Source organism: Maribacter arcticus, assembly GCF_900167935.1.
GTDB lineage: Bacteria > Bacteroidota > Bacteroidia > Flavobacteriales > Flavobacteriaceae > Maribacter > Maribacter arcticus.
This window is the reverse complement of sequence record NZ_FUYL01000002.1, coordinates 115,343-173,013: the sequence shown is the minus strand read 5'-3', so window position 1 is coordinate 173,013 and position 57,671 is coordinate 115,343. Positions and strand designations below refer to the sequence as shown.

Sequence of the window (57,671 nt, the reverse complement as noted above, 5' to 3'; positions counted from 1 at the left end):
TTTGATAGGTGGTTGGAGGGAGCTGCGTTTGCAGCTCCTTTTTTTAATTTAAAAGTTCTTTAAAATAATAGTTGTTTACTATGTGATAAATATACAGTAGCGCACAAAAGACACATAATCACCCATTGATGAAAATTTGTTTAAATAATTGGTTAGATATGTAATTATAAAAATGCTTATTTGTTCAAGTTGGTTTGGTCAGAAAAGGGTAGCTATATGCTACCTTTTTCTATTTTCATTAAAAATATAATAAGAGGCGATCACACCTAAAATAACCGTAAGCAAATAACAGATAGTAATCTTAAAAGTGAATTTATTCTTTTTCGAATTCATAAAGTGATTATCTGAACGTAGCATAACTCAGATAATAAGTTCTTAAATGATCTTAATTAAGCAAGTTGTTATTTTTATGAAATTCTTTATGTGAGATGAAATTACTGCATTACATTTGCAGCATCTCAAAGGGGTGCCGAATTCTGAATATTCATTTAGAACAAAGCTGAGATTATACCCAAAGAACCTGGGCGGGTAATGCTGCCAAGGGACAATTCAAAATTTAGTTTATAAATTTTGGAGTAAGATGGCATATGAACGATTTGTTTGTATTAAGTCTTTTGGAAACCGAGCTTAGATGCTCAAAAATCAATTCTAACTTAGAATAATAGCCCCTTTTATTCGTAATAATTTTACGAATGAAACTATCTATTTTCGCAATTACAGCGTGCTTTACGCTGAGTATGGGGCTACAGGCCCAAGAACAGGAAGCTGACTCTTTAGAGGGTCAAAAAGTAGTGCTAGACGAGGTTTTCGTTTCGGCCATTAGGGTGACCAAAGAATCACCAGTAACATTTTCCAATCTTACAAAAGAGGATATTAAGCCCAGAAACTTGGGGCAAGATATTCCTGTTTTAATGAATTTTTTACCATCCGTAGTAACTACAACAGATGCAGGTGCCGGTGTAGGGTATACTGGTATTAGAGTTAGGGGTAGCGATGCTACGCGTGTCAATGTTACTATAAATGGTATACCTTATAATGACGCTGAGTCTCAAGGTACATTTTGGGTTAATATGCCAGATTTTGCCTCTTCTACAGAAAGTTTGCAACTACAGCGAGGTGTGGGTACTTCTACCAATGGCGCAGGTGCTTTTGGGGCTAGCTTAAATGTATTGACAGATGGTTTTTCTGAAAATGCCTATGGTCAAATAAGTACCTCTATTGGTAGTTTCAAAACGTTGAGAAATAATTTAAAATTCAGTACTGGACTTTTAAATAATCAAGTAGAAATTTCCGGCAGATTATCAAAAATTAATTCAGACGGGTACATTGACCGGGCCGAGTCAGATTTAGATTCTTATTTTTTACAAGGAGCTTTTAGAGATGATAACACACTAATTAAAGGACTGCTATTTGGCGGTCATGAGATTACTTATCAAGCTTGGAATGGGATTGATGCTCAAACTTTACAGGATGATAGAACATTTAATCCTTCAGGAATTTATACTGATTTAGATGGTAATACCCAGTTTTATGACAACGAGGTAGATAATTATAAGCAGGATCATGCCCAGTTATTATGGAATGAAAAGATTTCAAATTTCTGGAGTACCAATATTGCTTTGCACTATACTAGAGGTAGGGGTTTCTTTGAACAATATAAAGAAGCAGATGATTTTTCTACCTATGGTTTTGAGCCCATAACTTTTGAGGGGGAAGTAGTGAATACTACAGATGTAATAAGAAGGCGTTGGTTAGATAATAACTTTTATGGTACAGTGTTCTCTGCAACCTATAAAAAGAAGAGTCTTAATCTAATTATGGGCGGTGGTTTCAATAAGTATGAAGGTGACCATTTTGGCGAAGTAATTTGGGCAAGGTATGCAAGTAATAGTAGTTATAAAGACCGTTATTATGATGATAGTTCGTCTAAGACTGATTTCAATTTGTATACCAAAGTAAATTATCAATTAACCGACCAATGGTCATTATATGGTGATTTACAATATAGAACTGTAGGTTACAAAGCGAATGGTGGCGATACAGGAATTGTAGATGATACCTTCAATTTTTTCAATCCAAAAGCTGGGATTACTTTTGACTTGAATGCGAATAACAATTTTTATTTGTCATACGCAGTAGCGAACAGAGAGCCAAATAGAAATGATTACGAAAGCGGAAATCCGAAACCAGAAAAGTTGAACGATTTTGAATTAGGATGGCGGTATGTATCGACCGATGTACAGCTTAATACGAATGTGTACTATATGAGCTATAAGGATCAGTTGGTTCTTACTGGAGAACTGAATGATGTTGGGGCACCATTAAGGGAAAATATAGGTGATAGTTATAGATTAGGACTTGAAATAGATGCAAACATTCGAATTAATGATAAGTTTAGTATTCGACCGAACGTTGCTTTAAGCACCAATAAAAATGTTGACTTTTTTATTGATAGAGATGATGTGTTGCAAGATTTGGGGAATACAAACATTGCATTTTCACCATCTTTAGTTGCAGCTAATATCCTTAGCTATACACCAAGTGAAGCAATGAATTTATCACTTTTCTCAAAATATGTAGGTGAGCAATATCTTAGTAATACAGATACCGAAGCATCAAAATTAGATTCTTATTTTACTACAGATTTCAATATTACTTATGAAATTAAAATGAACAGAATTTTAAAGTCCATCGTAATTTCTGGGTTGGTGAATAATATTTTAAACGAGAAATATGTTTCTAACGGATATACGTATTTAGATTCTTGGTCAACACCTGGAAATACTTTTGAAGTGCAAGGGTTTTATCCACAAGCCGGTACAAATTTTTTAATAGGAGCGACACTTAGTTTTTAAAATATAAAGCCAACTTAAAGCATAGTTATTTTATCTTAAATATTTGTTTATTACGTATGAAGTAAGGAAGAAAATTCTAATTTTAGTTAATTAAATTCTAGGGTAATGGATCGTAATATTCCTGTATTTGGTAGCAGATTGAGAAATAATATTGTTACTGTTCCAGAGGTAATTTCGCAATGTTCTGGAATACGGGTTTTTGGGCAATCTATAAAATCGTTCTTATTTAGTACCGATGTTGCTATAATTAGAAATACAAATGCCAATGCTATTATTGCAGTTTACCCTTTTACGCCTCAGCCAGTTATTTCAAATGCATTGATTTTAGCTGCCGATAAACCTATTTTCTGCGGTGTAGGAGGTGGAATAACAACAGGGGTAAGGTCTTTAGAGTTGGCTATTCATGCAGAATTTCAAGGAGCTTTGGGGGTGGTTTTAAACAAGCCCACCCCAAATAGCCTTATTAGTCTGTTAAAAGAGAAAATTGATATTCCTGTCACCATTACGGTGGTATCTGAAAAAGAAGATATTAAAGGAAGGCTGCAAGCCGGAGTTGATATTTTTAATGTTTCTGGAGCAGGAAAAACTTCAGATATTATAAAGAAAATAAGAGATTTAAATGCAGATGTAGCTATTATTGCTACAGGCGGTAAAACCGATGAAACTATAATGATGGCCATAGAGGCTGGTGCCAATGCAATTTCTTATACGCCACCGAGTACAGGTGAGCTTTTTAAAGAAATAATGGATAGGTATCGATTAGAAGAATAAGTTTAATTCGATATAACAACAATGTTTCCGCTAGAACTTGTTCGGTAATTTAACATATCATAATAACGTTTACCATCATCCGGGCGGTTTAGTAGTTGCCCAGTAATAAGACTATATTCATAATCTTCACAAGAACAAGTAGCTACCTGTCCATTTAAGGTCATGGTAGAACATTCATTGGGAGCGTGATTAGGGCAACTTGCCTCCCATGCCATATATTTAGTGCTACCGGTAAAACCTGTGTTAATTATAAAGATACCTCTAGTGCCGACACCATCACTTTTAACAAAAACGGCACTGCCTATATTGGTAAGAGGGCTATATAAAGGTAAATTTAAATTGGCGTCAAACCGAAAATTCACCTCTAATAAATAGGGATTTCTGTTAGTGCCATCATTGCTGCAAGCAGTGATTATCAGTAAGATTAGGATGCTTATATAACGGGTCATGCTATAATTTTGTTTTGAGAAACTTGGACAAATGTGCGTAAAAATTATGTATATTTGTGTTAAATCCTCTCTTAAAAAGCCAGACTAAAAGGCAATTGCAGAGGATTTGTTTATTTATTAAACGAGGATGTTATGAGTAACGTATCATACTATACTGTAGAAGGTTTAAAGAAACTTAAAGCAGAACTAAATCACTTTAGAGATGTTGAGCGGCCAAAGGCGTCTCAGGCAATTGCAGAAGCGAGAGATAAAGGTGATCTTTCAGAAAATGCTGAATATGACGCTGCGAAAGAAGCACAAGGTCTTCTTGAAATGAAGATTGCTAAATTAGAGAATACTGTAGCGAATGCACGATTAATTGATGAATCGCAATTAGATACTTCAAAAGTATTGGTGCTTTCTAGCGTGAAGTTAAAAAATCAAAATAACGGCATGGAAATGACCTATAAATTGGTCGCGGAAAGCGAAGCCGATTTAAAATCGGGTAAAATTTCGGTTAATTCGCCAATAGGCAAAGGTTTACTAGGTAAAAAAGTAGGAGACACTGCAGAAATCACTGTGCCTAATGGAGCATTGAAATTTGAAATTCTTGAAATTTCAAGAGGTTAGATTTTTAAAATAACTATATTTAATCCTATCCTTATTAAAAGGGTAGGATTTTTTATATCCACTAAATTTAAACTATGCCGACTATTTTTACCAAAATTATTAATGGAGAAATACCTTGTTATAAGGTTGCCGAAGATGAAAATTATTTGGCTTTTTTAGATATTAATCCGAATGCAAAAGGTCATACACTTTGTATTCCAAAAAAGGAAGTGAACAAGATATTAGACCTTGATGAAGATGCTTATTTAGGATTAATGTCATTTTCAAGAAAAGTTGGTAAAGCTTTAGAAAAAACGGTCGATTGCAAGCGCATTGGTATGAGTGTTATTGGGTTAGAAGTACCTCATGTACATGTTCATTTAATACCTTTAAATGAAATGAAAGATGCTACTTTTCAACATAAGGTGAAATTAACTGACCAAGAGTTAACTAAACTAGCAAAAGCAATAAGTGCTAAAATTGAATAGCCCCAGAAATAAATAAATAAACAGCACCTGCAACTAGCGCAATTAAAGTTAATAACAAAGCGTAGAAAAGTAGGGTTGGTTTAGAAGATTTTTTTTCTGGTATGGCTGTCTTTTTATAATAATTGAACATGCGTTCAATATCTTCGGTCCAGCTTACAGGGTAGATTGTTGAATGACAAGTGTTACATACCAGTTTGTTACTTAGTTCAGCAGTGGTTTTGTGAAAAAAACTACCGTAAGTATGTTTTTGATAAAAAGTTAGCTTCAAATCTTGGTTAAAACACTCAGGACAGTTGTTGTTCAATCCGGTTTCTTTGATAACTACTAGTTTTTCCTTAGCCATAATCAGTGGTACACTTTTAGAGAAATTTGCATAATAGTACCTTCTTTGCCAGATGATAGCACTTTAATTTTGCCATCATGATATTCTTCAACAATACGCTTAACCAAAGAAAGCCCTAGGCCCCAGCCTCTTTTTTTAGAAGTGAAACCAGGTGTAAAGATACTATTATAGTTGCTCTTAGGAATACCATGTCCCGTATCTGCAATTAAGATATTCACATATTTGCCATCGGGTACAATTTCTATCGCGATACTTCCTTTGCCTCGCATAGCATCAATACCATTTTTAACCAAATTTTCAATGGTCCAGTTATACAAAGAGCTATTTAGTAAAACAGGTAGTTGATTTACTTTTGACCTAAATGAAAAATGAATTAGTTTAGAACTTCTTCTTTTTAAATAGTCAAATGCGTCTTGCGTTTCTTTAACAATATCACTCTCTACAAGTTTAGGCAATGAGCCAATTTTCGAAAATCGTTCGGTAATTGTTTGTAGCCTGTCAATGTCTTTTTCAATCTCTTTAGTGATACTGGGGTTTATTGATTCGGTTTTCAATAATTCGTTCCATCCTAAAAGCGATGATAACGGAGTTCCGATTTGATGAGCCGTTTCCTTGGCCATACCTGCCCATAATTTATTTTGTTCGGCGGCCTTGTTCGTTTTGAACAGAAAGTAAATAACTGCGGCGAAAAGAAAAATAATAAGTAATAATGCAATAGGATAAAACTTTAATTTATTCAGCACTTCTGAGTTACCGTAGTATAGCGTTGCCAAATGTTCCCCTTGTTGATCTATGGAAATAGGAATATTTTCGTTTTTAAATTTATTTAGCTGATTTTGTATGTAAATGGAATCTTTGGCTTTGTTCGGTGGAAAATTATTGACCCTTATGGTTTTATCCTTATTAATAAGAATCATTGGGGTAGAAGTGTTGTTTTGAAAAACCTTTAAATGAAGGCTTCCTAAGTCTACGGTTTCAGAAGATTGTAAAAATTCTGATTGTGCGGTTGCCCAAATCTCCATTTTTAACCGTTCCTCCTCTTTAAACTGTTTAAAAAAACTATTAGTGTTCCATAAGATAAGGCTCACAACAATAAAGGAGCCTATCAATAGAAAAATGTTGGAAATCTTGTTTTTAGGAATAAAGTTCATCCAATAGTTGTCTCACACTAAAGATAACCTAAAATGTAAATAATTGTTGTGTTGTTATCTGCACAGGTTGTTTTATTCCCGCTTCATTTTACCTATTTTTGAACTTTATTGTAAAAAGAGTTCAAGATGGAAATAGAAGGTAAAGTAAAATTGATCGGAGAAACCCAAACCTTTGGTTCTAATGGGTTTAGAAAAAGAGAATTGGTAGTGACTACAGACGAACAATATCCACAACATATTATGGTTGAGTTTGTTCAAGATAAGTGCGATTTGTTGAATTCTTATAAGGTTGGGCAAGATGTGAAAGTCAGTATTAATCTAAGAGGTCGTGAATGGACGAATCCTCAAGGAGAAGTTAAATACTTTAACTCTATTCAAGGATGGCGTATAGAAGGTTCATCTCAAGCACAGCCAGCAGGTATGCCACCGGTACCACCTATGGAAGCATTTGAGCCAGCAGATGATTTAAACGAAGAAGACCATGATGATTTGCCATTTTAATTGGTTAGAGAATCATAGATAAACGTATTGTTTTTAAAATTTTAAAACTTGTTTAACTTTTATGGTTAAACAAGTTTTTTGTTTTATGACCTTTTAATTAATTTGGAAACTAAAAGTGGAAAAGCCGCAACACAGATTGTTTTTTTTAACCGAAGCCTTAGTATTTCCACCAGTGGATACTGCAAATTCAGATGGGCTTTTGGCGGTTGGTGGTGATCTTTCTTCTGAGCGCTTATTGTTGGCATATCAGCAGGGTATTTTTCCTTGGTTCGATAAAGATTCTATTATATTATGGTGGAGTCCTGATCCAAGAATGGTTTTATATCCAAAGCAGATTAAAATATCTAAAAGCATGAGAAAAGTGCTTCGAGATAATCAATTCAGGTTAACGAAAAATACGTGTTTTAAAGATGTATTAGAATATTGTTCTTCAGTAGATAGACCAGGTCAAGATGGTACCTGGATTACGGAACAAATGAAAATGGCATATTTGAAATTGCATGAAAAAGGAATTGCCAAATCATATGAGGTATGGGAAGGCGATAAGTTGGTAGGAGGGCTCTACGGAATAGATTTAGGGTATGTGTTTTGTGGGGAAAGTATGTTTAGTTTAACATCGAACGCTTCTAAATTCGCCTTCATAAAACTGGCACAAGAATTACAAGAAAAGGAATATAAATTTATCGATTGCCAATTACACACAGATCATTTAGAGAGTTTGGGAGCACAAGAAATATCTCGAATAGAGTTTTTGAAACTCTTAAAGTGAATTAGCTAAACTTTTTCTGTTAATAAAGAATATGGTCATAATTTGACGGAAGCACTTTTCTCTTTTTTTTGAAATTACCATCTGCATCAAATTGAATTTCATAGTCTAAATATCCTTTTTCTTTTTTCCCGGCAATAACAATTTCATACATGTTAGAGGATAAAATTAGATTTTGAAAAGCATTTTTAAATGTTTCTTCTAAAGTGTCACTATTTAAATAATATTGCTGTTGAAGCTTATTGATTCGATATTTATAGAAATTATTGTTCAAATACTTTTCAATATTTGAATAAGTATCGTTTGGGATATCTGTAGTATTAATCAATATTTCTATTTTTTCTAAAGCGCCTTCCTTGTCGAATTCTATACTGTACCAAAGCTTATCTTTCTTAAGTTTAGCTTTAAAACTTACTTTGTTACTATCGGTTTCTTGATAAAACTTTAAGCGTTTAGCACCTTCAACGTAGTCATCAATAACAGCATGAGCAGCTGAAGGAAATTGAGATTTTCTAATGCGAAATTCTCGTTCATAAGTATATTGTGCAAAGCTCAATTGACAGCATGCAAAAACTGAAACTAAAAAAAGATAAACATATATTTTTTTCAACTGTAGTAGGTTTAAATTGATAATTACACTTCGTGGTATCTAAAGCATTCAATCTCATGGTCATTAACCATGCCAGTGGCTTGCATAAACGCATATATTATAGTGCTGCCAACAAATTTAAAACCACGCTTTTTCAGGTCTTTGCTTATTGCATTAGAAGTTGTTGTATTTGCAGGAGCTTCTTTATAGTTGAGAACTTTGTTTTTTACAGATACACCTTCAACAAATTGCCATATATAATTGCTAAATGTGCCAAATTCTATTTGAATGGCCATAAAAGCGTGAGCATTACTAACAGTTGCACGAACTTTTAATTTATTGCGAATAATGCCTTCATCTTGTAATAAATCTAGAATCTTAGCTTCCGGGTATTTTGAAATTTTCTTATAATCAAAATTATCAAATGCTGTTCTAAAATTTTCACGCCTGCGTAGAATTGTAATCCAACTTAATCCTGCTTGAAATGTTTCTAAAACTAAAAATTCAAATAATAAATCATCATTTTTAACGGGAACTCCCCATTCTTCGTCATGATATGCTTCGTAAAGCGAATCACCTTTGCACCAACCACAGCGATGTTTTCCCATGATTTAAAAGTACTATATATTGCTGTGCGGTCAAATTAAAATAAATTAACAATATATAAATATAAGGGCATACCTATGGTAATATTAAAGGGAAAAGTGATTGCGAGAGCCATTGGTAAATATAAGCTAGGATTCGCTTTGGGGGCGGCCAATCTCATGGCAGCCGGCACCGCTATATAAGATGCACTAGCGGCTAGTATAGCAAACAAAAATCGATTACCAATACTTTCGGTAAATACAGAGCTTATTACAGCTACTACGCAACCGTTTATTAAAGGGATAATTATTGCGAATAAGAATGCAAACCAGCCTTTTTTAAGGAAATCAGCCAATTTTTTGCCACTTGTAATTCCCATGTCCAATAAAAAAACAGCTAAGAATCCTTTAAAAATATCTGTAGTAAATGGCTCAATTCCTCTTGCGTGTTGATCGCTTGCCAAGAACCCAATAACTAAGCTTCCTATGATTAATAGTACACTACCGTTAGTGAGTGAATGTTTAAATACACTTGGTAATGAAATTTTGTATTCCTTATTTTTTTGAAAATATGACATGAGTAATACACCCACTATTATTGAGGGAGCTTCCATTAGCGCCATAACTGCAACCATATGCCCGCCAAATTCTATTTGCTCCAATTCTAAGAATGAAACGGCAGTTACAAAGGTTACTGCGCTAACAGAGCCGTATGAAGCCGCTATTGCGCCAGAATTGGCAACGCTAAATTTTGTTCTTAGTGCAAAATAAGTATAGATGGGTACAAAAAGTGCTAGAAAGACCCCGAATAATAGAGACCATAATATTTCTATATCCAAATTGCTGTGAGAAAGTTCTAATCCACCTTTAAACCCTATGGAGAACATTAAATACAGAGAAATGAATTTTGATGAATTTGGGGGTATTTCTAAGTCGCTCTTTAATTGAACTGCTATCACACCTAGAAAGAAAAAGAGCAGAGCGGGGTTGGTCAGGTTATCTAACAATAAGTTTAAATCCATAAAATTATATTGAAAAAGAAAGGTGAAAGGGAGTTTGGAATAATGTTCATGAAATGAAAACTCCCTTGTAATTAAAATATAGAGGAGTTGAATTAATCAAGGTTTATTGGTCGTTTCCTCTTGTTTTAATAAAGAGAATTAAGGAAATAATGCCACAAGAAAATAATATATGGTTTAAAAAGAGTCCGTTATTTTTATATGAGGCAAGGATTAATATGCTCATCATTAAAAATGTTGCTATTCTAGAGAGGTTTGCCTTTTTATGCATATAGTATTGTTAGTAATAATATAATTGAGAGTCTCGTTTTATTCGTTGATTGAAATTTCTAAAACACCATTTATTTTAATAGTAGCCCCTTTAGACTACGCTTGTTTAAAAAACTGTTTTGCTGCCAATTTATCATTCTCTAATTCTGTAATTCTACTATCAGGAAATTTGGTGTTGGCTCCAGAAAAACCTTCGCACATAGTTAAGCGTTGTAGTTTGTGAAAATTTATTTTTTCATTGATTAATGATTGAATAACATCATTGGCTTCTGAGACGGTAAATTGTCCATCAATAAGTTGAATTTTTTGTTTTGTTCTAATTGTTTGAACAGGATTTTTTACTGCTGATTTCATAAAATGTTTTTTATTATTTAAATGCTGACGCAAATCTTACATTTTTAATTCATAAATTATTATTTATATCTATTATGTTAGGCATAAAAATAATTTATGAATTATACCTTGCATTAGTTAAAAATATTTGAAAACCAAAGTATTACGAAAGCTTATGAGGAGCTGCATTTAACTTAGTTAGCAGTATCGATACAGTTAAAAAACTTTCAAGACCAATTTTCCATTCCACTTACCGAGGTTGTTGGTAGAAAGCTTTATGTAACAGATTTCGGAAAAGAAATTGCGTTAGATGCGGAAAAAATATTAAATGAGGTAGATGCGATAAACTATAAGACGCTCGCTTACAAAGGTGAGTTGGTTGGTAAATTAAAATTCTCAATAGTATCTACCGGTAAATATGTATTGCCTTATATGTTATCTAATTTTATGAGTAATAATAAAGGTGTCGACTTAATGATAGCCGTTACAAATAAGGCTCAGGTAATTGAAAGTTTAGAGTTGAACAAGGTTGATTTCGGAATGGTCTCTATGTTGCCTAAAAAATTAAATATTGAACGTGTAGAGTTGATGCAGAATAAACTTTATTTAATTGCAGGTAAACGTGGCTTGAATAAAGCCCGACTTACCAAAAAGAATATTGTTGAACAGTCGCCTTTAATTTATAGGGAAATGGGATCTGCAACAAGAGTTGCCATGGAGCAATTTATAATTAAGAATAAGTTTGACGTTCGAAAAAAAATAGAGCTTACTTCAAATGAAGCGGTAAAGCAGGCGGTTATTGCTGGTTTAGGTTTTTCAATATTGCCTATTATTGGGTTAAAAAATGAACTCATGAACAAAAGTGCTCAAATTATCCCGGTCAAAGCACTGCCAATTATTACTATACTTTGGCTGTTTGATCACGTAAAGTTTGGGTCTGTTCTGCATCCATATAAACAATTGGTACGGCATAAAGCATAGGCATATTTTCTGGATAAGTGATTCTAAGAATTTGATTAATAGCACTAAATAATAAAGCCTTCGTCTTCCCTTCTATGATTGTTTGTTTTTCATAGCTTATTTCACCCGCATCTAAATTTTTACTAAATACTTTTTTAGTTGAAATACTTGCGCTATAAATTAAATCTTGTGCTAAAAGTAATTTTGCTATCTCTTTAGCTTGCTTTTTATTTTTCACCGCAATGTACCCTAATATCATATCTTAAATATTTTGACGACATTTTACTTGTATCGGTTAATGTTATTTTAGTGTGCATTAATTAGCAAAAAAAATCCTAAATGGTCTGTAATAAAAAGTGCCGTTTAGGATTTTCATCAATTTCTATTGATTTATTAAATCAAGATTTTTGACTAGAGTTTAATTGCTTTAGCTCCTTATTGTTCAACGCGCTTTTTAGGTCAGCATTCACGTATGAAAATATATTAAAGAATTTTTTACCATTTAAAGGGATGAGTCTAGCAATAGATTCGTCTGTTATGGCTTCAATTTGTACATGCATTCCATTTAAGCCTTTGTAATTGGCAATGGAACCGCGTTTAATTATAAAATTGGGCTTTGGAAAATAGAGATGTTTAAATGGAGTGTTTGAATCTTTACTTATAAATAATATATCACCAGGTTTCATATCTCTGACTTCGTTTTGGCTAAAACTGCTATATGAGAACATTAAAAATGTAAGCAGTACAATTGTATACTTCATATTACTTCATTTAAGGGTTAAACGTTGATTTCATCATTTGAAACATCTATTTAATTAATGTTTTTTTCATCAAACACAGAAATATTAGCATCAAATATTTTTCTATTTTATCTAAAATAGTAAAAATCTCAAAAAAGGCAGCAATACTTTCGTTAATAAATGTTAAACTATTATAATATAATAGTAATACTATTATATTTGCAACTGATTTAAATATTGCGTTTTTATGGATAGGTTATTGCAAGGAGTGCAAATTAGAATTAACAACAAGTTGTTTCTTAAAGATCCTGAATCCTCAGAGCTAGGTAAAAAAATCATTGAGTTAAGTATTCAAATGATTAATGAGATAGGGTCTGAGAGTTTCACCTTTAAAAAGTTGGGTCAGAACATTGGTTCGAACGAAAGTTCTATTTACCGGTATTTCGAAAATAAACACAAACTTTTATTGTATTTAACCTCGTGGTATTGGAGCTGGTTAGAGTATCAGCTGGTTTTCGCTACCAATAGTATAAAAAATCCAAAGGAAAAATTATTAAAATCGATACTTATAATTACAAGAGAAATTAAAGAGGATTCCGCATTTTCTCATATTAATGAGGTGTTGTTGAATAAGATTGTAGTCAATGAATATTCAAAATCATATTTGACCAAAGAGGTCGATGAAGAAAATAAGGAAGGATATTTTGTTGTTTATAAGAGGCTCGTAAGTAGGCTTCGTGATATGATTAAAGAGGTTAACCCTGGGTATGTATACCCATCTAGTTTGGCTAGCACCATCTTAGAAAGTGGTTTGCATCAACATTTTTTAAAAGACCATTTTTCATCACTTACCGATTGTAATGATAATGTAACACCTACCCAATACTTGACTCACCTTGTTTTTAATACGCTAAATCAAAATTTAAATGAGTAAAAATATATTAACGTCATGGCAACGTTTCATTGGGTTGCTCAAGCTTGATAAAAGAGACGTTTTTCAAGTTTTTTATTACGCCATTTTTGCGGGTGTTGTCAACTTATCTCTTCCATTAGGTATACAAGCAATTATAAATTTAATGCAAGGAGCTCAAATTAGCACTTCGTGGATTGTTCTTGTAGTTTTGGTAACGTTAGGGGTGGCTTTTGTAGGGATACTTCAGTTGATGCAGATTAGGATTATCGAAAATGTTCAACAAAAAATATTTACTAGGTCTTCATTTGAATTTGCGTACAGATTTCCTAAAATTAAGATGAGTGAACTTCATAACTATTATCCACCTGAATTGGCAAATAGGTTTTTTGATACGTTGACTATACAAAAATCATTATCAAAGGTATTGATAGATTTTCCTGCCGCTTTATTGCAAATTGTATTCGGGTTATTATTATTGTCATTTTATCATCCATTTTTCATCGTATATGGTATTCTTCTCCTCCTATTGATATATGTGGTATTTAAGTTTACTGCACAAAGAGGTTTAGATACGAGCTTAGATGAATCTAAAAGTAAATACAAGGTAGCGCATTGGATACAAGAGGTTGCACGTTCAATAGTTAGTTTCAAACTTTCGGGAAAAACTTCTCACGCATTAGACAAAAACGATACACTGGTGGTAGGGTATTTGAACGCAAGGGAAAGTCATTTTAGGGTATTGGTACTTCAATTTATTCAAATGATTGGCTTTAAGGTTCTAGTTACTGGCGGACTTTTGCTGATAGGTGGATTGTTGGTTTTAAATCAAGAAATGAATATTGGGCAGTTTGTAGCGGCAGAAATCATCATCTTATTAGTGATAAATTCGGTTGAAAAACTAATTCTCGGCTTAGAGACTTTTTATGATTTATTGACGTCATTAGAGAAAATGGGTCAAGTGGTCGATAAGGAATTAGAGCCACAAGAAGGAGAAAAACCATTCATGGAAAACCAATCTTTTACAATTGAGCTTAGTGATATTTCTTACAGTGTTCCAGAGCCGAAAAGAGAAATCATTGTAAATCTTGATTTGACAATTACACCAAATTGCACCATTTTATTAAGAGGGAAAAGTGGTTCTGGAAAAAATACATTGTTAAGAATTATAGCGGGAATATTGGAGCCAGATAGTGGTGGTGTTTATGTGAATGGAGTTTCTTTAAAAGGAATGAACTTAAACTATTATCGGTCTCATTTGGGTCAGTCATTGCCCGAAGAATCACCTTTTGAGGGTACAATTTTGAATAATATAACTTTTGGGGATAAGGAAACCACAAATGAGCAAGTGTATTGGGCTTTAGATAAAGTAGGACTTACCGAGTTTGTTAAAAAACAACCCGAAGGATTGAATACAGTGCTTTATCCTGAGGGGAAACAAATACCTCATACCATTTCTAAGAAAATTGTACTAGCGAGAAGTATTGTAAGAAAGCCTAAGCTACTTATTTTAAAGGATCCATTAGATCAATTTAATAGTGAAGAAGCCGACAGAATTTTAAGTTTTTTAAGCGATTCATCTAATGGGTGGGCGCTTTTGGTTGTAAGCGAAAATGATAAATGGATTAAGAAGTGTTCACGAATCATTACGATGGATAAAGGAAGAATTATAAACGAAATAGAGGGAAAGGATGCTTAATATATCGCACAAAAAACTAAATGAAAAGGTTTCTATTGAGCGTTTTAAATCCGTTCAAAAAGTAAACCACCAAAGGCATTATAAGCACTTTAATCGCTTTTTGTTCGCTTTCGCAGTAGTAGGTGTTATTGTTCTGTTTCTACCATGGACACAAACTATCAATTCTAAAGGGTTCTTGACAACTTTAACTCCAGGGCAAAGACCACAAACGATTCAATCTCAAATACCAGGTAGAATAGAGCAATGGTTTGTTAGAGAAGGCGATTATGTTGAAAAGGGTGATACTATTCTGTTTATATCAGAAATTAAGTCAGAGTATTTCGATCCTAATTTAGTGGAGCGTACAGGAGAACAACTGAAATCAAAAAGTTCATCAGTAGTGTCTTATGGTGAAAAGGTAAAGTCATTAGACAACCAGGTAGCAGCACTTTTCATTGAAAAAAGGTTAAAACTTGAGCAGGCCAAAAACAAATTATTACAATCAAAGTTGAAAGCACAAAGTGATAGCATTGACTTTGAAGCGGCAAAAACGAACATTAAAATTGCTGAGCGCCAATATGAGCGAACGGCACAATTAGAAAGCGAAGGGCTTAAAGCGGTTACCGATGTAGAAGAGAAAAGGTTAAAGCTACAAGAAACACAAGCAAAATTACTTTCGCAGGAAAATAAATTACTAGCGGCCAAAAATGAGATTATCAATGCTGAGGTAGAAATTAATAGTGTTCAAGCCTCATACACCGATAAAATTTCAAAAGCCCAAAGTGATAAGTTTACGGCAATGTCAAATCAATATGACTCAGAAGCGCAAGTAAGTAAATTAGAGAACGACTACACCAATTACCAAATGCGTAATGAGCTTCACTATATAAAAGCCCCACAAAATGGGTATATCAATACCGTAATAACTGCAGGTATAGGTGAAACTTTTAAAGAAGGTACACCATTAGTGGGTATTATGCCAGCAGATTATGATATGGCAGTAGAGACTTTTGTGAGTCCGATTGATTTACCGCTAATTCATTTAGGTGAGAAAGTTAGAATTCAGTTCGATGGTTGGCCTGCGATAATATTTAGCGGTTGGCCAAATGTTTCTTATGGTACCTATGCAGGTGAGGTTGTTGCGATTGAAACGTTTATAAATTCGAATGGTAAGTATAGGGTATTATTATCGCCAGAAGAAGGAGACCAGCCTTGGCCGAGTGCTTTGCGTGTAGGTTCTGGTGCTAGTACCATTGCGTTATTGGAAGATGTGCCCATTTGGTACGAATTATGGAGGCAGTTAAATGGCTTTCCGCCCAATTATTACCAACCAGAAGGCGCTCAAGGTAAACCTATAAAGAAATAGAGATGAGAAAAATTATTTTTCTGTTTTATTTTTTTGTTGGCTTACTAGCCAATGCTCAAAACACAGATTCTATTCAATTGAATTTTAGGGAATATTTGGGGTATGTGAAAAAGTACCACCCTATAGCTAAACAAGCTGAGATGGTTTTGAGCGTGGGTCAAGCGAATCTTATGAAAGCAAGAGGGGGTTTTGACCCAAAAGTGGCAGTCGATTATTCCACCAAAGAATTCAAGGGAACAGAATATTACGATTTACTCAATACAACTTTTAAAATACCAACATGGTATGGTATTGAGTTTAAAGGAAACTTTGAGCAATACTCGGGTGAATATGTCAATGCCGAGCGCAATGTGCCTGTTGACGGGCTGTATAGTGCTGGTGTTTCACTTTCATTAGGCCGTGGTTCTTGGATGAATGATAGAATGGCCACCGTTAAAAAGGCTAAATTCTTTAGAGAACAATCTAATGCCGATAGGGATCTATTAATAAATCAAATATTGTTCGATGCTTCTTTAGCATATTTTAATTGGTTGCAAGCATATCGCAATAGTCAGGTTTTTAATGATTTTTTGAAAAATGCGAAAGTAAGGCTTAAGGGTGTTGGTCGCAGTGCTGCGGCAGGTGAAGTTGCGGCAATTGACACGGTAGAAGCGAAGATAGCGGTACAGAATAGAGCATTAGAAATGGAACAGGCTAAAGTGTCTTTGCAAAATGCTCGGTTAGAACTTTCTAACTATCTATGGATGGGTGACAATATTCCTATGGAATTACAACCTCAAGTAATACCAGATTTGTCATTAGATACTGAGATTGACCAATCATTAGAGATATTAGGCAAACCGTTAGATAGTTTTTCTCTCGAAAACCATCCTAAGTTAAAATCATTAGGATATAAAATAGATGGCTTGGTTGTAGACAAACGTCTAAAGACCAATAAGTTATTGCCTAGAATAGATGTAGAGTATAATTTCATTAGTGATTCTCCAGATAGTTTTGATTCTTTTGAAACACAGAACTATAAAGGCGGATTGAATTTTGAATTACCACTTTTTTTACGAAAAGAACGAGGAGATTTGAAATTGGCGAAATTGAAATTGAGAGATGCAGAATTTGAATTAGATAATGCAGAGGTTCAGATTCAGAATAAAATAGTAGCCATTTATAATGAATTGGATTCTTTCGAAAATCAGAATGTATTGATTGATGAAATTGTGTCTGGATATGCTGCTTTATTAGCTGCTGAGGAGAGAAAATTTAGCTTCGGAGAAAGTTCTCTTTTCTTAATTAATTCCAGGGAAAGTAAATTGATAGATGCTGTTTTAAAGCAAAATCAAGTAGAGAACAAATATTTTACCGCTAAGGCGAAGCTGTTCAATAGTTTGGCTGTCAATCCGCAGAATTTGTAAATAATCAAAGAAAATAATTTATGCCACCAAATAAGGTAATTGAGCAAGTAGACTATAGGTTACTCGCTAAGGATACTTTTTTTATTGTAACAGGTATTTTTGCTGCTGCTTTTGGTTTAGAAAGTTTTTTATTTCCTAATAGCTTTATTGATGGTGGTGCTACTGGTATTTCTCTGTTGATTGCCGAAACTGCAGATATACCTTTGTACATATTAATAATCTTAGTGAATATTCCTTTTGTGTTTTTAGGATATAAGGTGATAGGAAAAATATTTGCTTTGAAAACTGGTTTGGCGATTTTAGGTCTCGCCTTGGTTCTGGCATTTGTGAATTTTCCTGAGGTAACCCAAGACAAACTTTTAGTATCTGTATTTGGTGGTTTCTTTCTTGGTGCAGGAATAGGATTGTCGGTTAGAGGAGGTAGTGTGCTTGATGGAACTGAAGTTTTGGCAATTTATCTAAGTCGTAAATTGGGTACTACCATTGGCGATATCATAATATTAGTGAATATTTTAGTTTTTTCAGCAGCGGCATATATGTTGTCTTTAGAAACAGCTTTGTATTCTATGCTGACTTATTTATCTGCATCCAAAACATTAGATTTTGTTATTGAAGGTATTGAAGAATATACAGGGGTAACCATAATATCAGACTCTAGCGAAGAAATAAGGCGTATGATTGTCGACAAACTAGGTCGTGGATTAACCATATATCAGGCTAAAGGCGGGTATGGTAAACAGGGTTCACATAGAGAATATGATGTGATATATACAGTGATAACTCGTCTAGAAATTCGTCGTCTTAATATTGAAATTAATAAAATAGACTCAAAAGCTTTTGTGGTAATGGGTAAAATTAATGATACCCGTGGTGGTATGATAAAGAAGTGATCTTTGTAAGTATTTTTATATTTATACTACTAATGGGTTCGTTTAGTATAAATAACCAGAAGTAGTAAGATTAATGGATAAAGTGATTGAGCAAAGTTTAGAGAATAGTTATACTTATCTTGAATATAAAAAATTAGTCTCTAATTTGTCAGAAAAGGGAGAATCAACAGGCCCTGTGCAATCAGAAGAGTTGGCTCAGTATACCCATTTAAACAATAGTCGCATGCGAAGGTGGGACAAAACCTTAAAATTTAGCGACGAGGCTGTTGCGAAAATAAAATCTATAAAACAAAAAATTAAATGGGTAGTGCTAACTGAAAGTTGGTGTGGTGATGCTGCTCCGGCAATACCTGTTATGTATAAAATAACAGAATTAAACCCCAATATCTCATTATCTCTCATTCTTAGAGATGAGAATTTGGACGTTATGAATCAGTTTCTCACGAATGGTTCTATGTCTATCCCAAAACTAATTTCAATTGGCGAAGAAGATGTTGTTTTAGCAACGTGGGGTCCGAGATCAGTTGATGCCACTCAATTAGTTGAGGCTTATAAAAAAGAGCACGGTAAACTTAGTCCAGAATTTAAGCAAGACCTACAGATGTTTTATAATAAAGATAAAGGGCAAAGTGTGTTAGAAGATTTACTACGTTTACTTCCCTTGAAATAAGTACGTAATAGTACCTTTTTGAGACTCCTTTTCAGAAGAATTAAATCTTGCTTTAAGAGCATAGGCAATGGCATTCTCAACAAGACACCCATTAGAAGTACCAGAACTTTTTTCATTGAAATCGGCTTCTGTCACATAGCCTAAAGCATTCACTTCAATATTGATAACGACCTTGCCACCTTCAATGCATGTGTAGATTGGTGGTGGTAATTTGTAGTTATTTCTGTCTACCAAAGAATAGGATACAGACGTTCTTCTAGCCGCAAGATTATTAGTAAACTCTTTCTTTTGAGCTTCTTTTTCTCCTAAAAGTTGTTTTTTTTCTTCTCTCTTTTTTGCCAAGGCTTTCACTCTTTCAGCATACCCTGTGTCAGAAATCTCATTTTCTGAAGGATCACCATCGCTCATTTCACTACGTTCCTCCATCAATTCCTCTAAGGTTTGTAACGGCTCAGGATTACCATAACTGGGTTTGGCAGTTTCGTTGAATGCTAAATGACTTTTAATAGGGTCGGCTTTAGCCTGGTCTTCTTTGGCTTTTTCTTCCTCTAAAATTTCTTCCAAAATTTCAGTATCCATTACCATCTCAACCACATAATCATCTTCGGTCACTTCTTCACCACCCAAATGAATACTATACATTACCAACACCACAATAGACATGCTAAAGAAGGTGATGAGTAATGATAATTGTTGTCGATTCAGATTCATGGTTATATAACCTTAATAATACTAAAATATTTTAGGGGATCGATATAACGTAAACTTTTGTTTCCCTATTCGTTTACTTGAGGCCCTAGTAAAGTATCTGCAAAGACCAAAGGGTCTTCAGCTATATCTACGTTAAAATCACCTATTTTGGTTCTTCTTAGCGATGTTAAATGTGCTCCAGAATTAAGGGCTTCTCCAAAATCATTGGCAATAGAACGTATATAAGTGCCCTTGCTGCAAGCAATTCTAAAGTGAATATTTAGATTGTCGACTTTAGTGATTTCAAAAGCACTTACTGAAACTTTTCTTTTCGGAATATCTACGGCTTTACCTTCACGTGCGAATTCATATAATCGCTTTCCATCTTTTTTTAAAGCAGAAAAAACTGGTGGCACTTGTTCTATTTCACCAATAAATTGAGCGGTAGTTTTCTGAATTAAATTTGGAGTGATATGATCCGTTGAAAATGTTTCGTTAATTTCTGTTTCTAGGTCATATGAGGGCGTAGTAGCGCCTAAAGTAAATACGCCTGTGTATTCTTTTTCTTGACCTTGATACTCTGTAATTTTCTTAGTGAATTTACCTGTGCAAATCACTAACAACCCAGTAGCCAATGGGTCTAGAGTTCCTGCATGGCCAATTTTAAATTTCTTTAAGCTGAACTTCTTTCTAATCGCCCATTTTAATTTATTCACTGCTTGAAAAGATGACCAACCCAAGGGCTTGTCAATTAATAGTACCTGGCCGTTAAGGAAATCATCTTCGGTCACTTAAATAACGGTTAAGGGTTGTATGAAAAAGTGTATTGCAAGAATAATAAAACCAATAATGATCCTGTAATAACCGAACATCTTAAAACCATGTTTGCTTAGGTAGCCAATAAAGGTCTTTATGGCCAATAGTGCTACTAAAAAACCAACAACATTACCAATGATAAGTAAGTTTACTTGGTCATTGGTTAAAGTGAAACCAGCTTTATAGTAATCGTAGCTCTTTTTTAAAGTTGCACCTAACATAGTAGGTACCGCTAAGAAAAACGAAAATTCAGCTGCTGTTGTTCTAGAAAGCTTTTGTGACATACCGCCAACAATACTTGCACCACTTCTAGAAACGCCTGGTATCATCGCTAAACATTGAAAAAAACCAATTTTTAATGCTGTACTGTAAGAAATTATTTTTACCTCATCTTCTTCACCATAGGTAAACCAGTCGTCAACTTTTAGAAGAATAAAACCGCCAATTACGAGAGACACCGCTACGGTAATAGGATTTTCAAGTAAGGAGTCAATAAAATCACTTAACAATAATCCCAAAATTACTGCAGGAATAAAAGCTACCAATAATTTTAAATAAAAATCGATGCTTTGAAAAAAGCGTTTGAAATAAAGTACTACTACAGATAAAATAGTACCCAATTGAATCACTATTGTGAAAAGTTTGGTAAAATCTTCCTGTGCAATACCGAAAAACGAGGAAGTTATAATCATGTGACCAGTTGACGATACCGGTAAATATTCAGTAATGCCCTCAATGATGGCAAGCACTATTGCTTCAAGTATATTCAATTATGCTTTCTTTTTGTGTGGGTTTAATAAAATGGCATAGATTTCAATTCCTAGCCCAATTAGTACCAATGTAGGAGCTAATCGAATTCTTCTAAAGTTGTAAATTTCTGGGTTAAAAACATTAGGGTCGTCACTACCGCCACCGCTCATTAATATGAAACCTAAGGCGATAAAGGCAAGACCTACGAACATGAAAGTATAATTCTTCTTCTGAAAAATAAACTCTTGCTTGGTTTGCTGTTCTACTTTATTGTTTTTACTCATGGCGCAAATTTAATAATATAATTCGTCGGTTCTAAGATTTAGAAAACGTTGGGTCGCAAAATAGGTGCTTATGAACGAAATAAGTATGCCTAAAAGAAAAACACTAACAAATAAGATTACAAGAATATAAGGCTCATCAAACAACCCTAAATCTTGAAAATTAGTGTTTACGTAATAAACCACGCCGCCAATAGCTAATAGTGCTATTGCTGCGCCAATCATTCCCAATTTAATGTTCTGCCATATAAATGGTCTTCTAATAAAGGTTTTGGTAGCTCCTACCATTTGCATGGTTTTAATAATAAATCGTTTGGAGTATATTGAAAGTCGAATAGAGCTGTTAATCAGTAAAACGGCAATAAAAGTAAATATGGCACTTGCAACTAAAATCCAAAAACCAATGGTTTCTACACTTTTAGCAACCATGCTAACTAATACCTTGTCGTAACTTACTTCGTCAACAAAGCCTTTTTCTGAGAGTGTGGAGGCGATTTCTTCAACCTTTTCTGCAGTAACAAAATCTGCATTCAATTTTACGTCAATGGAGTTTTTAAGCGGATTATATCCTAAATAATCTACGAAATCTTCCCCTATTTCCTCGCTATGTTGCTTGGCTGCCTCTTCTTTAGAAACATAGGTAGATGACTTGGTATATTCAGACATCGCTAGTGTCTTTTGTAACTGTTCTATTTCTATTTCTTTGGTGTTTTCCTTTAAAAAGACTGAAATCGTAATTTGTTCTTTAGACCGGTCGGCCATTTTTTTGGTATTCAACACCAATAATCCTAAAATTCCTAATAGAAATAAGACCAATGCAATACTTAGCACCACAGAAAAATAGGAGGAGATGAGTTTGCGTCTTTGATAATTTTCGAAAGAGTTCGCCATATAGCACTTAAAAGTGCAGTAAAAATAGCAAAGTAAAGTTAAATGGGGCTTAAAATTTTATCCCGTTATCTTTTAAGGCTAAAGTGCCCTTTAAATTGTGTGGTGTCTGCCTTAATTACAAACCAATAATCATCTTCTGGCATTTGGTTTCCTTGAAAAGAACCATCCCATGAAGAAGAATTTGAGTTTCCGAATTTGAGTAGCTTTCCGTATCGGTTAAAAATGGAAAACTCTACATTGTTGAAGACCTCTAATCCTTCAGGTTCATAAACGTCGTTTACACTATCGCCATTCGGAGTAAAAAACTTGGGTATTACCAGATGAAAAAAAGATTGAGTAACAACGCCACAATCAGATGTATCTTGAACATAAATGGTGTAAAGTCCGCCTTCTACTGCTTCAAAGATTGAACTGGTTTGAAAATTAAACCCATCCAAAGAAAACTCAAAATCTCCATCATTGCTTGTTGAAACGATTATAGATGGCCCGTCGGATATAATAGTGTCGATACGAGGTATATCTATTTGTTCCAATTCTATTGTTTTTGTAGCAGAGCAACCATTTACATCAGTTAAAAGTACAGTATATGTGCCTGGTTCGCCAACGGTAATTTCTTTTGTCGTTGCACCCGTACTCCATTCATAAGAGACATTGTTTAAATCTGCATTAAGAATCATGGTAGTGTCTTCGCAAAATTCAAGTGACTCATCTTCCACAGAAGGCGGCAGGTTTACAGTCAATGTAATAGCTGTTCTTGAAAGCGAAGCACATTCTATTTCTGGTGAATTCGCTGCTGCATAGTAGGTGCCTGCAATGGAAGTTTCAAAATTGTTGTTTGCTTCTAAAAGTAAATTGCCATCTGTTGGGGCATCAAACCAGTTTACGGTATATGAGCTTTCTGTTGAAGCTGATAGTATACCGACTTCACCTTCGCAAATAGTAATATCTCCACTACTTAAAGGCGTATTCGGGATGGGTAAAACAATGATGTCAAAAACATCGGAAACTACGTTGCATAAATCTTTGTTTACATTAATTGGGTCTTCGGCTATTTTGACTCTGAAATATGAGGTGGTAGTTATTGCAGGTGTAGAAAGTGTGCTAGTGGTTTCATTGGCTATATCGGTCCAAACTTGTTGGTCGGTACTTTGTTGCCATTGATATGCGTGGGTACTGAAAATAGAAAAATCTGGCGTTGCGGTTAAGGTTCTAGAAACGCTGCCTTGATTGTCACAAACGACTAAGCTTGTTTCATTGGTATTGGTTGAAACGGTGACATTGTCACCGCATGATTTAAAAACAATATCATCAATGGCCAGGTCATTTCCACACCCGCCATTACTATTGTTTCTCATCTTGAGAATTACAGACGTTTGGCCAGGTTCGGTCTTGAAAACCAATGCATATTGTTCCCATTCGGCACCTGAGCTCGCGAAAATACTATTCGTGTCTCCTTGAGCAAGTAGAATGGTGTCAGTTTCGTCCCAGATTTGAAAACGTACATTAACGGGAATACTATTGCCTTCACAACCACCTGCATCTTGTAGGTTAATGAGCCATGATGAAAATTCATAAGAGGTATTTTCGCATAAATCTTCAACTTGTCTTTGGTAAAACTCACCTGCGGTAAAACTTGCATTTACAATAAAAGATTTGCCATTGGTATCACCAGGGGTGTGATCTTGAATATTTTTCCAACCGAAGTAGTTAGTGGTACTTGAAATAGTGTAAGAGCCGTCATTTGGTGTTCCGGTAGTGAATGTGTATGTAGTTGTACCTGCTGGTAAAGCAGGTCCGTCTGTGTTTCCTGAGCCAAAATCTTCAGTAAAAATTGGGTCACCAGAGTTACCTCCACAAAAACCTAGTTGCGCAGACAGTTCTGTAGAACCAATACAAAGTAGGAGTAGGTAAAAGTAGAATGATTTGGGATGCATAATTTTCACGATCCTAAGATACCAATTTTAGATAAGAGGCTTATCATTTTGGGGTTATCGAAACCAAAACCCGTTAATCATCAATATTTTTTTAACTCTCAACGATTCAACCTATTTTTGCTCCTTATCGCAAAGAAGCAACTATCATGCAATACAATTTCAACGAAATTGAGGCCAAATGGCAAAAGTACTGGGCAGAAAACCAAACGTTCAAAGCAGAAAATAACTCTGATAAAGAGAAATTCTATGTGTTGGATATGTTCCCTTACCCTTCAGGAGCAGGGCTGCATGTTGGGCACCCATTGGGTTATATTGCTAGTGATATTTACGCGCGGTATAAAAGGCACAAAGGGTTTAATGTGCTGCATCCGCAAGGGTATGATTCTTTCGGGCTCCCAGCAGAGCAATACGCGATACAAACAGGTCAGCATCCTGCGGTAACTACGGCATCGAATATTAAGACCTATAGAAGGCAATTAGACCAATTAGGTTTTTCGTTCGATTGGAGCAGAGAAGTGCGTACTTCTAGTCCTGAATATTACAAATGGACACAGTGGATTTTTATCCAAATCTTTAATTCGTGGTATAATAAAGATGTTGATAAGGCGGAAGATATAGCGTCGCTTATTTGTATTTTTAATACAGATGGAAATACTACCGTAAATGCAGTTTGTGATGATGCTATTGAAGCTTTTTCAGCCGATGAGTGGAAGGTTTTTTCAGCGGTTAAAAAACAAGAGATTTTATTACAATATAGACTGACATATTTGGCGGATACTGAAGTAAACTGGTGTCCGGCATTGGGTACGGTGTTGGCAAATGACGAAATAGGCAACGGCGTTTCAGAACGTGGCGGTCACCCGGTTATTCGTAAAAAGATGACCCAGTGGAGCATGCGAATTTCTGCTTATGCACAACGTTTGTTAGATGGGTTAGCTAAAATTGATTGGCCACAACCTTTAAAAGATTCACAGACTAATTGGATTGGTAGAAGCGAAGGAGCGTCTGCTGTATTCAAAGTAAATGGACATGATGCCGTTGTTGATGTATTCACAACCAGGCCTGATACTATTTTCGGAGTTTCGTTTATGACCTTGGCGCCAGAGCACGAATTGGTATCTAAAATAACAACTGCCGAACAAAAAGAAGCTGTAGAGAATTATATTCAAGCCACTGCAAAACGCTCTGAGCGTGACCGTATGGCCGATGTAAAAACTATTACAGGTGCTTTTACTGGTGCTTATGCAGAACATCCGTTTACAAAAGAACCAGTTCCCATTTGGATTGGTGATTATGTATTGGCAGGCTATGGTACAGGAGCTGTGATGTCCGTACCATGTGGGGATCAGCGTGACTATGATTTTGCAAAACACTTTAATATTCCGATTCCGAATATTTTTGAAGGCATTGATATTTCTGAAGAAGCCTATGCTGATAAAGACAAAACGGTGATTGCGAATTCAGATTTTCTAAATGGCTTGCCGTACAAGAAAGCGGTGAAACGTGCCATTTTCGAATTGGAAAAATTAGGGCAAGGTGAAGGGAAGATTAACTACCGATTACGTGATGCTGTTTTTAGTAGACAACGGTATTGGGGAGAACCTTTCCCGGTGTATTATATAGATGGAATGCCGCAAATGATAGAAGCTGAGCATTTACCTATTAAGCTTCCTGAAGTTGAAAAATATTTACCGACCGAAACCGGTGAGCCACCATTAGGGAATGCTGAAGTATGGGCATGGGATATTTTAACTAATAAAGTAGTGCACAACAGCGAGATAAATAATAGCACGGTATTCCCATTAGAGTTGAATACAATGCCAGGTTGGGCAGGGAGTTCGCAGTATTTTAATAGATACATGGACCCTGAGAATAGCGAAGAAATATTTTCACAGAAAGCCATCAATTATTGGCAAGATGTAGATTTATATATTGGCGGTAGTGAGCATGCTACGGGCCATTTATTGTATTCTCGTTTCTGGCAAAAATTCATGTTTGATAAAGGCTTGGTGCCTAAAGATGAATTTGCTAAGAAGCTTATTAATCAGGGGATGATTACGGGGACTAGTGCTTTTGTTTGTCGATGGGATTATGTTGTTAATGGTGATGCTGAGATTTTAAGATTTCCAGTATTTGTTTCCTCAAATCTTGCTCAAAGGATGGAAAAGGAATCTTTATTCCTTGAGGATTTAATAAAGAATTATGATGTAATTCGTGCTAGAATAATGGATAAGCATGAAGGTAATCGGGATGAAAAAGGAATCATTAAAATTACTGATTCCCCAAAATCTATTACGAAAATACATTCGGATGTGTCACTTGTTAATTCTTCGGATGAATTAGATATAGAAGGTTTCAAAAAATGGAGGTCAGAATATGCTGATGCAATATTCATCACAGAAGATGATCGTACTTTTAAAGTCAGTCGCGAAGTTGAAAAAATGTCCAAATCTAAATACAACGTTGTTAATCCTGATGCTATTTGTGAGGAGTACGGTGCAGATAGTTTGCGGTTGTATGAGATGTTCTTAGGTCCGTTAGAGCAATCTAAACCTTGGAATACGGCTGGTATTACGGGTACACATTCTTTCTTGAAGAAATTATGGAGACAATTTCATACAGCTGAAAATGCTTCCTTTATGGTAAGTGAAGAAGAGCCTTCAAAAGAATCTTGGAAAACATTACATAAGACCATCAAGAAAGTTGAGGAAGATATTGAAAACTTCAGTTTCAATACATCGGTATCTACATTTATGATTTGTGTAAATGAGCTTTCTGCGCAGAAATGCGTTAGCAGACAAATTTTAGAACCCTTGGCTATTTTAGTTTCACCGTATGCACCACACATTGCTGAAGAACTTTGGCATAAATTAGGTCATACGGAATCTATCGCTACGGCACCTTTTCCAAAATTTGAAGGCAAGTATTTAGTAGAGAGCAGTAAAGAGTATCCTATTTCTTTTAATGGGAAAATGAAATTCACCATGGAGCTTTCTTTAGAGTTGTCGAAAGATGAAATTGAAGCAGCGGTAATGGCCAATGAAAAAACACAACAACAATTACAAGGGCGCGAACCTAAAAAGGTGATTGTGGTTCCTGGCAAAATTGTAAATATCGTAGGTTAAACATCTTTTTAGTTACGCTATCACTAGCGAAGCGAGTTGGTCTGAGGGTTTGGTTTACGAATGAAACAGATTGCTTCGCTCGCGTGAAATGACGTTTTTATTATTGTCGTCTTCGCGAGAAGGCACGACAAAGTAATCTGCAGCTTTGGAACACTTGATTAACGGATGACTTAGCTAAACTCGCAAGGAAATAATAAAAGATACTCGATGGAAAACATAGAAATATTAGGATTGGTTGCCGCTACTTTAACTACAGTGGCATTTGTTCCTCAGGTATATAAAACATGGAAAAACAAATCAGTTAAAGATATTTCTTTATCAATGTATACAGTACTCTTAATGGGGCTTTTACTTTGGATTGTTTATGGTTTTTATATTAATAGTCTACCTATAATTGCGGCTAATATTATTACAGCTACCCTATCAGTTTTGATTGTAATTACGAAAATAGAATACAAATAATACTATATACCCCATAAAAAATAGGGGGTTGTGTTTTGATAAACAATATTTTCGACCATCAACCCCTACTTTTTATCGATTTTAAGTTTGATATCTGCATAATTAGCTTCAATTTTGCAGTGAAACATAAAATGATACATCATGATTGTTGGTATTCCAAAAGAAATTAAGAACAATGAAAGTAGGGTAGGTATGACACCAGCCGGAGTTTTCGAAATGGTAAAGAACAACCACAAAGTATATGTTCAGTCTGAAGCAGGTGAAGGCAGTGGTTTTTTTAATCAAGATTACCAACAAGCAGGAGCTATTATATTAGATACAATTGGCCAGGTTTATGCCATGAGCGAAATGATTGTAAAAGTTAAGGAGCCTATCGCCGAAGAATATGATTTAATTCAAGAGGGGCAAATACTGTTTACATATTTCCATTTTGCGTCAAGTGAAGTATTGACTAAAGCGATGATTAAACAAAAAGCAGTTTGTATAGCGTATGAAACGGTAGAAGATGAAGAGGGTACATTGCCGCTTTTAACCCCTATGTCTGAAGTTGCAGGTAGAATGGCCATACAGCAAGGGGCAAAATACTTGGAAAAGCCGGCTAAGGGTCGTGGAGTACTTTTAGGTGGTGTACCCGGTGTAGCGCCAGGTAAAGTTTTAGTGTTGGGTGCTGGTGTTGTTGGTGTACAAGCTGCGAAAATGGCAGCAGGTTTAGGTGCTCACGTTACCATTATGGATATTAATATGAAACGTTTACGCTATGTAAATGATGTAATGCCTCCACATGTTGTTACCGAATTCTCTAACGAGTTTAATATTAGAAGGCTTATTAAAACACATGATTTAATTATCGGTGGTGTATTGTTAAAAGGAGCCAAGGCACCAAATTTAATAACCAGAGATATGTTAAAAGAAATGCGCCCTGGTACGGTGATAGTCGATGTTGCCGTAGATCAAGGTGGTTGTGTAGAAACTACTAGACCAACAACTCATGAAGATCCAATTTATATAATTGATGATGTAGTGCATTACTCTGTAGCTAATATGCCCGGTGCTGTACCTTATACATCAACTATGGCATTGACAAATGTAACCTTGTCTTACGCCCTAAAATTAGCGAACCTAGGTTGGGAAGCGGCTTGTGAGAAAGACGCGTCATTAAAGAAAGGATTGAATATCGTAAAGGGAGAGGTCTTCTATCAAGAGATAATCGAAGCTTTCGGTTGGGAAGAAGTGATTGCATAAACGTACATTTTGTCAGTATAAAATACCCCGAAAAGTCTGAAAGGATTTTGGCGGGGTTTTTGCTTTAATGAAAATAGATTTTCTTGAGAAAGCAAATCTTTAAGTATATTTAGTTGATTTAAAAATTGATACGTTATGATGGGATATTATATATTAATCGGAGCCATTGCTTTGGTGAGCTGGTTAGTAAGCAGGAAATTAAAAAGTAAGTTTAAGTTTTATTCCAAGGTGCATCTGAAAAACGGAATGAGCGGTGCTGAAATTGCGGAAAAAATGTTATCGGATCACGGTATACGTGATGTAAAAGTTGTTTCTACACCTGGGATGCTTACGGATCACTACAATCCGAAGAATAAAACAGTAAACTTAAGTGAAGGTGTATATAATCAAAGAAACGCATCGGCCGCTGCAGTAGCAGCACACGAATGTGGTCACGCGGTACAACATGCACAGGCCTATGAGTGGTTGGGTATGCGTTCGAAATTGGTTCCTATCGTGAGTGTAACTTCTAGTATGTCTATGTGGGTAGTTTTCGGTGGTTTGGTCCTAGGTGGAGCAGCTGGTATAGGTTTAGGATATTGGGTTGCTGTTGCAGGTCTGGTGATGATGGGCTTAGCCACCTTATTTAGTTTTGTAACCTTACCAGTAGAGTATGATGCAAGTAACCGTGCTCTGGCATGGTTGAAGAATAAAAACGTTGTAACACCAGAAGAATACAAAGGTTCTGAAGATGCATTGAAATGGGCTGCAAGAACTTATTTGGTTGCGGCTATTGGTTCTTTGGCAACATTGGTATATTGGGGGCTACAAGTATTTGGTGGAAGAGACTAACCTAATGATAGATTAGAAATGTATATATTAAAAACCTGTCTTTCTTGAGACGGGTTTTTTTATTCCTAATCAAAAGTGTATGAAGAAAATTGAAACTGAAAGACTGTATTTAAAGCGGGCGAAATTGGAAGATTCCGATTTTATTTTTGAATTGTTGAATAGTATCAGTTGGATAAAATATATTGGGGATAAGAAAATTACCACTGTGAATAAGGCAAAAGATTATATTCAAGAAACATTAATTAATAGTTATGATAAAAACGGTTTTGGACTTTTAATAATTAAATTAAAAGATGAGACCTCCATTGGGCTTTGTGGTTTTTTAAAAAGGGAATATTTAAAACATGCAGACCTAGGTTTCGCATTATTACAAGCCTATGAGGGTAATGGTTATGCTTTTGAAGCAACATATGCTATTATGGAATATGGAGAATCTGAATTAGACTTAAAAAAGGTAATGGCTATTTGTATGGAAACAAATCAAAAATCACTTCAGCTTTTAAGTAAATTGGGTTTTAAGAAAATAGATACAATAAAGCCAAGCGAAACATCGGAAGAACTGCTATTACTTTCTACTTAAATAGTAATTTGCCTATCGATTTGTTGTGCAAGTGATATGAAAGTTTCTGTTCTTGAAACCCCTTCTATAGCTTGTATTTCTTTGTTCAAAACTTGCATAAGATGTTCATTGTCCCTACATAAAACTTTTATTAAAATAGACCAGTTACCTGTGGTGTAATGACATTCTAAAACTTCAGGTATTTTTTCAAGTTGTTTTACGGCCATAGGATTACTCATCGCCTTGTCTAAGTAAATACCAATATAGGCCATGGTAGTATACCCTAATGATTTAGGGTTTACAATGAATTTGGAACCAGATAATAGTCCCGATGCTTCCAGCTTTCTTAAACGTTGATGTATGGCAGCACCAGATATCCCGATACTTCTTGCGATTTCTAAAACTGGCTTTCGTGCATCCGCCATTAAAAAACGTAAAATCTTTTTGTCTATTCCATCAATTTTAGCCAAAGAGGTAGGTGCTTTCATGTTTTATATCAATTTAAACATAAAAGTACCTATTTGGTTTCAATGTGATAGTTAAAAAGGATTAGTTAATTACAGAATTGGGGTTATATCCTAAATAAGGCACTTCGTATTCTTTAAAGTTGACTCCGTATGTTTTTAACTCTTCAAGAATAGGTTCGTAAACTTCTTTCGAAATAGGAATTTGTACACCTGGCGTAGTAATTTTTCCATTCAAAATTTTAAGTGCGGCCATTGCAACAGGTAATCCAACCGTTTTAGCCATCGCTGTAAAAGTTTGGTTTTCCCCAGTGACAACTAATTTAGAGTCTATTTGTTTCTTTTCTCCGTTTAGTTCGTATCCAAATTTATGGTACATGACAATCATGTCCTTTTCTTCTGCTTTAAGTGTCCAGCTATCTTCCAATATTTTCTGTAAAGCTTGGGCAGGTGTGGCATTAGGAATATTTATAAACTTAGTACTGTCAAATATATTTAGCTCTAATAATTTATCCCAGCGAATATCATCTTGGTCTAATTTCAAATAGTGTCTTAGTTTCAATTCTACTGAATCGGTTGGCGAGTATGGTAAGAAAAGGTTAATGAATTCTCGATAGCTCATCTTTTCAGAATTCTCAATAGTATAGGTGTCATCGGTCACTCCAAGTTGAATAAACATATTCCATGCCTTTGAAAAACCAACACGGCGCATCGTTCCTCTATATATAGTTAAGGCATTTTGTAGACCGTATGCTTCTCTATAGCTTAAGGAATCACGATTCGCATAACCTTCAAATCGGCCATAACCTTCAACTTCGAAAAACTCGCTACGTCTAAAAAGACGGTGATAAGGTATATATTTATATGTGCCTTCTTGAATAAATTTAGCAGTACCGCCTTGACCTGCAAGAACAACATTTCTCGGGTTCCAGGTAAACTTATAATTCCAAAGGTTATTATCATGTTCAGGTGCAACCAATCCACCACAGAATGATTCAAATAGTATAATTTTACCACCTTTGTCTCGAATACGATCAATGACTTCCATGGCGCTCATATGATCAACACCGGGATCTAGTCCGATTTCATTCATAAAAACCAAATTGTTTGCCTTAACTTCTTTGTCAAGGGCAAGTAATTCAGGGCTAACATAAGACGCAGTGACTAAATGCTTTTTATGAACAACACAGTCTTCAGCTACTTTTATATGAAATCGTGCAGGAAGCATTGAAATGACAATGTCTGCATTGGAAATAGCATTTGTTCTTTCTGTTTGGTTGAATATATCAAGCGCAATAACTGAACAGTGTTTATGATCGGCAACCGCAGCTGGTATGGCAGACGGATTAATGTCACCAATGGTTATTTCTAATTTTTCTTCTTCAGCTTTCCCTAAAAGATAATCTAACAAATATGAGGTAGACTTACCCGCACCTATAATAAGAATTTTTCGCATCATCCGATTTCAGTATTTTTGATTGGTAACAATTTACTAAGGTATCAAATTGTTACATTTATAAAGAAAGTTATAGAAAAAGTTATGAAAAAAACAATTTTAATTACTGCATGCTTATTCGGTATGTTCGCAGTTGTTCTTGGTGCTTTTGGTGCTCATGGGCTAAAAGATTTAGTCGATTCGGATGCTGTCACGACATTTGAAACTGGTGTTCGCTATCAAATGTATCATGCCTTTTTCTTATTTGTTCTGGCTTTGTTGCCCGATACCATGCTTAAATCAAAAAGGCCGATATATCTGTGCGTGGTAATTGGAGTAATTTTATTTTCCTTTTCGATTTATATTTTGGGGTTGAATGATTTAACGCAATTCGATTTTAAAATGTTTGGCATAGTTACGCCAATTGGGGGACTCTTCTTAATAGTTGCTTGGGCCTTAATGCTATCTGGTATAGTGAAATCAAAAGTTTTAAAATAGAAGAAAGTAGGTTAGAGCTAAGAAAGATGTATTTTCAACATGTAATGTCATTAACATGAGTAAAACAAAATTATTGGGGCTTGTTTTGGGTCCAGTTTCCTTTTTCTTAATTCTTTTCTTTTTTCATCCAGAAGGACTTTCTGAGCAGGCAAATGCCGTATTGGCAGCAACAATTTGGATTGCTATTTGGTGGATAACCGAGGCGATTCCGATTGCGGTAACTGCATTGCTGCCTTTAGTATTATTTCCGCTTTCTGGAGGATTAGATTTATCGGCCACCTCGGGATCCTTCGGCCATAAATACGTGTTTTTATATATGGGTGGCTTCATTATAGCCATAGCTATTGAAAAATGGAATCTGCATCGTAGAATTGCATTGAACATTATTAGTTTGATAGGTTCTGATGTTCGAAAAATTATTCTTGGTTTCATGGTGGCAACTGCATTTTTATCGATGTGGATATCGAATACGGCAACTTCTGTGATGATGCTGCCTATAGGTTTAGCTATCATTAAACAACTGCAAGACAATCCGGATACCATAGAAGACGAGAACCAGACCTTTGGTAAAGCCTTAATGTTGGCTATTGCTTATAGTGCTTCTATTGGTGGTTTGGCAACGTTGATTGGTACACCGCCAAATTTAGTATTGGCCGGCGTGGTTTTAGATACCTATGGCTATGAAATAACGTTCATGCAATGGTTTGTTTTTGGGCTTCCAATCTCTGTTATATTAATCTTCATCTGTTGGAAATATTTAACGAAGTATGCGTTTACCTTCAAGCAAAAGTCATTTCCAGGTGGTAAGGAAGAGATTAAACGTCTATTATCAAAGCTAGGTAAGATTAGTTATGAAGAGAAAGTAGTAGCTTTTGTATTTGCGCTTACTGCCTTTTGTTGGATTACTAGATCTTTTCTTCTTCAAAAGATATTACCTGGTTTAGATGATACTATTATTGCTATATTTTTTGCCATTGTCTTGTTTTTAATTCCTTCAAAGAAAAAAGGTGAACAATTGATAAATTGGGAAGAAGCTGTTAAAATGCCTTGGGGTATTATTTTGCTTTTTGGTGGAGGTATGGCCTTAGCAAAGGGATTTGAAGAAAGCGGATTAGCAACTTGGATAGGAAGTCAGATGATTTCCCTATCCGGATTACCTATTTTGGTTTTGGTTTTAGTTTTAATTACTGCGGTTAATTTTTTGACGGAAATAACTTCAAATCTTGCTACTACGGCAATGCTATTACCTGTATTAGCACCAATGGCGCTCACAATAGATGTACATCCATTTGTATTAATGGTAGGTGCTGCAGTAGCTGCGTCTTGTGCTTTTATGCTTCCAGTAGCGACACCACCCAATGCTGTTGTTTTTGGTTCTGGCTATTTGAGAATTCCTGATATGGTGAGTAAAGGTTTTTTTATGAACATAATATCTATAATTATATTAACCTTTTTCGTATATTTTGTACTCCCAGAATTATGGGATATTACTATTGATAGTTTCCCACAAAATCTGAACAAATGAAACTATTACTTATTCCCGATAAATTTAAAGGCTCATTAACAAGCGAAGCAGTGTCAAAAGCTTTTATTGCAGGTGTGAAAAATGCAGGAGTTGAATTTACTTCACACTACATTAAAGCCTCTGATGGCGGTGATGGTTTTATGCAAGCCGTAGCCCATTATAGACCTTGTATATCGGTTCAGGTAATTAGTGAAAATCCTATAGGGAAGCCAATACAGTCTTACTACCTATATAATCAAGAAACTAATTCGGCATATATCGAATTAGCCAATGCTTCGGGTATGGAACTGCTTAAACCCGATGAACGAAATCCTTTATTGACAAGTACATTTGGTACAGGGCTGCAAATAAGGGATGCAGTTCAAAAAGGCATTAAAAACGTGTATATAGGTTTGGGCGGAAGCGCAACTAACGATGGAGGAATAGGTATAGCGCAAGCTTTAGGGTATTCTTTCTTAGATGAAAATAGTAAGAAGTTAAAAGCTATTGGTAGTAGTTTAAATCAGATTAAATCGATAGATGATACAGGGGTTTTAAAAGGTTTAAAGCAAGTAAAGTTTTTTGCCATAAATGATGTTACCAATCCTTTATTTGGTGAAAACGGTGCTGCACATGTTTATGCTGCGCAAAAGGGTGCGTCAAAACTCATGATTGATGAATTAGACCTTGGACTAAAAAATTTAGATAATGTAGTATTAGATAAGTATCATCTTCAAAATGCTAAGCTGCCAGGTTCTGGTGCAGCAGGAGGCGTAGCATATGGACTTAAAACTTTTCTTGGAGCAAAATATTTTAGTGGGATAAATTTTGTGTTAGAGCTTTCAGGAGTGAATGAATTATTGAGTAAAGAGCGTTTTGATTATTTAATTACGGGAGAAGGCAAAATAGATGAACAGACCCTAAATGGGAAGTTAATTCAAGGCGTAGTCGCCTTAGGTGTTCGTGAAAATATTCCGGTAATTGCTGTTTGTGGAAAACTGGCAATAGAAAAAGAGAAGCTGAAAATACAAGGTTTTTTTGATGTATTTGAAATACAAGATTCTGCTAATGACCTTGGCTATAATATGAAGCATGCAGCAGGTTTATTGACTGCTAAAACAACTGAATATTTTAAATTATTGAAAAAATAAAGATGCTTTAAAAAGCATTAAATTTTACTTATTTATTAAAATATCATATCAAAATCTACAATAATGCATTCTAAACACGTTATAGTTTAATATACTGTAATAAAAGGAATAAGTTAGGTGCGAATTTTTTTCAAATTTCATCATTATTTAGTTGAATTCGTATTTCGACGAAATTTAGGGCTAATTAAGTTCTGAAAACCAAGGGTTCACCTTTTATTTTTTTAGTTTTACTCGATTAAATTTTCAAAAGTATGAAAAGCTCAACAACAAATGCGAATACAATATCTCTAAAAAAATATGGGATAACACATTCTAATTTTCATTACCAAGAGGACCCTGAACAACTGCAGAAGGCTACTCTAGAAATGGATATGGGAGTTGAAACTAACAATGGTACACTTGCTGTAAATACTGGTGAATTTACCGGTAGATCCCCTATGGATCGTTTTATTGTCAAAGATGATATTACAAAAGATAAAGTATGGTGGGGCAATATCAATATTCCATTTGAAAAGGAAAAATTCGATTCTTTATATACAAAAGTAATTGACTATTTAAATGAAAAGGAACTTTTCGTAAGAGATAGTTATGCATGTGCAGATCCTGAATACCAATTAAATATTAGGGTAATAAATGAATACCCATGGTCTAATATGTTTGCCCATAATATGTTTTTGCGCCCTACGGAAGTTGAGCTAAAAGATTTCACTCCTGAGTGGACTGTTATCAATGCACCAGGTTTTATGGCAGATGCAGAATTAGACGGCACAAGGCAATATAATTTTGCAATACTGAATTTTACAGATAAAATTGCACTTATTGGTGGTACCGGTTATACAGGTGAAATCAAGAAAGGTATTTTTTCTGCGTTAAACTTTATTTTACCGGTTTACAAAGAAACCTTGCCAATGCATTGTTCGGCGAATGTAGGTGAAGATGGCGATACAGCTATCTTTTTTGGTTTATCTGGTACAGGTAAAACAACCTTATCTACGGATCCGAATAGAAAGTTAATAGGTGATGATGAACATGGTTGGACGAGTAGAAACACCGTTTTTAATTTTGAAGGTGGTTGCTATGCTAAAGTAATCAATTTGTCTGAAGAGCAAGAACCTGAAATTTATAGAGCTATAAAACCTGGTGCTATTTTAGAAAATGTAGTATTGGATGGTAAAGGCAATGTTGATTTTTCCGATACCTCGATTACTCAGAATACACGGGTTAGTTATCCTATACATCATATTGATAATATACAACAGCCATCAATTGGTAAGAATGTTAAGAATATTTTCTTTTTAACTGCCGATGCTTTTGGTGTATTACCTCCAATATCAAAGCTTACTCCAAGTCAAGCTGCATATCACTTTATATCTGGCTACACGGCTAAGGTTGCTGGTACAGAAGCTGGGGTAGTAGAACCAGTACCTTCTTTTTCTGCATGTTTTGGTGCTCCATTTATGCCATTGCATCCAACCAAATATGCTGAAATGTTGAGCAAGAAAATGAAGGAGTCTGGGGTAGACGTTTGGTTAGTAAATACGGGTTGGACTGGTGGCCCTTACGGAATAGGTACACGAATGAAGTTAAAATATACTAGAGCTATGATATCTGCAGCCTTGAACGGTGACTTAGGCCTATATTCTTATGATAGATACCATATTCATTCGGTATTCGGAGTTGCTCAGCCAAGGGAGTGTCCTGGTGTGCCAACATCTGTTTTGAGTCCGAGGTCAACTTGGAACAATGATGAGAAATATTATACTACAGCATTTAAATTAACAAATGCCTTTAGGGAAAACTTTAAAAAGTATGAAAGTTTTGCCACGGAGGAAATTAGAAGAGGCGGACCACAACGATACGCATTCTAAAACATAAAAAAAAGCCTTGCATCGCAAGGCTTTTTTATTGACTTTTTAGAGCCATTTATTTATTAACGCTTGTAATATACTTTTGTAGCGCCATGGTCATTGATGGTGTTTCAGGAGTAGGAGCTTTAATATCTATTCTTAAACCAGCACCATTAGCTGCATCTACAGTAGAATTACCAAATACTGCAATTCTAGTTTCCTTTTGTTCAAAATCGGGAAAGTTCTGTAGTAGTGATTCTATCCCAGAAGGGCTAAAGAATACTAAGATATCATAATACACATTTCTTAAATCGGAAAGGTCGCTAATAACCGTTTTGTAAAAAATAGCACGTTTCCAATTAATGTTTAGAGATTCTAAAGTTTCAGGTACATCTAATTTAAGTACATCAGAAGAAGGTAGCAAGAATTTTTCATCTTTATACTTCTTGATTAAGGGCACTAAATCTGTAAATAATCGCGTTCCTACATAAATCTTACGTTTTCTATAGACAACGTATTTTTGTAGATAGTAAGCTACGGCTTCTGATTGACAGAAGTATTTCATAGAATCTGGCACTTTAAAGCGCATCTCTTCTGCTATTCTAAAGAAGTGGTCTACTGCATTTCTACTGGTTAAAATAATGGCAGTAAAGTCGTTCAAATCAATTTTTTGCTGACGCACACTTTTTGCGTCAACTCCTTCTACATGAATAAACGGTCTAAAATCAACCTTTACCTTTTCTTTATCGATAAGTTTGGAATAGGGAGAATTTTCCATTTTTGGTTCTGGTTGAGAAACCAAAATCGTTTTTACTTTCATACGCTGCGCTATTTTAGAAAGCTTCCCATAATAACTAAGGGTGCAATTTCGAGTGCGCAAAGGTACAAAATAAAATAGAAAAAATAAGAGCTAATAAAATTTTGGTAATTCCTTAGTACTGTCACCCAGCCAATTATATTAATGACCAAGAACAGAATTAGGGCAATAGAAATTGCGATTTTTGAGTCAATAAAGACGTAGGCTAAAAGGATATTTGCAATAAAAAGAACAAAACTAGAGTAATTAAGATAAGTTAATTTCTTAAAAACCAGTTCATTGAAGATGTTATAAGAATTAAATATAAAGCCGTTGAACAATTGTGCCATTGTTTTTGCGCTTAAGAATAGGAAAACACCTGCAAGCAACAACGGAAAAATAAACGGGTTTTTGACCTGTGAAAGAGGCATATACACACGCCAAATAAAAAATATAAATAGTGTAGTGTTTATGATTTGAAAAACACTTAACAGAATATGGAACCAATTGAAGAGTTTCTCTTTCTTGGTATACATGGTAAGGTATTTGCTATTAAAAGGCAGAATTATAAAGCTGAAAAAGCGTGAATAATAGATGCTTTTTGCCGTCAAAGGAAACAAAAGACTTACCATTAGTGTAATAGTAATCCAATCGTTTTGAGAAAATGTTCTGGCAATAGGTTCCATTATTTGATTGGAATTGGTTTTCCGTTTAAGCCAAAATAGAGATTGTTCTCTGAAATGACTACCCTAAAGTAACCAATGTTTTCCATTTTTGTTTTAGGTAAGTGAAATGAAAAATTAGTAGTGTCTTGTTGTTTTAGTATTGCGGTATTGGGATCTACAGCTTCAGGCGTTATTTTTAAAGTTTCCTTTGGTATTTTGTAATTATCCATGTAGGTGACTGCAAATTTCAGTTTGCTTAATTCTATAGACTCCTTGTAGGGGTTGAAAACCTTTAGTGTAATATTTTCATCCGAATTTAAAGTTATTTCGGTGTCCTTCACTATACATTCAACCTTTCGAAAAGATTGAAAATTTGGTATATACTTCCCTTTGTAAAGTCCGCCATCTTCCCTTTCGTAAGAAAATGAGCTGTCGTTAATATATTTTGAAATGTAAGCAACGTCTTTTCCTCGTATTCGTTCTTCAGAATTATCTATTGAATACTGATTTTTACGGTACATGTAATTATTCAAAGAAAATGTAGGTATACCATCGGTATAGAAAGAATACATGGGGGCATTTCTATATGAATTTTCAAATACAACAGGCGTTTTTCCAACTTCATCTTCAATTGCCTGGGCCCATTCTTTATTACCATGTGTTTCGTAATAGAAATTAAAAAGTAGAGGTTGATAAGCGAGTCCCATTCTTAGATAGATGATAATCACCGTATTGATTAGTCCCAATCTAAAAACCCATGTTAATGCCTGTTTATTCTGTAACATGTAGTTAAAGACAATAATGACCAAGGGAATACAAATAATAATAATCCATTGAGTCTGTACTCTTCTATTAAAACTCGATATAAAGAAAAATAGAATTACACCATAGATAAGGTAGATAAGTGCCTTAGTAAATAAATTGTTGCCTTTAGTTTTAAAAAGGGCTTTGTAAATGAAAGGAAAAGTAAGGCCGAAAACAGCTATTAAATTCACGAAAAAACCTAAGGTGTATTTCTCGAAGCTATAAGCGCCATTTGGTCTTTCGTAAAGATGATATTTGATTGATACAAGGTCATTTTCATAAAGCCAATAAAAATGAGGAGCATAAGAAATTAAAGCTACGAAAACGGCAAGCCAAGCATATTTGTTTTGTACTAATTTTAGATTTGATAATAAAACAAAGAATATTACAAGTACTGCATGATATTTGCTATACATTAACGCGGCCATAAATATCCCTAATAATACAGACATACCTGCATTTGGGTTTTTTATAAAATGCTTGTAAGTCAATAAAAAACAACTTGTAAAAAATAGAAGGGGCGTATCGGGTAATGTGAAGAAACCATAGGCATTTAGTAATGTCATGGAAAAAATCAACACAAAAAAATGCTTTATATAATCGTTCTTTTTGGGATTGTCTATCATTAGCCAAAGCAAAATGATATTAATGGCAGATAAAACACAGCTCATAAACCGTACACCAAGTTCACCATTAAAAAAGTAGCTACTGATTTTAATCAACAAAGCGACCATTGGTGGGTGGTCAAAATAACCCCAAGCCATATTTTGGCTATAATACCAGTAATAGGCTTCGTCAAAAATGAGTTGCGTAAAACTAGATTGAATGATATTAAGAATGAAAATAGCAGATAGAAAAAAATAGAACTGCTTTGGGATTTTAGTCAACATTCGCATAGGATACTTGATGGCGAAATTACAAATTTAAGGTTAGTTACATAGTTTAAAAATTTCATAAAGGTATTATTACACGTTTTAAGACGACCATTAAAACCTTACTTTTGTCGAAATACTTTTTTAAGATATATGGCCAGTAGTATTGTAATTATACCTACCTATAACGAAATTGAGAATATTGAGGCCATTATTAGGGCAGTGTTTGATTTGCAGAAAGAATTTCATGTTCTTATTGTAGATGATAATTCTCCCGATAAAACAGGCGATTGTGTAAAAAAACTTCAAGAAGAATTTGAAGGAACACTTTTTTTAGAAACAAGAACTGAAAAATCAGGACTTGGCACAGCGTACATACATGGTTTTAAATGGACGATAGCAAAAGGATATGACTATATTTTTGAAATGGATGCTGATTTTTCGCATACCCCTTCAGATTTGATACGACTGCAAAAAGCCTGTATTGATGGAGCAGATGTTGCCGTAGGTTCCAGATACAAAAAAGGCGTTAACGTTGTAAATTGGCCTTTGTATAGAGTTCTACTGTCTTATGGCGCCTCTATTTATGTGAAGCTAATTACAGGCATGCGGGTGCATGATCCAACAGCTGGGTTTGTTTGTTATCGGAGACAAGTTTTAGAGGCCATAGATTTAGATTCAGTTCGTTTTGTAGGCTATGCTTTTCAAATTGAAATGAAGTTTAGGGCCCATTTAAAAAAGTTTAAAATAGAAGAAGTCTCTATTATTTTTAGAGATCGAGTTTTAGGTAAATCAAAAATGAGCTCTTCAATTATAAGCGAAGCAATTTGGGGTGTTTTTGTAATGAAAATGAGAAGTCTATTTTTAAGGAATAAATTTTAATTATGGGTAAGATTCTACTAAAGAACGGTGTTATTGTAAATGAAGGGGTTATTCAAGAGAATGATATTCTAATAGAAAATGATTTAATCGTAAAAATAGCGAAAGATATTACTGATGCCGAAGCAAAGGTTATAGATGTAAAAGGCATGCATATTTTACCTGGTATTATCGATGACCAAGTTCATTTTAGAGAACCAGGCCTAACACATAAGGGTACTATTGCAACAGAAAGTAGAGCTGCACTTGCAGGTGGTATAACTACTTTTATGGAGCAGCCAAATACAACACCACAAACAACTACCATAGAAAAGCTTGAAGAAAAATTTGCCATGGCTGCAAATTCAGCTTTTGCAAATTATTCATTTCTATTTGGTGGTACCAATGATAATCTTGAAGAATTAAAAAGGCTGGATAAGAATGCATGTTCAGGCATTAAATTGTTTTTAGGTTCATCTACCGGTAATATGTTGGTTGATGATGAAAAGGTAATTGAGAGTATATTCAGAAATACGGAAATGGTTATATCTGCCCATTGCGAAGATGAAACTACAATTCGTGCAAATCTGGACAAATACAAAGAAAAATACGGAGATGATATTCCAATAAAGTATCACCCAATTATAAGAAGTGAAGAAGCATGTTATTTATCATCTTCAAGAGCAATTGCCTTAGCAGAGAAAACTGGTGCTAGATTACATGTATTTCATTTGTCGACTGGTAAAGAAACTAATTTGTTTCGAAATGACATTCCGTTAGAGCAAAAGAAAATAACGGCTGAAGTGTGTATTCACCATTTGTGGTTTTCTGATACAGATTATGCCGAAAAAGGAACATTGATTAAATGGAACCCTGCGGTAAAAACATCAAAGGATCGTGAACTTTTGTGGGATGCCTTATTAGATGATAGAATAGATGTCATTGCAACGGATCATGCTCCTCATTTATTAGAGGAAAAAGACAGTGTGTACACGAAAGCCCCATCTGGGGGACCATTGGTGCAGCATGCGCTTCCTGCAATGTTAGAAAAGGTGAAAGAAGGTAGAATAAGGTTGGAGAAAATGGTGCAGAAAATGTGTCATAATCCGGCGATATTATTTCAGATAGATAAAAGAGGATTTATTCGTGAAGGGTATTACGCCGATTTAGTAGTGGCCGATTTGAATAACTCGTGGACGGTTACGAAAGAGAATATTGCTTACAAATGTAAATGGTCGCCATTTGAAGATGTTACCTTTTCTTCAAAGGTGGTACATACCATAATAAATGGGCATTTAGGGTATACCAATGGTGAATTCTCAGAAACTAGAAATGCAAAAAGACTAACTTTTAATAGACCATGAGGTATAGTTTAAGTGTCATATTATGTATGTTTTTGCTTTTTTCATGTGCAGAAGAGTTGATACAAAAGCCAGAAAATTTAATACCTCAAGACAAGATGGTATTGATTTTTAAGGAATTGGCTATTGTTAATGCTGCTAAAGGAACCAACATAGGTAATTTAAAAGATAATGGCATAGAGCCAACCACCTATTTATTCGAAAAATTTGATATTGACAGTGCACAGTTTGTAGATAGCGACCGCTATTACGCATCAAAACCTTTGTTATATGAAACGATGTATAAAGATGTTGAAACCAAGTTGGAAAATCAGCGAATACAATTAGAGGCAAGTAAAAAGGAAAAAGATAGTCTTAACCTTGTAAAAAAAACGGCAAGCAAAGATTTGAAAATAACAGACAAGGTTTCTGATACCCTTTAAGAGTGTTCCTCAAGAAATAGTTGAGCAGAAAATTTTATTACTTCATCTAACGGCTCAAAATCAAATTTTAGAGCGTCTATTGCTTTCGAATTGTCGAATTTGGTAGGATGCTGCAGTCCGTAAATGGTACTATTTGTTATTGTTCTAGGTTTTCTGGTAACTAAGTTTCTTATTTGGTCGGCAAATTTTCCTATTTGAAGTTGCCACATTTTTAGTTCTTTGCTGGGTACTTTCTTACCCATCGTAAAGGTTATGCTGCCTAATATTTCTTTATAAGATAGATTTTTGGCAACCAGAATAAAACGCTCTCCGGTAATTTTCGAATTCATAAGATTAATCATTGAACGGGTTACATCAGCGACAGTGATGAAACCTGAACCCCCTGGAGGATAAAAAGGATAACCTTTAGATGCGGTTTTAAAAAATGTACCGCTACCACTTTCCCAAAAGCCCGGTCCTAAAATCACTCCGGGATTAACGATTACTGTTTGCAGCTGCTCTTGAGCCCCACGCCAAACTTCCATTTCTGCGAGGTGTTTTGTTATAGCATATGGGTTGGCATGTTGTCTACCCCACTCGGTTTCTTCAGTAGCTTTTTTATTCGAAATAGGCCTACCTATGGCACCTATAGTACTTACATGGCATAATTTCTTTACGCCTAATGCGATACACATATTTACCACGTTAGCGGTACCTTCTCTATTGATGCGCTCTAATAATTTAAAATCTGATGGATTAAATGATATGTAAGCTGCGCAATGGTATACATGGGTTACTTCTATAAAAGCGAGTTCTAAAGATGGGATGTCTAAAATATCTGCCTTAATCCAATCAATTTTTTCGAAGAGGATATTTGCATTTGGGGAGTAATAGCCAAATATTTTTTTGACCTGATCTAGTTTTTCAGAAGTTCTATAAAGCGCACGAACCTCAATATTGTCATTGACTAATTTGAATAACAAATGCGACCCCAACAATCCTGTGCCTCCCGTAACTAATACCATACTTCAAATTTAGGAAATACAGGCGGATAAATTCCTGCTTTAATCTACTGTGTACTGGCAAGAATTCCATTTATATTTGCATTTCAATTAAAATTCAGGAAAGGATGACATCAAATTTTGTCAAGGAGTTACAATGGCGCGGAATGTTACATGATGCAATGCCAGGAACAGAGGAACATTTAATGGAAGAAATGCAATCTGCTTATGTGGGTATTGACCCAACGGCAGATTCTTTACATATAGGTCATTTGGTTGGTGTAATGATGTTACGCCACTTTCAATTGGCTGGTCATAAGCCATATGCGCTAATTGGAGGTGCTACAGGTATGATTGGTGATCCATCGGGTAAATCTACAGAACGTAATCTACTTGATGAAAAGACACTATTACATAATCAAAATGCATTAAAGGAGCAGTTGTCACGTTTTTTAGATTTTACAGGAGATGGTGAAAATGCTGCGGTCCTAGTCAATAATTATGACTGGATGAAGAACTTCTCTTTTTTAGAATTTATTAGAGATGTAGGGAAACACATAACCGTGAATTACATGATGTCGAAAGACTCAGTAAAGAAAAGACTTTCTTCTGAGGCTAAAGAGGGCATGTCATTTACAGAGTTTACCTATCAGTTAGTACAAGGGTATGATTTTCTTCATTTGTACCGCGAACATAACTGCAGCCTTCAAATGGGTGGTAGCGACCAATGGGGTAATATTACTACAGGTACTGAATTGATTAGAAGAATAGCAGGCGGTAAAGGTTATGCACTTACTTGTCCGTTAATAACAAAAGCCGATGGCACTAAATTCGGTAAGACCGAAGGGGGTAATGTATGGTTAGATGCTGAAAGAACATCGCCATATAAATTTTACCAATATTGGTTGAATACATCAGATGATGATGCAGAAAAGTATATTAAAATATTCACATTTCTAGGTCAGCAAGAAATTGAAGATTTAATAAAGCAACATACCGAGGCACCCCATTTAAGGTTATTGCAAAAAAGATTGGCCGATGAGATTACTGTTATGGTACATTCTCAAGATGATTTGGAAAATGCTGTACGCGCAAGTGAAATTTTATTTGGTAAGTCTACAGCATCAGACTTAAAAGGGTTAAATGAGAAGACATTTCTAGAAATTTTCGAAGGTGTACCTCAGGCAGAACTTTCAAAATCTGAATTAACCGATGGTTTAGATATGATTGGGGCTCTAGCTGCCAAAACCAATTTTTTAGGCTCTAATGGTGAAGCTAGAAGAGAGTTAAAGCAAAATTCCATTTCGGTAAATAAAGAGAAGGTAAAGGAAGATTTTTTAATTACTTCAGAAGATTTGATTAACGACAAATTTGTATTAATACAAAGAGGTAAGAAAAACTATTTTGTATTAGTATTTAACTAGATTAAGCAACCATTACCATATTAAGTCATCTTAATTGAAAGGTTTAGATATGAAGCTTAGATTTTTGGTTGTTTTGTCAATATTGTTTTTGGCGTGTGATCCAGATGATGAACCGGCTATTGCAGATGCTGCCTTAGAAGGTGAATGGGTGCTTTCACAAGTAGTCTGTTATTGTGGTTTTGAACCAGACACAGATTTCTCGCTAACCAAAGTTGTATTTGACACAGATAGAGATTTGGTGACAGTCACCCATGATGGAGGATATACTTTTTTTAGGGAAAGTGGCGAACATTTTTATGGTGGTCAAGCAGACCGATTGGGCTTTTCAGATAACTCAGTATATCGTTTTGAGGTAGAAGGTTCACTGCTAACATTGACATTTCAGGACAGTACTGAAATTGCAGATGATGAGGTAACTTTTCTTTTTAAAAGATGAAGATGAATGAACTAATCATTTCATGAGATTTATTGCGAAATATTTAAGCGAATAATACGTTTGCATGGTCAAACCCCCTACACTATGTTTAAGAGATATTTTTCAATTTTTTGTCTATTTACGTTATTCGTTAGCTGTGATAAACTAGATGAGTTAACCAAGTTTGATATGGAATATAGCCAACGAGCGACTATTCCTTCCTCTACGGGTATAAATTTGCCTTTTGATATTTTTACTCCAGAAATGGAGACCAATTCTGAATCTAAGTTTGCGGTAAACGATACGCGCAAAGACCTTATTGAAGAAATAACCTTAACTGAATTAGAATTGGTTATTATATCTCCTGATACTGCTGATTTTAGCTTCTTAAATTCTATAGAAGTATATATTTCTGCAGACGGATTAGAGGAAATTCAAATAGCATCATTAAGTGAAGTTCCAGAAGATGCAGGAAATAGAATTACCCTAAATACGTCAGACACAGATTTGAAGGAATACATTAAGAAAGATGAATTTAGCCTACGCTTAAATACGGTTACAGATGAATTGATGAGCGCTGATCATGAATTAGAAGTTAATTCAACATTCTTTGTGGATGCCAAGATATTAGGACTTTAAATTTCGTTGCCGATTAAACGCAACGCTTTGGTCTTATGGTATCTTCTTAATAGATTTTAATTAGTATTTTATGAGAAAACTTGCCGCTTTTGCACTAGTGTTGTTCTCATGTTCTAATGAAGATGACTTCGGTTTAGAATCTACTCAATTTGTTTTTTCTGAACAAAAATGGGAATTAATTCAAATGACCGGAAATTATAAAGGTTCTAAAACTACTGGTGATGACATGGCTTGGCAAGAATATTATGTGTTGAATCCAGCTGGTACATTTGAGAAATCTAGAACAAGAGATGAGGTTGTTACAGTTGCTAATGGCACATTTGAGGTAGTGGAATTTGAAAATGATACAGAACATTATTTGCTCTTAACTTTTGAATCTGGTGAGGAATTGGTTGGTAATTGCGGAGATGGGTTGAATGAATTGTTGGTTTACAAATCGGCCACTAAAATCTCTAGTACATGGCAAGCCTGTGACGGACCTGGTTTAGATTATGTGCTGAGTAAAAACTAAAGCACCATTAAGTTACAGCCTCTAATATCAGAATTGTCAAATCTTCCAATAATTTCAAAAGTACCATCTTCATTAATCTTACCTAAATCTTGAGTAGCGATAAAAGAGCAAGAATTAATATTTGCTAAATCAATAACATTAACTCCGCCTGTTTTTCCGGTTTTTTGATAGGTTAGTGGGTCTTCGGTGTCGCGAACCAAAATCTGCATCCAAGTAGGGCAATCGAATATTCCGTTTCCTTTAGAATATCCCTGAGATAGTAATTCCGTCATTCCGTATTCCGAGTGTATTTCGTTTACTCCGAAACCAGCACTTAGTAATTGATGTAATTCTTGTCGTACAATCTCTTTACGGCGACCTTTCATCCCACCAGTCTCCATAACTATGGTGTTCTTTAGAGATAGCTGATATTGCTCTGTAAATTCTAATAAGGCAAAGGAAACGCCGATAATTAAAATTTGAGTATCTGTTTTTTGAAGCTCAAGTAGAAGTTGGTGTAGCTGTTCATATTCGTTTAAGAAAAATCCGCTTTTAGGGTGATTAGATTTTACTATTAAATCTTCAACCATATAAATAAGGGAAGAGCCTGTTCGTTCTAAATAGGAAGGTAAAAGAGCTAGTATACAATAGTCTTCAATACTCCCGTAAAACTGTTTGAAAGCTTGTAAGTAACTTTCTTTGTAAAGGCCTAAGTCTGTAACGAAATGTTTGCTGGTTTCACTGCCAGTTGTTCCGCTGCTTGTAAAAATAATTTCTTCAAGCTTGGGGGAGCTTACTACACTTTTCGATTTAAAAAATTCTATAGGTAGAAATGGTATTTGCTCTAAAGATTTGACTGTATTTGGGTCAACATGTAAGTGGTCGCAAAAAGTACGGTAAACGCTGTTATTTGCATACTGAAACTTAAAAATACGCAGTGCTTGAATAAGAAATTCATTTTCTGTACGTATATCGAAAATAGCATTTTGCTCCATGAATTTTTCCGGTTGAAGCAAAGGTACTGAACCAAATTATTTTAAAGGTTTGGTAACCAAATTAAGTATGCGTATTATTTTACAACCAATTTTCGAGTAATCGATTTATCGTTCTCAGTTACTTGAACAACATAAACGCCAGGTGACAGTCGTGAGATGTTCATTGCTTTGCCCGTTAATTTATCGGTTAATACCAATTCGCCAAATACATCATAGATTCTAACTTCTTTTAAGTTGTTCTTTTCAGTAGTGACATAGACGACATCTGCAAGTGCAGGGTTCGGATACAATTTAAATCCGGCAATTTCATCTTTACGTAGGTTATTGATATCTATTGTGTCTTGGGCATAAATACCAAAAGATAGAACCATAAATAGCAAAAAGTAGATTTTTTTCATTTCTAATTGATTTGGGATCAACGAGATAAAGGTACTTATAAGCTATACTGGGAGTCTGAAAATGTTGTGAAAGCTAAGATTTTGTAGGTCAATACGATACGTGAAGCCATTCATCGGAAATATGTGTATTTAACCGATTGCTATTAAGTAGTTCAGGGGTAAGTTGAATAAAGGAATATACTACTTAACGATTAGTTTTCGAGTAGACATTTTGTCTTTTTCAAAGACACGTAAAACATACACACCAGCATCTAAATCTGAAAGGTTTAATTCCTTACCTAATATTGTTGTTTTAATTAAAAGGGTGCCGAAAACATCGTAGATGAATATTTCTTTAGGCGCATTGAGATTCGTAGATATATAAACTTTACCAGTAGTAACCGGGTTTGGGTACATACTGAAACCATCAATATCTCCATTGCTTTGGGTGCTTTGCCCATAGCTGAAGGAGATAAAAAGAAAAAAGATGATTAGGTAAAGGTGCTTCATACGCTACTACAATACAAATTGTATACCACAAATATATGAATATTGATTCCTGAATGTCAAGGTGATAGCCCTATTCTTTTAAATTTTTCGATGAAATGCAAAAAAGCCCGCAATTTGCGGGCTTTTTCTTAAACTTACACTCTATATTTTTAGTTTTCTGTTGCCCAAGTAAAAGAAGCAACATCTACTTGTGTACCAGAATTGTATGGACCGGCTATAGTAGCAGCAGCACCGTCTATTTGAACATTCGCCAAAGGGCCGTTATCTTTCATGTCTACTAATGTGGCATAACCTTCTACATAAAGATTTGTTATCGTTGCGCCAGATTCTTTTTTAAACTGAAGAGCTGTACCGTTAACTGTTGAGATTGCTGTTAGGTTAACAAATTTCGGATTGTTGTTTAAACCATCACCTTCCAAGGCAGTTGAAAAACCTATAATAGAATGTAATAAATAGGCATTGGTAAGAGTTCCACTCCAACCTTCAGTCCAATCTACAGCATCATCTTCGTTATTTTCAGCATAGTAATTGGTAACACTTACGGTTCCGCCAAAAAATTCAACACCATCGTCCTTACCGTTAAGAATTGCAACATTTTCGATGGTAGTTCCAGAACCAACTGAGTATAAGGTAAGACCGTTATATTGCGACTCGGCATTGATTTGAGCACCTGCATAATTGATTACTAGGTAGTTGATAGATCCAGAAGAATCTGTGTCATCATTGCCGCCGTAAAGAATTCCACCAACTTCGGCAGTTGCATTAACACCTTCAGTAGTCACAGCATTACCTGCAATTACTAGACCTCCCCAATCTCCAGGGCTTTCGCCAGTTGATGTAAATACCACTGGTGCTGCTTCTGTACCTTGTATATCTATCTGCGCTCCTTTCTGAACTACTATATAAGTTTGAGTAGCATCACCAGTTTCAACATCTGCAATAATTTTTGTACCTGCAGGGATAGTTAATTTTGCACCAGAATTTACACTGAAAGTGCTGCTTAGGTAATACGTAATCGCAGCATCTAATGTTAAGTTTGAAGTAATGCTTCCAGAAAGAATGCTAGTAGTAACTTCGGTACTAGAATTTACCCAAGCAAAAATAGATACATCTACAGATGGGGCGGCAATGTAAGTGTTTGCCGGGTTAGCATCTACACCATCAATCTTTATATTTGATAGTGGACCAGCATCTTTCATATCGATGGTGGTTTCATATCCCGCTAAAGAAAAACCTGTAATTGTTGCTCCAGATTCTTTTTTGAATTGCATTGCAGTACCTCCTACAGACGAAACTGCAGTAAAGTTTATGAATTTAGGATTATTGTTAATGCCATCGCCTTCAGCAGCAGTAGAGAATCCTTCTATACTATGTAGTACATATGTATTTGTAATAGTACCGTTCCAACCTTCAGTCCAATCTACAGCATCATCTTCGTTGTTTTCTAAATACATGTTGGTTACGCTCACGGTTCCGCCAAAAAACTCAACACCATCGTCAGTACCATTTAACATGGCCACATTTTCAATGGTTGTTCCCGAACCAACTGCATATAATGTAAGACCATTATATTGTGATTCAGCATTGATTTGAGCACCTGCATAATTGATTATTAAATATTCAATAGATCCTGAGTTATCGGTATCAACAGATCCACCATATTTAATACCACCCACTTCAGCTGTAGCATCAACACCTTCTGTTGTAGTTGCGTTACCCGCGATAACTAAACCTCCCCAATCACCTGGAGATTCATTAGAAGAAGTCATCGTTACTGGAGCAGAAGCAGTTCCTTGAACATCAATCATACCTCCTTTTTGTACAACAATATATTTGTCGGTTCCTGACTGCGAGATAATTTTAGTACCAGCGGGTATCGTTAAAGTTGCACCAGATTCTACACTAAAAGTTCCTGTTAAGGAATATTCTTTAGAACTATCTAAAGTGCGATCCTCTGCTAAACTACCGTTAAGGTCAGTACTTTCTAATGGCGGACACGTATTACATGAAGTACCACCACAATCAACACCGGTTTCATCTCCGTTTTGTTTGCCATCAGTGCAAGTTGCATCAGGTATGGGGTCACCACCATCATTATCATCACCACTACAACTTGCCAACATTAGAGCGCAAACTGCAGCAAAAATCATCGAAATTTTTATTATTTTTTTCATTTTAGTTTTATTAAGGTTTTTAAAAGCTGTAATTCAATCCTAAACTTAAAGTAGTACCGCTAGTATACGAGCGTACTATTTCTTCTGTTTCTACATTGGTTGTACTAGGCTTCACTAATTGTGTTCTCTTTATATCTGGATTCAATAAGTTTCTACCTAGAAAACGCAAGGTCCAATGTTCGTCTAACTCTTTAGTTAAGGTGGCATCGAAAACCACAAATCCTTTTTCAATAATTGCATCGTTATAGAAGGTTTCGCTTTGACTTTGTACCTCTGGGGCCCCAAGAGCATATATCTTGTCAGAAGCATAATTCGCAGTCAAAGATGCGGAAAAGGGATTGTCTGAAGGTGTTGAAAAGTTTAAGCTTGTGTTAACAATCCAGTCAGAAGCGCCCTGTAAGCCCGTCTGTGTTAAGCCTTTGTAACGAAATGTTCTCATGAAGTTTCCATCGGCATCACGAACCTCTTTTAGGTCTTGTGAGTGCCACATTCTAGTAGCATTTAAATTAAGATCAAGGTTAATGCCTTTTGGTGTATCACCTTCGTCGTTAGCTTTCACTAAATCTACTTTAGTCTCTAATTCAAAGCCGTACACCTCACCCTTGTTTCCAGAATTGAAATATGAGAATACACCAGCAGAACCACGATCCTGTACTTTATTTATTGGATCTTTAATTTCTTTATAAAAACCTGCTAGGGATATAAGCTGACCGTTGGAAGGAAAGTACTCCCATTTTAGGTCGTAATTAATATCTTTAGATGCATCTAAATCTGGGTTACCTCTAGTGACTTGTCCTGTTTGTGATACATATTCAAAAGGAGAAACTTCTTTAAATTCTGGTAATGTAATAGTATTGCTTACAGCTAAACGTAAGGCTTGATTTTCGCTCAAACTATACTTAACATTTAAACTTGGGTATAGGTTATTGTAGTTTTTATTGGCTTCGCCAATTCTGCCTGGTATGTTACCTACATCATATGTTACATTTAGGTCATCTTTTTGAAAACGAAGACCGGCATTAAAATTCCATTTTTTCAAGCCGACATTGAAATCTGCAAATGCTGCTTTTGAAGTCAATTTACCGTTATATAAATCTGTTTGAAGTTCATTTAATTCTAAGTCTCCACTTACGAAATTAGATGCTTGAAAAATAGAGCCTAAATTATCAATGTCAGTAGGGTTAATAGTATTGGTTCTCGTTTCTTCTACACCAACAAATAGCGATTCAAAATCTCTTTTTTTGTTTCTATAATTTACTCCAAGCTCTATTTTAAATGTTTTTTCATTCTCCTCATCAATTAAAACCTCAATAACATCTTTTAAATATCCATTGAATTCATTGTCGGTAATTAGTTGTTTAGATTTTCTTTGTTGAAATCCTCCAGTACGTCCTAATTGTACTAAGTTACCTTCTGAGTCAAAGTTCACTTCATTTCTAATCCGGTTAGGTTCATTAGCGTTTACCAAATTGTAGCCACTAGCCCATTCTAAAGAATTCTTTTCACTGAGTTTATGAGTTCCCAAAAGCTGAGATACTAATAATCTTGTTTGTTTAATATTTTGGTCACGAACAAACTGCGAAAGTCCTTCTGCAGGGTCAGTTTCTTCAAAAATGGTTCCTTCGCCATTTCTACCTCCTTCATAAACTTGATCAGTCAATTTGTTTACAAAAAAGGTACTAGACTTTATTTTGTTTTTGTCATTGATAAAGTAAGAAAGGTCTAAAAGGCCACTAGTAGTCACTTTCTTGCTATATACTGTAGCATCTGTAATAGTGTCATCAACGAAGTTCGACCGAAATTGTCTAAAAAGACCTTGTCCGTATTCATATGATTCAGATTGAGATGCAGTAATGAACGCTGAAAGTTTTTCTTTAATTCGCTTACCGGCAGATATTGAATAAGTATAATCAATAGGGGTGCTTTGAACTTTAGGGTTCCAACCTTGAATGGTAATTAAATCTCTTGTAGAGGCATTCTGGTCAAAAAATCCAAAATCTACATTTCGTTGATTGGGAGACACTTTGAAATTGTCAAAAACTCCACTTTTAGCAACATTAGTATTGACACCTGAACGAATAGAAACGCTTAATTCTTCTGAGCCTTGCAACTCTCTAGAAGTTATGTTGATGTTACCAGATGCTTGATCTGCTGAAGAAAGTACAGAATAGGTCTTGCTTACACTTACATTTTGAATTACCCTTGTTGGAAAAAGACCTAAATCTATGTTCTTCTTTTCAACGTCATCAGAAGGTACAGGTAAACCATTTAATGTGGTACTTAGGTAACGGTCACCTAAACCTCTAACAAAAACATCACCTGAAGCTTCACTGCTAGATACTCCTGAGATTTTTGTTGTTGCTGTCGCTACATCCGTCACCCCTATTTTTGCTAATTGTTGGGCGCCGATACTTTCTTTGATTTCTATAGCTTTTTTCTGATCCAGCAACAAAGCAGTTTCAGAATCTTTACGAGCAACCGTTGTAACAGTTACTTCATCTAAAGAAACTCCTGCCGATGCGCTTAATGGTACATTTATGGTGGTTACTTTTCCGGCAATTACTTCTACTGCCGGTATTTCAACAGTTTCATATCCTAAATAGCTAACTTGTAGTATATAGCTACCTGGGGTTAAATTTGAAATTTCATATAATCCATCAAAATCAGAAGTTGTTCCTTTAGTTGTTCCTTTTATAAGGATGTTGGCGAAAGCTAAAGGTTCATCATTATATTCCTTATCTATTAATTTTCCTGCAATGCTGCCCGTATCCTGAGCACTTAGATATGATACACAAATTAAGAATAAACATGTGATTAAATTTTTCATTATATTCTATGGTCTTAAATTTTGTGCAAAGGACGTTAGTAGCTGTAAAGGTCGAGTTACCTACATGTTAAACCTTTATTTTCTTAGTGTTACGTAATTGTTACTACATTAAATCAATGTTAACAGACGTTTCTGTAATGGTATTATCTTTACTTTTGACTGAATCAATCTAATTTGAAAACCATGAAAAAGAAGGACATTAGGATACTTTTAGTTGATGATGAACCAGATATTCTTGAAATTGTAGCTTACAATCTTTCTGCTGAAGGTTATGATGTATATACCGCAAAGAATGGTGCAGACGGTGTAGCCAAGGCAAAAAAGAAAATGCCTCATCTTATAATATTAGATGTGATGATGCCAGAGATGGATGGTATTGAGGCCTGCGAAATTTTACGAAGAACACCCGGTATGGAGAATACCATTATCACTTTTTTGACAGCTAGGGGGGAAGATTATTCGCAGGTAGCTGGTTTTGACGCAGGAGCAGATGACTATATTACTAAGCCTATTAAGCCAAAAGTATTGGTGAGTAAGGTGAATGCCCTATTAAGACGAGTTAAAAACGAGGAAAATACCCAAGAAGATATTGTTCAGGTAGGAGATATTGTAATCAACAGAGAAGAATATAAAATCATAAAAAAAGGTAAAGAGATTATTTTGCCTAGAAAAGAATTTGAACTTCTTGCACTTTTGACCTCAAAACCTAGCAAGGTTTTTAAAAGAGAAGTAATTCTTGATAAGGTTTGGGGTAATGAAGTTGTTGTAGGTGGTCGTACTATTGATGTTCACATTAGAAAACTTCGAGAAAAAATTGGCGAAGACCATTTTAAAACGGTAAAGGGAGTAGGATATAAGTTTGTGCTATAAATGGCAGCTTCATTACGTTCAAAAAAATCATATCGTTTTGCATTTCGGTCATCTATCTACATAGTAGTTATAGGTACCGTACTATTGGCCATTATGCAATGGCGATTTAGTACATTAAATTGGGGCGTTCTTGTTTCAGCAGCGATTTTATTCTTTATAATTTCTTTTGTCACCCTACAGATAAGAATAGAGAAGTTCATTTACAAGAGAATTAAAAAAATCTATGATGATGTTGAGTTGCTAGAATCTAGTACTTTACCATCATATCCGGTTTCGACCGATATGAGAAGTTTAACTGCTGAGATAGAGAAATTTGCGAAAGATAAAAAGATTGAAATCGATACTCTTAAAATACGAGAAGAATATCGAAAAGATTTTTTAGGCAATGTTTCTCATGAGTTAAAGACACCATTATTTACCGTGCAAGGGTATATAGAGACGTTGTTAGATGGTGCAATAGATGATAAGAACGTTAGAAAAAAATATCTAATTCGAGCAAACAAAGCAGTTGATCGATTAATTTATATCGTTAAAGATTTGGATCTTATTACTAAATTAGAGGTAGGTGATCTTAATTTAGAGAAGAAGTCTTTTAACATCATAGAGTTGATACAGAGTGTCTTCGATCTTTTAGAAATGAAGGCAGCCAAAAAGAATATCACGCTCACTTTTGACATCGTTTACCCAAAACCAATTTTTGTGTATGCCGACAAAGAAAAAATACAACAGGTGCTTACGAACTTATTGGTTAATTCTATTAAGTATGGTAACGAAAATGGGACTACTGAAGTAAGCGTTGAAAATTTAGTGAAGAATAAGGTTATCGTTAGGGTAACCGATAATGGAGAAGGTATACCCGCAGTGCATATACCGAGACTTTTTGAACGTTTTTATAGGGTTGACCAAAGTGGCAGTAGACGTGAAGGTGGTTCAGGCTTGGGCTTGGCCATAGTAAAACATGTTATTGAGGCTCACGGCGAAAAAATTTACGTGGAAAGTGCTGTTGAGGTAGGCTCAGAGTTTTCTTTTACACTCGAAAAAAGTACTGTTCAAATTGAAGAAGTTGAATAATCGCTAACCTTCTCTTTTTTCTTAGCTTTGCCGCAGTTTAGATATAATAATTGTGGGAAGTAAAAATAAATTAAAACGATTTCAGGAGAACGAAACTTTTTCGAACGTTATTCAGCCAAGTCGTGAAGAGATTGTAAGCGGGTTTCCTTTGAAAGGTAAATGGAATACCCATTTTAAAAACGATAATCCGATTGTGTTAGAATTAGGTTGTGGTAAAGGAGAATATACTGTCGGCTTGGCAAAAAGATTTCCTAAAAAGAACTTTATTGGTATTGATATAAAAGGTGCTCGGTTTTGGAAAGGCGCTAAAATTGCCATTGAAGAAAATTTACCCAATGTAACATTCATTCGTACACAAATTGAATTAGTCGACTATATTTTTGGTGAGCAAGAGGTTTCAGAAATCTGGATTACTTTTCCGGACCCTCAAATAAAATATAAGCGTACTAAACACCGCATGACAAACCAAGAGTTTTTAAAGCGCTATAAACGGGTTTTGGAACCAAACGGTACCGTCAATTTAAAAACCGATAGTGAGTTTATGCATGGGTATACATTGGGCTTGCTTCATGGGCTAGGTTTAGAGGTGGTTTACGCCAATCATGACGTATACAAGAATGAGGGGAGTCCGAAAGAAGTACTTGAAATACAGACTTTCTACGAAAATCAGTATCTTGAAAAGGGAAAACCTATTACCTTTATTAGGTTCAAGGTAAACTGATTAAATGCAACAATTAGCAACTTTATTTGTTTTCACTTTTGGGGCTGCTTTTTTTGCTTCATTGCCACCTGGGTTACTCAATTTAAATGTAGCCAAAACTGGTGTTGAGAAGGGTAAGGCAAACGGAGTTATTTTTGGTTTAGGTGTTGCGGTAGCTGTTATGTTGCAAACATATCTTGCAGTTCGTATTGCTAAATATATATCTAGAAACCAACATTTTATAGAAGTCTTATTGCAAATAGCCTTAGTGCTGTTTTTTGTGTTGGCAATTTATTTTTTTGTGAAAGCAAAGAAACAGCATAGAGAGGCTTTCGTAGTTGTAGAAGCAAAGAAACGCAACAGCTTTTCGAAAGGAGTCTTTTTGGCTTTAATCAATCTTTTAGCGATACCTTATTACAGTGGTTTGAACACCGTTTTTCATACACAAGGGTTAATTAGCTACAAGATTATTGACGAAATTATATTTATAATTGCGGCAGGTAGCGGAACATTCTTGGCTATGTATCTATACGTTTTCTATTTTAATAGGATGGAGCATAAAACAAATGCATTCTCTAAAAACAGTAATTATATTTTAAGTGGATTAATGGTAC

At 35.0% G+C, this 57,671-nt stretch carries 59 protein-coding genes (1 of these 59 cut by a window edge); 33 read left to right on the top strand and 26 right to left on the bottom strand.

What is annotated here, in order from left to right:
• The first annotated feature begins 692 nt into the window (after positions 1–692).
• Positions 693–2,855 (top strand): TonB-dependent receptor, encoded by a 2,163-nt coding sequence (locus tag B5X55_RS03555; protein ID WP_079511234.1) that lies wholly within the window; start codon positions 693–695, stop codon positions 2,853–2,855.
• A 105-nt stretch (positions 2,856–2,960) separates the two neighbouring features.
• Positions 2,961–3,626: a YqgE/AlgH family protein gene (locus B5X55_RS03550; protein WP_079511233.1), complete on the top strand. Its 666-nt coding sequence runs from the start codon at positions 2,961–2,963 to the stop codon at positions 3,624–3,626.
• Positions 3,627–3,628: 2 nt separating this feature from the next.
• Here the strand turns inward: B5X55_RS03550 and B5X55_RS03545 are convergent, their stop codons facing one another.
• Positions 3,629–4,075 carry a Rieske (2Fe-2S) protein gene (locus B5X55_RS03545; RefSeq protein ID WP_079511232.1) on the bottom strand — a complete coding sequence of 149 codons (447 nt, stop codon included), beginning with the start codon at positions 4,073–4,075 and terminating at the stop codon, positions 3,629–3,631.
• Positions 4,076–4,207: 132 nt separating this feature from the next.
• On the opposite strand from B5X55_RS03545, the gene greA reads away from it, so the two are divergent.
• Complete coding sequence (gene greA, locus B5X55_RS03540) at positions 4,208–4,684, top strand: transcription elongation factor GreA (protein ID WP_079511231.1); 477 nt, start codon at positions 4,208–4,210, stop codon at positions 4,682–4,684.
• Positions 4,685–4,758: 74 nt separating this feature from the next.
• Entirely contained in the window at positions 4,759–5,151 is a 393-nt protein-coding gene (locus B5X55_RS03535; RefSeq protein WP_079511230.1) for an HIT family protein, read from the top strand.
• Here B5X55_RS03535 and B5X55_RS03530 read toward each other — a convergent pair.
• Entirely contained in the window at positions 5,138–5,494 is a 357-nt protein-coding gene (locus B5X55_RS03530) for a hypothetical protein (RefSeq protein ID WP_079511229.1), read from the bottom strand. The genes B5X55_RS03535 and B5X55_RS03530 overlap by 14 nt on opposite strands.
• Before the next feature lie 2 nt (positions 5,495–5,496).
• Positions 5,497–6,645, bottom strand: coding sequence for a sensor histidine kinase (locus B5X55_RS03525; RefSeq protein ID WP_079511228.1), 1,149 nt, complete (start codon positions 6,643–6,645; stop codon positions 5,497–5,499).
• A 126-nt stretch (positions 6,646–6,771) separates the two neighbouring features.
• Between B5X55_RS03525 and B5X55_RS03520 the strand changes: the two genes are divergently transcribed.
• Complete coding sequence (locus B5X55_RS03520; protein ID WP_079511227.1) at positions 6,772–7,146, top strand: DUF3127 domain-containing protein; 375 nt, start codon at positions 6,772–6,774, stop codon at positions 7,144–7,146.
• 136 nt (positions 7,147–7,282) lie between these two features.
• Complete coding sequence (gene aat / locus B5X55_RS03515; protein ID WP_079511226.1) at positions 7,283–7,915, top strand: leucyl/phenylalanyl-tRNA--protein transferase; 633 nt, start codon at positions 7,283–7,285, stop codon at positions 7,913–7,915.
• Positions 7,916–7,934: 19 nt separating this feature from the next.
• On the opposite strand, the gene B5X55_RS03510 is transcribed toward aat, so the two are convergent.
• The 4 genes from B5X55_RS03510 to B5X55_RS03495 form a co-directional block, all read right to left on the bottom strand.
• Positions 7,935–8,522: a hypothetical protein gene (locus tag B5X55_RS03510; RefSeq protein WP_234999655.1), complete on the bottom strand. Its 588-nt coding sequence runs from the start codon at positions 8,520–8,522 to the stop codon at positions 7,935–7,937.
• A gap of 23 nt (positions 8,523–8,545) precedes the next feature.
• Positions 8,546–9,109, bottom strand: a complete 564-nt coding sequence (locus B5X55_RS03505) for a DNA-3-methyladenine glycosylase I (protein WP_079511225.1) — start codon at positions 9,107–9,109, stop codon at positions 8,546–8,548.
• Between the two features lie 35 nt (positions 9,110–9,144).
• The gene (locus B5X55_RS03500) at positions 9,145–10,107 is read right to left on the bottom strand and encodes a sodium-dependent bicarbonate transport family permease (RefSeq protein ID WP_079511224.1); all 963 of its coding nucleotides are present in this window, start codon (positions 10,105–10,107) and stop codon (positions 9,145–9,147) included.
• A 363-nt stretch (positions 10,108–10,470) separates the two neighbouring features.
• Positions 10,471–10,728, bottom strand: a complete 258-nt coding sequence (locus tag B5X55_RS03495) for a hypothetical protein (protein WP_079511223.1) — start codon at positions 10,726–10,728, stop codon at positions 10,471–10,473.
• 354 nt (positions 10,729–11,082) lie between these two features.
• Between B5X55_RS03495 and B5X55_RS18955 the strand changes: the two genes are divergently transcribed.
• The gene (locus B5X55_RS18955; RefSeq protein WP_317042672.1) at positions 11,083–11,688 is read left to right on the top strand and encodes a LysR substrate-binding domain-containing protein; all 606 of its coding nucleotides are present in this window, start codon (positions 11,083–11,085) and stop codon (positions 11,686–11,688) included.
• Here B5X55_RS18955 and cutA read toward each other — a convergent pair.
• Both cutA and B5X55_RS03480 read right to left on the bottom strand, forming a co-directional pair.
• Positions 11,609–11,926, bottom strand: a complete 318-nt coding sequence (cutA, locus tag B5X55_RS03485) for a divalent cation tolerance protein CutA (protein WP_079511222.1) — start codon at positions 11,924–11,926, stop codon at positions 11,609–11,611. The genes B5X55_RS18955 and cutA overlap by 80 nt on opposite strands.
• Before the next feature lie 139 nt (positions 11,927–12,065).
• Positions 12,066–12,428 (bottom strand): hypothetical protein, encoded by a 363-nt coding sequence (locus B5X55_RS03480; protein WP_143814394.1) that lies wholly within the window; start codon positions 12,426–12,428, stop codon positions 12,066–12,068.
• A gap of 226 nt (positions 12,429–12,654) precedes the next feature.
• Between B5X55_RS03480 and B5X55_RS03475 the strand changes: the two genes are divergently transcribed.
• The 6 genes from B5X55_RS03475 to B5X55_RS03450 all read left to right on the top strand — a co-directional run bounded on the left by B5X55_RS03475 (position 12,655) and on the right by B5X55_RS03450 (position 19,327).
• The gene (locus tag B5X55_RS03475) at positions 12,655–13,341 is read left to right on the top strand and encodes a TetR/AcrR family transcriptional regulator (protein ID WP_079511220.1); all 687 of its coding nucleotides are present in this window, start codon (positions 12,655–12,657) and stop codon (positions 13,339–13,341) included.
• A complete protein-coding gene (locus B5X55_RS03470; protein WP_079511219.1) occupies positions 13,334–15,016 on the top strand; it encodes a peptidase domain-containing ABC transporter in 1,683 nt (560 codons plus the stop codon). Before B5X55_RS03475 ends, B5X55_RS03470 begins: the two co-directional genes overlap by 8 nt.
• Entirely contained in the window at positions 15,009–16,361 is a 1,353-nt protein-coding gene (locus B5X55_RS03465; protein WP_079511218.1) for an HlyD family secretion protein, read from the top strand. The genes B5X55_RS03470 and B5X55_RS03465 overlap by 8 nt, the downstream gene beginning before the upstream one ends.
• 2 nt (positions 16,362–16,363) lie before the next feature.
• Positions 16,364–17,767, top strand: coding sequence for a TolC family protein (locus B5X55_RS03460; RefSeq protein ID WP_079511217.1), 1,404 nt, complete (start codon positions 16,364–16,366; stop codon positions 17,765–17,767).
• A gap of 20 nt (positions 17,768–17,787) precedes the next feature.
• Entirely contained in the window at positions 17,788–18,657 is an 870-nt protein-coding gene (locus B5X55_RS03455) for a YitT family protein (protein ID WP_079511216.1), read from the top strand.
• Between the two features lie 73 nt (positions 18,658–18,730).
• Positions 18,731–19,327 (top strand): thioredoxin family protein, encoded by a 597-nt coding sequence (locus tag B5X55_RS03450; RefSeq protein ID WP_079511215.1) that lies wholly within the window; start codon positions 18,731–18,733, stop codon positions 19,325–19,327.
• On the opposite strand, the gene B5X55_RS03445 is transcribed toward B5X55_RS03450, so the two are convergent.
• The 6 genes from B5X55_RS03445 to B5X55_RS03420 all read right to left on the bottom strand — a co-directional run bounded on the left by B5X55_RS03445 (position 19,310) and on the right by B5X55_RS03420 (position 24,689).
• Complete coding sequence (locus tag B5X55_RS03445) at positions 19,310–20,038, bottom strand: hypothetical protein (protein ID WP_079511214.1); 729 nt, start codon at positions 20,036–20,038, stop codon at positions 19,310–19,312. The genes B5X55_RS03450 and B5X55_RS03445 overlap by 18 nt on opposite strands.
• Before the next feature lie 65 nt (positions 20,039–20,103).
• Positions 20,104–20,808, bottom strand: a complete 705-nt coding sequence (truB, locus tag B5X55_RS03440; protein ID WP_079511213.1) for a tRNA pseudouridine(55) synthase TruB — start codon at positions 20,806–20,808, stop codon at positions 20,104–20,106.
• The gene (locus B5X55_RS03435) at positions 20,809–21,603 is read right to left on the bottom strand and encodes an undecaprenyl-diphosphate phosphatase (protein WP_079511212.1); all 795 of its coding nucleotides are present in this window, start codon (positions 21,601–21,603) and stop codon (positions 20,809–20,811) included.
• Positions 21,604–21,867 (bottom strand): DUF3098 domain-containing protein, encoded by a 264-nt coding sequence (locus B5X55_RS03430; RefSeq protein ID WP_079511211.1) that lies wholly within the window; start codon positions 21,865–21,867, stop codon positions 21,604–21,606.
• Between the two features lie 9 nt (positions 21,868–21,876).
• Entirely contained in the window at positions 21,877–22,755 is an 879-nt protein-coding gene (locus B5X55_RS03425; protein ID WP_079511210.1) for a cell division protein FtsX, read from the bottom strand.
• Between the two features lie 65 nt (positions 22,756–22,820).
• Positions 22,821–24,689, bottom strand: a complete 1,869-nt coding sequence (locus tag B5X55_RS03420) for a T9SS type B sorting domain-containing protein (protein ID WP_079511209.1) — start codon at positions 24,687–24,689, stop codon at positions 22,821–22,823.
• Positions 24,690–24,835: 146 nt separating this feature from the next.
• On the opposite strand from B5X55_RS03420, the gene B5X55_RS03415 reads away from it, so the two are divergent.
• From B5X55_RS03415 to B5X55_RS03395, 5 genes are all read left to right on the top strand, one after another.
• On the top strand, positions 24,836–27,814 hold the full coding sequence (locus tag B5X55_RS03415) for a leucine--tRNA ligase (RefSeq protein ID WP_079511208.1): 2,979 nt from the start codon (positions 24,836–24,838) through the stop codon (positions 27,812–27,814).
• 207 nt (positions 27,815–28,021) lie between these two features.
• Positions 28,022–28,276 carry an SWEET family sugar transporter gene (locus B5X55_RS03410; RefSeq protein ID WP_079511207.1) on the top strand — a complete coding sequence of 85 codons (255 nt, stop codon included), beginning with the start codon at positions 28,022–28,024 and terminating at the stop codon, positions 28,274–28,276.
• Positions 28,277–28,417: 141 nt separating this feature from the next.
• Positions 28,418–29,518 carry an alanine dehydrogenase gene (ald, locus tag B5X55_RS03405; protein WP_079511206.1) on the top strand — a complete coding sequence of 367 codons (1,101 nt, stop codon included), beginning with the start codon at positions 28,418–28,420 and terminating at the stop codon, positions 29,516–29,518.
• Between the two features lie 135 nt (positions 29,519–29,653).
• Positions 29,654–30,349: a zinc metallopeptidase gene (locus B5X55_RS03400; RefSeq protein ID WP_079511205.1), complete on the top strand. Its 696-nt coding sequence runs from the start codon at positions 29,654–29,656 to the stop codon at positions 30,347–30,349.
• A 79-nt stretch (positions 30,350–30,428) separates the two neighbouring features.
• Positions 30,429–30,929, top strand: a complete 501-nt coding sequence (locus B5X55_RS03395; protein WP_079511204.1) for a GNAT family N-acetyltransferase — start codon at positions 30,429–30,431, stop codon at positions 30,927–30,929.
• Here B5X55_RS03395 and B5X55_RS03390 read toward each other — a convergent pair.
• Positions 30,926–31,396, bottom strand: a complete 471-nt coding sequence (locus B5X55_RS03390; RefSeq protein WP_079511203.1) for an Lrp/AsnC ligand binding domain-containing protein — start codon at positions 31,394–31,396, stop codon at positions 30,926–30,928. The genes B5X55_RS03395 and B5X55_RS03390 overlap by 4 nt on opposite strands.
• Positions 31,397–31,457: 61 nt before the next feature.
• A complete protein-coding gene (locus tag B5X55_RS03385; RefSeq protein ID WP_079511202.1) occupies positions 31,458–32,831 on the bottom strand; it encodes a saccharopine dehydrogenase family protein in 1,374 nt (457 codons plus the stop codon).
• Positions 32,832–32,912: 81 nt separating this feature from the next.
• On the opposite strand from B5X55_RS03385, the gene B5X55_RS03380 reads away from it, so the two are divergent.
• The 4 genes from B5X55_RS03380 to pckA all read left to right on the top strand — a co-directional run bounded on the left by B5X55_RS03380 (position 32,913) and on the right by pckA (position 37,828).
• Positions 32,913–33,305 (top strand): DUF423 domain-containing protein, encoded by a 393-nt coding sequence (locus B5X55_RS03380; protein ID WP_079511585.1) that lies wholly within the window; start codon positions 32,913–32,915, stop codon positions 33,303–33,305.
• Between the two features lie 55 nt (positions 33,306–33,360).
• Entirely contained in the window at positions 33,361–34,830 is a 1,470-nt protein-coding gene (locus B5X55_RS03375; protein ID WP_079511201.1) for an SLC13 family permease, read from the top strand.
• Positions 34,827–35,960, top strand: a complete 1,134-nt coding sequence (locus B5X55_RS03370; RefSeq protein ID WP_079511200.1) for a glycerate kinase — start codon at positions 34,827–34,829, stop codon at positions 35,958–35,960. Before B5X55_RS03375 ends, B5X55_RS03370 begins: the two co-directional genes overlap by 4 nt.
• Positions 35,961–36,211: 251 nt before the next feature.
• The gene (gene pckA, locus B5X55_RS03365; RefSeq protein WP_079511199.1) at positions 36,212–37,828 is read left to right on the top strand and encodes a phosphoenolpyruvate carboxykinase (ATP); all 1,617 of its coding nucleotides are present in this window, start codon (positions 36,212–36,214) and stop codon (positions 37,826–37,828) included.
• A 55-nt stretch (positions 37,829–37,883) separates the two neighbouring features.
• Here pckA and B5X55_RS03360 read toward each other — a convergent pair whose 3' ends face one another.
• From B5X55_RS03360 to B5X55_RS03350, 3 genes are read right to left on the bottom strand one after another with little or no spacing between them, the layout of a single operon-like run.
• Complete coding sequence (locus B5X55_RS03360) at positions 37,884–38,627, bottom strand: uroporphyrinogen-III synthase (protein ID WP_079511198.1); 744 nt, start codon at positions 38,625–38,627, stop codon at positions 37,884–37,886.
• Between the two features lie 8 nt (positions 38,628–38,635).
• Positions 38,636–39,235: a DUF4271 domain-containing protein gene (locus B5X55_RS03355; protein WP_234999673.1), complete on the bottom strand. Its 600-nt coding sequence runs from the start codon at positions 39,233–39,235 to the stop codon at positions 38,636–38,638.
• A 53-nt stretch (positions 39,236–39,288) separates the two neighbouring features.
• Positions 39,289–40,962 (bottom strand): ArnT family glycosyltransferase, encoded by a 1,674-nt coding sequence (locus tag B5X55_RS03350; protein ID WP_079511196.1) that lies wholly within the window; start codon positions 40,960–40,962, stop codon positions 39,289–39,291.
• A gap of 135 nt (positions 40,963–41,097) precedes the next feature.
• Here B5X55_RS03350 and B5X55_RS03345 point away from each other — a divergent pair, with 135 nt between their 5' ends.
• Genes B5X55_RS03345 through B5X55_RS03335 form a run of 3 tightly spaced genes read left to right on the top strand, consistent with a single transcriptional unit; the run spans position 41,098 to position 43,585 of the window.
• Positions 41,098–41,826, top strand: a complete 729-nt coding sequence (locus B5X55_RS03345; protein ID WP_079511195.1) for a polyprenol monophosphomannose synthase — start codon at positions 41,098–41,100, stop codon at positions 41,824–41,826.
• Between the two features lie 2 nt (positions 41,827–41,828).
• Positions 41,829–43,166 (top strand): dihydroorotase, encoded by a 1,338-nt coding sequence (locus B5X55_RS03340; RefSeq protein WP_079511194.1) that lies wholly within the window; start codon positions 41,829–41,831, stop codon positions 43,164–43,166.
• A complete protein-coding gene (locus tag B5X55_RS03335) occupies positions 43,163–43,585 on the top strand; it encodes a DUF4296 domain-containing protein (RefSeq protein WP_079511193.1) in 423 nt (140 codons plus the stop codon). Before B5X55_RS03340 ends, B5X55_RS03335 begins: the two co-directional genes overlap by 4 nt.
• Here the strand turns inward: B5X55_RS03335 and B5X55_RS03330 are convergent.
• Positions 43,582–44,589 carry an SDR family oxidoreductase gene (locus B5X55_RS03330; protein WP_079511192.1) on the bottom strand — a complete coding sequence of 336 codons (1,008 nt, stop codon included), beginning with the start codon at positions 44,587–44,589 and terminating at the stop codon, positions 43,582–43,584. The genes B5X55_RS03335 and B5X55_RS03330 overlap by 4 nt on opposite strands.
• Positions 44,590–44,693: 104 nt before the next feature.
• Here B5X55_RS03330 and tyrS point away from each other — a divergent pair, with 104 nt between their 5' ends.
• The 4 genes from tyrS (at position 44,694) to B5X55_RS03310 (ending at position 47,554) form a co-directional block, all read left to right on the top strand.
• Positions 44,694–45,989, top strand: coding sequence for a tyrosine--tRNA ligase (gene tyrS, locus B5X55_RS03325; RefSeq protein ID WP_079511191.1), 1,296 nt, complete (start codon positions 44,694–44,696; stop codon positions 45,987–45,989).
• Between the two features lie 49 nt (positions 45,990–46,038).
• Positions 46,039–46,425, top strand: a complete 387-nt coding sequence (locus B5X55_RS03320; protein ID WP_143814393.1) for a hypothetical protein — start codon at positions 46,039–46,041, stop codon at positions 46,423–46,425.
• 168 nt (positions 46,426–46,593) lie between these two features.
• On the top strand, positions 46,594–47,043 hold the full coding sequence (locus B5X55_RS03315) for a hypothetical protein (RefSeq protein WP_234999654.1): 450 nt from the start codon (positions 46,594–46,596) through the stop codon (positions 47,041–47,043).
• A gap of 70 nt (positions 47,044–47,113) precedes the next feature.
• On the top strand, positions 47,114–47,554 hold the full coding sequence (locus B5X55_RS03310; protein WP_079511188.1) for a hypothetical protein: 441 nt from the start codon (positions 47,114–47,116) through the stop codon (positions 47,552–47,554).
• Here the strand turns inward: B5X55_RS03310 and B5X55_RS03305 are convergent.
• The 5 genes from B5X55_RS03305 to B5X55_RS03285 all read right to left on the bottom strand — a co-directional run bounded on the left by B5X55_RS03305 (position 47,551) and on the right by B5X55_RS03285 (position 54,416).
• On the bottom strand, positions 47,551–48,528 hold the full coding sequence (locus B5X55_RS03305; RefSeq protein ID WP_079511187.1) for a LuxE/PaaK family acyltransferase: 978 nt from the start codon (positions 48,526–48,528) through the stop codon (positions 47,551–47,553). The two genes, B5X55_RS03310 and B5X55_RS03305, sit on opposite strands and share 4 nt — an antisense overlap.
• Positions 48,529–48,602: 74 nt before the next feature.
• Positions 48,603–48,926 (bottom strand): T9SS type A sorting domain-containing protein, encoded by a 324-nt coding sequence (locus B5X55_RS03300; RefSeq protein WP_079511186.1) that lies wholly within the window; start codon positions 48,924–48,926, stop codon positions 48,603–48,605.
• A gap of 180 nt (positions 48,927–49,106) precedes the next feature.
• Entirely contained in the window at positions 49,107–49,415 is a 309-nt protein-coding gene (locus B5X55_RS03295) for a T9SS type A sorting domain-containing protein (protein ID WP_079511185.1), read from the bottom strand.
• Positions 49,416–49,564: 149 nt separating this feature from the next.
• Positions 49,565–51,589, bottom strand: coding sequence for a beta-helix domain-containing protein (locus B5X55_RS03290; protein ID WP_079511184.1), 2,025 nt, complete (start codon positions 51,587–51,589; stop codon positions 49,565–49,567).
• Positions 51,590–51,608: 19 nt separating this feature from the next.
• Positions 51,609–54,416, bottom strand: coding sequence for a TonB-dependent receptor (locus B5X55_RS03285; protein ID WP_143814392.1), 2,808 nt, complete (start codon positions 54,414–54,416; stop codon positions 51,609–51,611).
• A 183-nt stretch (positions 54,417–54,599) separates the two neighbouring features.
• Between B5X55_RS03285 and B5X55_RS03280 the strand changes: the two genes are divergently transcribed.
• The 4 genes in view from B5X55_RS03280 to B5X55_RS03265 are tightly spaced (at most 52 nt apart) and all read left to right on the top strand, a layout consistent with a single transcriptional unit that may run on beyond the window.
• Positions 54,600–55,286, top strand: coding sequence for a response regulator transcription factor (locus B5X55_RS03280; RefSeq protein ID WP_079511182.1), 687 nt, complete (start codon positions 54,600–54,602; stop codon positions 55,284–55,286).
• Positions 55,287–56,357 carry a sensor histidine kinase gene (locus B5X55_RS03275; protein WP_079511181.1) on the top strand — a complete coding sequence of 357 codons (1,071 nt, stop codon included), beginning with the start codon at positions 55,287–55,289 and terminating at the stop codon, positions 56,355–56,357.
• Between the two features lie 52 nt (positions 56,358–56,409).
• A complete protein-coding gene (gene trmB / locus B5X55_RS03270; RefSeq protein WP_079511180.1) occupies positions 56,410–57,078 on the top strand; it encodes a tRNA (guanosine(46)-N7)-methyltransferase TrmB in 669 nt (222 codons plus the stop codon).
• Between the two features lie 4 nt (positions 57,079–57,082).
• On the top strand, positions 57,083–57,671 hold the 5' portion of the coding sequence (locus tag B5X55_RS03265) for a LysE family transporter (RefSeq protein WP_079511179.1). Its footprint extends 38 nt past the window's final position; only the first 589 of its 627 coding nucleotides appear in the window; it begins with the start codon at positions 57,083–57,085; its stop codon lies beyond the right edge, outside the window.

What these genes read in the sequence shown, in the direction of transcription:
- B5X55_RS03555 (WP_079511234.1), top strand. Translation starts at nt 693, where the DNA reads ATGAAACTATCTATTTTCGCAATTACAGCGTGCTTTACGCTGAGTATG.
- B5X55_RS03550 (WP_079511233.1), top strand. Translation starts at nt 2,961, where the DNA reads ATGGATCGTAATATTCCTGTATTTGGTAGCAGATTGAGAAATAATATT.
- B5X55_RS03545 (WP_079511232.1), bottom strand. Translation starts at nt 4,075, where the DNA reads ATGACCCGTTATATAAGCATCCTAATCTTACTGATAATCACTGCTTGC.
- greA (WP_079511231.1), top strand. Translation starts at nt 4,208, where the DNA reads ATGAGTAACGTATCATACTATACTGTAGAAGGTTTAAAGAAACTTAAA.
- B5X55_RS03535 (WP_079511230.1), top strand. Translation starts at nt 4,759, where the DNA reads ATGCCGACTATTTTTACCAAAATTATTAATGGAGAAATACCTTGTTAT.
- B5X55_RS03530 (WP_079511229.1), bottom strand. Translation starts at nt 5,494, where the DNA reads ATGGCTAAGGAAAAACTAGTAGTTATCAAAGAAACCGGATTGAACAAC.
- B5X55_RS03525 (WP_079511228.1), bottom strand. Translation starts at nt 6,645, where the DNA reads ATGAACTTTATTCCTAAAAACAAGATTTCCAACATTTTTCTATTGATA.
- B5X55_RS03520 (WP_079511227.1), top strand. Translation starts at nt 6,772, where the DNA reads ATGGAAATAGAAGGTAAAGTAAAATTGATCGGAGAAACCCAAACCTTT.
- B5X55_RS03505 (WP_079511225.1), bottom strand. Translation starts at nt 9,109, where the DNA reads ATGGGAAAACATCGCTGTGGTTGGTGCAAAGGTGATTCGCTTTACGAA.
- B5X55_RS03500 (WP_079511224.1), bottom strand. Translation starts at nt 10,107, where the DNA reads ATGGATTTAAACTTATTGTTAGATAACCTGACCAACCCCGCTCTGCTC.
- B5X55_RS03495 (WP_079511223.1), bottom strand. Translation starts at nt 10,728, where the DNA reads ATGAAATCAGCAGTAAAAAATCCTGTTCAAACAATTAGAACAAAACAA.
- cutA (WP_079511222.1), bottom strand. Translation starts at nt 11,926, where the DNA reads ATGATATTAGGGTACATTGCGGTGAAAAATAAAAAGCAAGCTAAAGAG.
- B5X55_RS03480 (WP_143814394.1), bottom strand. Translation starts at nt 12,428, where the DNA reads ATGAAGTATACAATTGTACTGCTTACATTTTTAATGTTCTCATATAGC.
- B5X55_RS03475 (WP_079511220.1), top strand. Translation starts at nt 12,655, where the DNA reads ATGGATAGGTTATTGCAAGGAGTGCAAATTAGAATTAACAACAAGTTG.
- B5X55_RS03470 (WP_079511219.1), top strand. Translation starts at nt 13,334, where the DNA reads ATGAGTAAAAATATATTAACGTCATGGCAACGTTTCATTGGGTTGCTC.
- B5X55_RS03465 (WP_079511218.1), top strand. Translation starts at nt 15,009, where the DNA reads ATGCTTAATATATCGCACAAAAAACTAAATGAAAAGGTTTCTATTGAG.
- B5X55_RS03460 (WP_079511217.1), top strand. Translation starts at nt 16,364, where the DNA reads ATGAGAAAAATTATTTTTCTGTTTTATTTTTTTGTTGGCTTACTAGCC.
- B5X55_RS03455 (WP_079511216.1), top strand. Translation starts at nt 17,788, where the DNA reads ATGCCACCAAATAAGGTAATTGAGCAAGTAGACTATAGGTTACTCGCT.
- B5X55_RS03450 (WP_079511215.1), top strand. Translation starts at nt 18,731, where the DNA reads ATGGATAAAGTGATTGAGCAAAGTTTAGAGAATAGTTATACTTATCTT.
- B5X55_RS03445 (WP_079511214.1), bottom strand. Translation starts at nt 20,038, where the DNA reads ATGAATCTGAATCGACAACAATTATCATTACTCATCACCTTCTTTAGC.
- B5X55_RS03430 (WP_079511211.1), bottom strand. Translation starts at nt 21,867, where the DNA reads ATGAGTAAAAACAATAAAGTAGAACAGCAAACCAAGCAAGAGTTTATT.
- B5X55_RS03425 (WP_079511210.1), bottom strand. Translation starts at nt 22,755, where the DNA reads ATGGCGAACTCTTTCGAAAATTATCAAAGACGCAAACTCATCTCCTCC.
- B5X55_RS03420 (WP_079511209.1), bottom strand. Translation starts at nt 24,689, where the DNA reads ATGCATCCCAAATCATTCTACTTTTACCTACTCCTACTTTGTATTGGT.
- B5X55_RS03415 (WP_079511208.1), top strand. Translation starts at nt 24,836, where the DNA reads ATGCAATACAATTTCAACGAAATTGAGGCCAAATGGCAAAAGTACTGG.
- B5X55_RS03410 (WP_079511207.1), top strand. Translation starts at nt 28,022, where the DNA reads ATGGAAAACATAGAAATATTAGGATTGGTTGCCGCTACTTTAACTACA.
- ald (WP_079511206.1), top strand. Translation starts at nt 28,418, where the DNA reads ATGATTGTTGGTATTCCAAAAGAAATTAAGAACAATGAAAGTAGGGTA.
- B5X55_RS03400 (WP_079511205.1), top strand. Translation starts at nt 29,654, where the DNA reads ATGATGGGATATTATATATTAATCGGAGCCATTGCTTTGGTGAGCTGG.
- B5X55_RS03395 (WP_079511204.1), top strand. Translation starts at nt 30,429, where the DNA reads ATGAAGAAAATTGAAACTGAAAGACTGTATTTAAAGCGGGCGAAATTG.
- B5X55_RS03390 (WP_079511203.1), bottom strand. Translation starts at nt 31,396, where the DNA reads ATGAAAGCACCTACCTCTTTGGCTAAAATTGATGGAATAGACAAAAAG.
- B5X55_RS03385 (WP_079511202.1), bottom strand. Translation starts at nt 32,831, where the DNA reads ATGATGCGAAAAATTCTTATTATAGGTGCGGGTAAGTCTACCTCATAT.
- B5X55_RS03380 (WP_079511585.1), top strand. Translation starts at nt 32,913, where the DNA reads ATGAAAAAAACAATTTTAATTACTGCATGCTTATTCGGTATGTTCGCA.
- B5X55_RS03375 (WP_079511201.1), top strand. Translation starts at nt 33,361, where the DNA reads ATGAGTAAAACAAAATTATTGGGGCTTGTTTTGGGTCCAGTTTCCTTT.
- B5X55_RS03370 (WP_079511200.1), top strand. Translation starts at nt 34,827, where the DNA reads ATGAAACTATTACTTATTCCCGATAAATTTAAAGGCTCATTAACAAGC.
- pckA (WP_079511199.1), top strand. Translation starts at nt 36,212, where the DNA reads ATGAAAAGCTCAACAACAAATGCGAATACAATATCTCTAAAAAAATAT.
- B5X55_RS03360 (WP_079511198.1), bottom strand. Translation starts at nt 38,627, where the DNA reads ATGAAAGTAAAAACGATTTTGGTTTCTCAACCAGAACCAAAAATGGAA.
- B5X55_RS03355 (WP_234999673.1), bottom strand. Translation starts at nt 39,235, where the DNA reads ATGGTAAGTCTTTTGTTTCCTTTGACGGCAAAAAGCATCTATTATTCA.
- B5X55_RS03350 (WP_079511196.1), bottom strand. Translation starts at nt 40,962, where the DNA reads ATGTTGACTAAAATCCCAAAGCAGTTCTATTTTTTTCTATCTGCTATT.
- B5X55_RS03345 (WP_079511195.1), top strand. Translation starts at nt 41,098, where the DNA reads ATGGCCAGTAGTATTGTAATTATACCTACCTATAACGAAATTGAGAAT.
- B5X55_RS03340 (WP_079511194.1), top strand. Translation starts at nt 41,829, where the DNA reads ATGGGTAAGATTCTACTAAAGAACGGTGTTATTGTAAATGAAGGGGTT.
- B5X55_RS03335 (WP_079511193.1), top strand. Translation starts at nt 43,163, where the DNA reads ATGAGGTATAGTTTAAGTGTCATATTATGTATGTTTTTGCTTTTTTCA.
- B5X55_RS03330 (WP_079511192.1), bottom strand. Translation starts at nt 44,589, where the DNA reads ATGGTATTAGTTACGGGAGGCACAGGATTGTTGGGGTCGCATTTGTTA.
- tyrS (WP_079511191.1), top strand. Translation starts at nt 44,694, where the DNA reads ATGACATCAAATTTTGTCAAGGAGTTACAATGGCGCGGAATGTTACAT.
- B5X55_RS03320 (WP_143814393.1), top strand. Translation starts at nt 46,039, where the DNA reads ATGAAGCTTAGATTTTTGGTTGTTTTGTCAATATTGTTTTTGGCGTGT.
- B5X55_RS03315 (WP_234999654.1), top strand. Translation starts at nt 46,594, where the DNA reads ATGGAATATAGCCAACGAGCGACTATTCCTTCCTCTACGGGTATAAAT.
- B5X55_RS03310 (WP_079511188.1), top strand. Translation starts at nt 47,114, where the DNA reads ATGAGAAAACTTGCCGCTTTTGCACTAGTGTTGTTCTCATGTTCTAAT.
- B5X55_RS03305 (WP_079511187.1), bottom strand. Translation starts at nt 48,528, where the DNA reads ATGGAGCAAAATGCTATTTTCGATATACGTACAGAAAATGAATTTCTT.
- B5X55_RS03300 (WP_079511186.1), bottom strand. Translation starts at nt 48,926, where the DNA reads ATGAAAAAAATCTACTTTTTGCTATTTATGGTTCTATCTTTTGGTATT.
- B5X55_RS03295 (WP_079511185.1), bottom strand. Translation starts at nt 49,415, where the DNA reads ATGAAGCACCTTTACCTAATCATCTTTTTTCTTTTTATCTCCTTCAGC.
- B5X55_RS03290 (WP_079511184.1), bottom strand. Translation starts at nt 51,589, where the DNA reads ATGAAAAAAATAATAAAAATTTCGATGATTTTTGCTGCAGTTTGCGCT.
- B5X55_RS03285 (WP_143814392.1), bottom strand. Translation starts at nt 54,416, where the DNA reads ATGAAAAATTTAATCACATGTTTATTCTTAATTTGTGTATCATATCTA.
- B5X55_RS03280 (WP_079511182.1), top strand. Translation starts at nt 54,600, where the DNA reads ATGAAAAAGAAGGACATTAGGATACTTTTAGTTGATGATGAACCAGAT.
- B5X55_RS03275 (WP_079511181.1), top strand. Translation starts at nt 55,287, where the DNA reads ATGGCAGCTTCATTACGTTCAAAAAAATCATATCGTTTTGCATTTCGG.